The organism is Micromonospora sp. PTRAS2, from assembly GCF_054052245.1.
This window is the reverse complement of the sequence record NZ_JBSWBU010000005.1, coordinates 57,672-115,342: the sequence shown is the minus strand read 5'-3', so window position 1 is coordinate 115,342 and position 57,671 is coordinate 57,672. Positions and strand designations below refer to the sequence as shown.

The window sequence follows — 57,671 nt, the reverse complement described above, 5'->3', positions numbered from 1 at the left end:
GTCCGCCGGGGTGAGGCGGGCGTTGGCGAGGGCCTGCCGGATGACCCGCTGCTGCGACGGCCCGTTCGGGGCGGTCAGCCCGTTGGACGCGCCGTCCTGGTTGACGGCGGAGCCCCGGATCACCGCGAGCACGGGGTGGCCGTTGCGGCGGGCGTCGGACAGCCGCTCCACCAGCAGCACGCCCAGCCCCTCGCCCCAGCTCGTGCCGTCGGCGGCCGACGCGAACGCCTTGACCCGGCTGTCCGGGGCCAGCCCCCGCTGCCGGCTGAAGCCGACGAACACGCCGGGGGTGGACATGACGGTGACGCCGCCGACGAGGGCCATGGAGCACTCCGCCTGGCGCAGCGCCTGGCAGGCCCAGTGCAGGGCGACCAGCGACGACGAGCAGGCCGTGTCGACCGACACGGCGGGCCCCTCCAACCCGAGGGTGTACGACACCCGGCCGGAGAGCACGCTGCCGGCGTTGCCGGTCATCAGGTGCCCCTCGGCGCCCTCGGCGCTGAACATGAGGTTGCGGTAGTCCTGGTAGTTGGTGCCGACGAACACGCCGGTGGGGGTGCCCCGCAGGGCCTGCGGGTCGATGCCGGCCCGCTCGATGGCCTCCCAGGACGCCTCCAGCAGCAGCCGCTGCTGCGGGTCCATGGCGAGGGCCTCGCGGGGGCTGATGCCGAAGAAGACGGGGTCGAAGTCGGCGACGCCGGTGACGAAGCCGCCCTCCCGGGCGTAGCTGGTGCCCTCGTTCTCCGGGTCGGAGTCGAACAGCCGGTCGAGGTCCCAGCCCCGGTCGGTGGGGAACTCGCCGATCGCGTCGCCGCCGGCGGCGAGGAGCTGCCATAGCTGCTCCGGGTTGTCCGCGCCGCCGGGCAGCCGGCAGCTCATCGCGACGATCGCGATGGGCTCGTCGTCCACGGGCGCGGCGGCCGGCGCGGGGGTCGCCGGCTCGGGGTCGACGCCGGTGAGCAGCTCCGCCAGGTGCGCGGCGAGCGCCGTCGGGTTCGGGTAGTCGAAGGCGAGCGTGGCGGGCAGCCGCAGGTCGGTGGCGGTGGCCAGGAAGTTGCGCATGTCCACGGCGGTCAGCGAGTCCAGCCCCAGGTCCCGGAACGGGCGGGTGGCCGGCACGTCGTCGGCCGAGCCGTAGCCCAGCGCGGTCGCCGCGCACTGGCGGACCAGCTCCAGCAGCGCCTCGGCGCGGTCGGCCCGGGACAGCCCGGCGAGCCGGCGGGCGAGCGCACCCGACGGCGCGTCCGCCTCCTCCTCGGCGTCCGGCGCGGCTGCCGGCCGGGCCGCCTCGACCACCTCGGGCAGGTCGCCGATCAGGGGGCTGGGCCGGACCAGGGTGAACGCGGGCGCGAACCGGGCCCAGTCGATGTCGGCGATCAGCGTCGTCGTCTCGCCCCGGCGCAGCGCGCGGGCGAGGGCCTCGACGGCCAGGTCGGGGTCCATGCCGACCATGCCGCCCCGGCGCAGCCGCTGCTGGGCGCGCTCGTTGTCGGCGGGCAGGCCGGCCCCGCTCCACGCCCCCCACGCCACGGACAGGGCGGGCCGGCCCTGCGCGCGTCGCCGCTCGGCGAGGGCGTCGAGGTAGGCGTTCGCCGCCCCGTACGCGCCCTGGCCGGCGTTGCCGGTGGTGCCGGCGACGGAGGAGAACAGCACGAACGCGTCGAGGTCGAGGTCGCGGGTCAGCTCGTCGAGGTGGTCGGCGGCGACGCACTTGGGCGCGGCGACGGTGTGCAGGCGCAGCGGGGTGGCCGTGTCGACGATGCCGTCGTCGAGGACGGCGGCGGTGTGCAGCACGGCGCTCAGCGGCGCGTCGGCCGGCGCGGCGGCGAGCAGGGTGGCGAGCTGGGCGCGGTCGGTGACGTCGCAGGCGGCGACGGTGACCCGTACGCCCAGGTCGGTCAGCTCGGCCTCCAGCTCGGCCGCGCCCGGGGCGTCGGGGCCGCGCCGGCTGGCCAGCAGCAGGTGCGCCGCGCCGTGGCGGGCGGCCCAGCGGGCGAGGTGCCCACCGAGGCCACCGGTGCCGCCGGTGATCAGCACGGTGCCGCGCATCCGCCAGCCGCCGTCGGTCGACTCGTCGGTGGCGTGCGGGGTCGGGTCGTCGGAGACTGCCGCGTCCGGGCCGCCGGCCGCCTCGGACGAGGCCGGGTCGCCGGGGGTGGTCGGCTCGGGGTCGGTGATCCGGGTGAGCCGGCGGGCGTACACCCCGGAGTCGCGGACGGCGAGCTGGTCCTCGCCGCCGGTGTCGCCGAGCGCCGCGCAGAGCAGGGCACCGGCGTGCGCGTCGAGGCTGTCGGGCAGGTCGATCAGGCCGCCCCAGCGGCCGGGGTGTTCCAGGGCGACGGCGCGGCCGAGGCCCCAGACGGCGGCGGCCGTGGGGTGCGGCGGCTGGTCGTCGGCGGCGACGGCGACGGCCCCCCGGGTCGCGCACCACAGCGGGGCCTCGACGCCGAGCGTCCCGAGCGCCTGGACCAGCGCCACCGTCCCGGTGACGCCGAGGGTGGTGGCCGGGTGGTCGGGGTGCGCCCGCCCGTCGAGGCCGAGCAGGGACAGCACGGCCGCCGGACCGTCCGCCGGCAGCGCGGCGCGCAGCCCGTCGGCGAGGGTCGCGGCGTCTGCGGTGGCGTCCACCTCGACGGGTACGACGTCCGCGCCGAAGTTGCCGAGCGCGCCGAGCACCCCGGCGACCAGCGGGTCGTCGGCCGTGCCGGCGGGCAACGGGACCAGCCACGTCCCGGCGAGCCAGGTCAGCGGCAGGTCGGGCAGGGCGGGCCAGGTGATCCGGTACCGCCACCGGTCGATGTCGGGCGTGTCGTCGCCCTGGCTGAGGAACAGCGGCGGGGCGGGCCAGTAGCGGTGGTGGTCGAACGCGTACGTGGGCAGCGGCACCACCTCGGCCTCGCCGAGCACCTTCGTCAGGTCGACGGGCAGGCCGATCGCGTGCGCGGTGGCCAGATTGGTCAGCAGCCGCGTCGGGTCGTCGTCGCCCCGCCGCAGGCTGCCCAGGGTGTAACCGGTGACCCCGGCGTCGTCGAGGATCGCCGTCACCGGCATCGTCAGCACCGGATGCGGGGAGATCTCCACGAACGTGGTGTGCCCGGCCGCGACGGCGACCCGCACGGCGGCGTCGAACTGGACGGTCTGCCGCAGGTTGTCATACCAGTAGTCCGCCGTCATGGTGGCGGGGTCGACCCAGTCGCCGGTCAGCGTCGACACGAGCCGGACCCGACCCGACTGCGGGGTCACGTCGGCCAGGTCGGCACGCAGCCGCTCTGCCACGTCCTGCACGGCGGCGGAGTGCGACGCGTAGTCCACCGGGATCAGCCGCGCGCGGATCCCGTCGGCCTGGCAGGCGTCCACCAGGCCCGCGACGGGCTGCGGCGGCCCGGACACGACCACCGTGGCGGGACCGTTCACGGCGGCCACACCCACACCCGGGAACGCGGCGAGACGCTCGGTGACCGCATCGGCGGACAGGTCCACCGACGCCATCGCACCCGTCCCCCGCAACACCGCTAGCGCCCGCGACCGCAGGGCAACCGTCTTCGCCGCGTCGTCCAGGGACAGAATCCCCGCCACGCAGGCGGCGCCGATCTCACCCTGCGAGTGACCCACCACCGCCTGCGGGGACACGCCCGCGTGCTCCCACACCGCCGCCAAGGCAATGCCCACCGCCCACAGGACCGGCTGCACGACCTCGACCCGCTCCAGCCACGACTCGTCGTCCCCCGTCAGCACGGACACGAGATCCACGTCGAGATACGGGGCGAGAGCCCGCTGACACTCGGCCAGCTTCGCGTCGAACACCGGCGTACGACCGACCAGACCGGCCGCCATCCGCGCCGACTGCGCACCCTGACCCGGGAACACGAACACCGGACCCGCGCCGGGGGACGCGGCCACACCGGACACCACGGTGCCCGCCGGCACGCCGGCTGACAGGGCGTCCAGTCCGGACAGCAGCTCCTCCAGGCTCGACCCGACGACCGACGCCCGCTGGTCGAACGTCGACCGCGTCGTCGCCAGGGACCAGCCGACCGCCGCCGGGGCGAGGTCGCCGTGCTCCCGCACGTGGGCGGCCAGCCGGGCGGCCTGACCGGCGAGCGCCGCCTTCGACCGAGCCGACACCGGCCACACCGTCACGTCGGCGTCGACCAGCCCCGGCGCGGGGGCCCCGGCCGGAGCGTCGGCGGGCTCGCCGGGCTGTTCGAGGATGACGTGGGCGTTGGTGCCGGAGATGCCGAACGACGACACCGCCGACCGCCGCGCACGACCCGTCTGCGGCCACGGCGTCGCCTCGGTCGCCAGCTCCACCGCGCCCGCAGACCAGTCGATGTGCGGCGACGGGGCGTCCACGTGCAGCGTCGCCGGGACGACGCCGTGCCGCATCGCGAGGACCATCTTGATCACGCCGGCCACGCCGGCCGCCGCCTGGGCGTGCCCGATGTTGGACTTGACCGAGCCGAGCAGCAGCGGCGCGGCGTCGCCCCGGTCCTGCCCGTACGTGGCCAGCAGCGCCTGCGCCTCGATCGGGTCACCCAGGGTGGTGCCCGTGCCGTGGGCCTCCACCACGTCCACGTCGGCGGTGGACAGGCGGGCCGAGGCGAGGGCCTGGCTGATCACCCGCTGCTGCGCCGGCCCGTTCGGGGCGGTGAGCCCGTTGGACGCGCCGTCCTGGTTGACGGCGGAGCCGCGTACGACGGCGAGGACCTGGTGGCCGTGACGCCGCGCGTCCGACAGCCGCTCGACCAGCAGCCAGCCGACGCCCTCGGAGAACCCGGCGCCGTCGGCGGCGGCGGCGAACGACTTGCACCGCCCGTCCGGGGAGAGGGCGCGTTGCCGGCTGGACCCGATGTAGAGGCCGGGGGTGGCCATGACGGTCACGCCGCCGGCCAGGGCCAGGTCGCACTCCCCCGCCCGCAGCGCCTGCACGGCGAGGTGCAGCGCGACCAGCGACGACGAGCAGGCCGTGTCGATGGAGACGGCCGGCCCTTCGAGGCCGAGGGTGTACGACACCCGGCCGGACGCGACGGCCGCCGCGCCGCCGGTCATCGAGTGGCCCTCGTCGCCGTCGGGCGACATCATCAGCAGGGTCCCGTAGTCCTGCCCGTTGGTGCCGACGAACACGCCGGTGCGGCTGCCGCGCAGCGAGGCGGGGTCGATGCCGGCGGCCTCGACGGCCTCCCAGGACGTCTCCAGCAGCAGCCGCTGCTGCGGGTCCATGGTCAGCGCCTCGCGGGGCGAGATGCCGAAGAACGCGGAGTCGAAGTCTCCGGCCCCGTCGATGAACCCGCCCTCGCGGGCGTACGAGGTGCCGGGGTGGTCGGGGTCGGGGTGGTAGAGCCGTTCGACGTCCCAGCCCCGGTCGGCGGGGAACGGGGCGACGGCGTCCCGGCCCTGGCTCAGCAGCTCCCACAGGTCGTCGGGGTTGCGCACCCCGCCGGGCAGGCGGCAGCTCATCGCCACGATCGCGACCGGCTCCAGTTCCTGGGACTGCGCCTCACTGAGCCGGCGGCGGGTGTCGTGGAGATCCGCCATGACCCGCTTGAGGTAGTCGCGGAGCTTGTCTTCATTGGCCATCGGGGTGCCGCTTCCTCGCAAGGGACGGGGGTGAGCCGGGGCGGGTCAGGAGATGCCGAGGTCCTTGTCCACCATCGCGAACAGTTCGTCGTCGGTGGCGTCGTCGAGGTGCCGGCCGATGTCGGCTCCGCCGCCGGCCTGCCCGAGGCGGGAGAGCATCGCCTGGAGGCGTACGGTGGCCCGCACCCGGGCGGCCTCGTCGCGCGCCACGACGTCGAGGCTGTCGGCGATCCGGTCGAGGTCGTCGAGGAGGACCGTCGGGGTGACCACGTCGTCGTGGGCGACCTCGGCGAAGAGGTACTCCGCCAGCGTCGTCGGCGTCGGGTAGTCGAAGACGAGGGTGACGGGCAGGGCGACGCCGGTGGCGGAGCCGAGCCGGTTGCGCAGCTCGACGGCGGTGACGGAGTCGAAGCCCAGCTCGCGGAACGCCCGGTGCTCGTCGACCGACTCGGCGGACGGGTAGTTGAGCACGGCGGCGACCTGGCCGCGGACGAGGCCGAGGAGCACGGCGAGCCGGTCGGCGGCGGGCAGCCCGGCGAGCCGCTCCTGGAGCGAGTCGGGGCCGTCGCCGGTCTCCACGGTGGCGATCCGCTCGGTCGCCTGGAGCCGCCGCACGTCCGGCAGGTCGCTGATCAGCGGGCCGGGCCGGGTGGCGGTGAAGGCGACGGAGAACCGCTCCCAGGCGATGTCGGCGATGGTGAGGAACGCCTCGCCGTGGTCGACGGCCTGGTGCAGGGCGGCGATGGCCGCGTCGGGGGCCATTTCGGGTACGCCGTGGCGGTGCAGCAGCTCGCCGAGCGGCCCGTCGGCCATGCCGCCGCCGGCCCACGCGCCCCAGGCGATGGAGGTGGCGGGCAGGCCGAGGCCCCGCCGGTGCTGGGCGAGGGCGTCGAGGAACGCGTTGCTGGGCGCGTAGTTGCCGACGCCGGAGCTGGCGACGCTGCCGGCGAAGGAGGAGAACATGACGAACGCGGACAGGTCCAGGTCGAGGGTCAGCTCGTGCAGGTGGTACGCGACGTCGACCTTGGCCTGGAGGACCCGTTCGATCTGGTCCAGCCGGATGTCGTTGATCATGGCGTCGTCGAGGACGGCGGAGGCGTGCACGACCGTGGTGAGGGGATACTCGGCCGGGATCGACTCGATCAGCGCGGCGAGGGCGTCGCGGTCGGCGGCGTCGCACTCGACGACGCTGGCCTGCGCGCCCAGCGCGGTGAGGTCGTCGACGAGCTGCTGCGCGCCCGGCGCGCTCATGCCCCGGCGGCTGGCGACGACGATGTTCTGCACGCCGCTGCGGGCCAGCCAGCGGGCGGCATGCCCGCCGAGGGCACCGGTGCCGCCGGTGACGAGCGCCGTGCCGTAGGGCTCCCACGGGGTGGCGGGCTGGCTGTCGCCGAGCGGCACGCGGGTGAGCCGGCGGGCGAGGAGGCCGCCGGGGCGTACCGCGATCTGGTCCTCGTCTCCGGCGGCGGTGAGGGCCGCGACCAGCAGGCCGGCGCAGCGCTCGTCGACGGCCTCGGGCAGGTCGACGAGGCCGCCCCAGCGCTGCGGGTGTTCCAGGGCGGCGACCCGGCCGAAGCCCCAGACGAGGGCCTGCGTCGGGGAGCGCAGCAGGTCGGCGCGGCCGACGGAGGCGGCGCCGGAGGTGACGGCCCACATGGGGGCGCGCAGGCCGACGTCGCCGAGGGCCTGGAACAGCGCGACGGTGGCGGCGAAGCCGCCGGGCACGGACGGGTGCAGCGGGTGGACCAGCTCGTCGAAGGCGAGCAGCGACACCACGCCGGTCACGTCGGCGGGCTCGTCGGTGCCGCCGCCGCTGGCGACGAGGGCCTCGCGCAGCAGCTTGCCGAGCAGGTCGCGGTCGGCGTCGGTGGTGGAGACGGGCACGGCGACGACGGCCGCGCCGGCCGCCGTGATGGCCTCGACGCAGGCGTCCTGCCAGGGCTCGACGATGTCGCCGGTGGGCAGGACCACGACCCACGTGCCGCTCATGCCCCGGTTGGCGATGCCGGTCAGCGGCTTCCAGGTGTCCTGGTAGCGCCAGCTGTCGATGTCGGACTGCCGGCGGCGCTTGCGCCGCCACGAGGTGAGCAGCGGCAGGGCGGGGCCGAGCGCGTCGAGGGCCTCGTAGGCGGGGGTGTCGTCGGTGGCGACGGCCTCGGCGAGGGCGGTGAGGTCGCCGCGTTCCACGGCGGCCCAGAAGCCGGCGTCGTCGGGGTTGGCCGCGCCCTGGAGCAGCGCCTCCAGGTCGACGCCGCCGCTGCCGTCGAGCCAGAACCGCTGGTGGTCGAACGCATACGTGGGCAGCGGCACCACCTCGGCCTCGCCGAGGACCTTCGTCAGGTCGACGGGCAGGCCGATGGCGTGGGCGGTGGCAAGGTTGGTCAGCAGCCGCGTCGGGTCGTCGTCACCCCGCCGCAGGCTGCCCAGGGTGTGACCGGTGACGCCGGCGTCGTCGAGGATCGCGGTGACCGGCATGGTGAGCACCGGGTGCGGGCTGATCTCCACGAACGTGGTGTGCCCGGCCGCCACGGCGACCCGGACGGCCGCGTCGAACTGGACGGTCTGCCGCAGGTTGTCATACCAGTAGTCGGCGGTCATGGTGGCGGAGTCGACCCAGTCACCGGTGAGCGTCGACACCAGGCGGGTGTGGCCCGGCTGCGGGGTCACGTCGGCCAGGTCAGCGCGCAGCCGCTCGGCCACGTCCTGCACGGCGGCGGAGTGCGACGCGTAGTCCACCGGAATCAGCCGCGCGCGGATCCCCTCGGCCTGACAGGCGTCCACCAGCTCCGCGACGGGCTGCGGCGGACCCGACACGACCACCGTGGCGGGACCGTTCACCGCGGCCACACCCACACCCGGGAACGCGGGGAGACGCTCGGCCACCGCATCGGCGGACAGGTCCACCGACGCCATGGTGCCGGTGCCCCGCAGCACCGCCAGGGCCCGCGACCGCAGCGCGACCGTCTTCGCCGCGTCCTCCAGGGACAGGATCCCGGCGACACACGCGGCACCGATCTCACCCTGCGAGTGGCCGACCACCGCGTCCGGCACGACGCCGGCCGCCCGCCACACGGCGGCGAGGGCGACGCCGACGGCCCACAGCACCGGCTGCACGACCTCGACCCGCTCCAGCCACGACTCGTCGTCGCCGGTCAGCACCGACACGAGGTCGACGTCGAGGTGGGGGGCGAGGGCCCGCTGGCACTCGGCCAGCTTCGCGTCGAACACCGGCGCACGACCGACCAGGCCGGCCGCCATCCGCGCCGACTGCGCGCCCTGGCCGGGGAACACGAAGACGGGTCCCGCGCCGGAGCCGGTGACCGTGCCGGTGACCAGGTTGCCGGCCGGCTGGCCGGCGGCCAGGGCGTCGAGCCCGGCCAGCAGCTCCCCGGCGTCCGCGCCGACGACGGCGGCGCGGTGGTCGAACGTGGACCGGGTGGTGGCCAGAGACCAGCCGACCGCCGCCGGGGCGAGGTCGCCGTGCTGCCGCACGTGGGCGGCGAGCCGGGCGGCCTGGCCGGCGAGGGCCGCCTTCGACCGGGCGGACACGGGCCACACCGTCACGTCGGAGTCGACGAGCGCGGCGGCGGCAGTCTCCGCCTCGACGGCCTCCGTGTCGACGGCCTCCCCGGCGTCCGGGGCGGCGGCCTGCGGCCGGTACTCCTCCAGGATCACGTGGGCGTTGGTGCCGCTGACGCCGAACGAGGAGACGCCGCCGCGCCGGGGACGGCCCAGCTCGGGCCACGGCCGGGACTCCGTGAGCAGCGACACCGCCCCGGCGGACCAATCGACGTGCTTCGACGGCTCGTCGATGTGCAGCGTCTCCGGCATGACGCCGTTGCGCAGCGCCATCACCATCTTGACCAGGCCGGCGACCCCGGCGGCGCTCTGCGTGTGACCGATGTTGGACTTCACCGAGCCCAGCCAGAGCGGCCGGTCGGCGGGGCGGTCCTGCCCGTACGTGGCGAGCAGCGCCTGCGCCTCGATCGGGTCGCCGAGGGTGGTGCCGGTGCCGTGCGCCTCCACCACGTCCACGTCGGCGGTGCCGAGCCGGGCGTTGGCGAGGGCGGCCCGGATGACCCGCTGCTGGGAGGGGCCGTTGGGCGCGGTGAGGCCGTTGGACGCGCCGTCCTGGTTGAGGGCGCTGCCCCGGATCACGGCAAGGACGGGGTGGCCGTTGCGCTCGGCGTCGGCGAGCCGCTCGACGACGAGCACGCCGCCGCCCTCGCCCCAGCCGGTGCCGTCCGCCCCCTCCGCGAACGCCTTGCACCGGCCGTCGACGGACATGCCGCGCTGCCGGGAGAAGACGACGAAGACGCCGGGGGTGGCCATGACGGTGACGCCACCGGCGACGGCGAGGTCGCACTCGCCCCGGCGCAGCGCGTTCACGGCGAGGTGCAGGGCGACCAGCGACGACGAGCAGGCCGTGTCGACGGTGACGGCCGGACCGTTCAGGCCGAGGGTGAACGAGATGCGGCCGGACGCGACGCTGGTGGTGTTGCCGGTGCCGAGGTACATGTCGACGCCCTCGGGGACGTTCGGCAGGCCCATGCCGTAGTTGGAGGTGCTCACGCCGACGAAGACGCCGGTGGAGCTGCCCCGCAGCGACAGCGGGTCGATGCCGGCCCGTTCGACGGCCTCCCACGACGTCTCCAGCAGCAGCCGCTGCTGCGGGTCCATGGCGAGGGCCTCGCGCGGCGAGATGCCGAACAGGGTCGGGTCGAACGCCCCGGCGTCGTCGAGGAACCCGCCGACGCGGGTGTAGCTCTTGCCCGGCTTGTTCGGGTCCGGGTCGTAGAGGGCCTCCAGGTCCCAGCCCCGGTCGGCCGGGAACTCGGTGAGGGCGTCCCGGCCGTCGGCGACGATCTCCCACAGGTCTTCGGGTGACCGGACGCCGCCGGGGAAGCGGCAGCTCATCGAGACGATGGCGAGGGGCTCGTTGTCACGGGCCTCGACGGTCTGCAGCTTGCGCTTCGTGTCGTGCAGGTCGGCGGTCACCCGCTTGAGGAAGTACCGCAGCTTGTCGTCGCTCATCGGGTCGCACCTGCCTCGATCCGGAAGTCGGTCATCTCAGGAGATTCCAAACTCTTTGCTGATGAAGTCGAAGATCTCGTCGTCGCTGGCCGCGTCGAGATCGGGCCGGTCCTGCTCCGCGACGGGACCGGCGGCGAGGTCGGTCGCCTTGGCGAGCAGGTCCCGCACGCGGGCGGTGAACCGGTCCCGGGCCGCCGGGTCGAGCGGGATGGTGGTGAGCAGGCTCTCCACGGTGTCGATGCCGGAGAAGATGGGCTGGGTGGACGGGGCCGCGTCGGCGGCGATGTCGCCGGCCAGCCGCTCGGCGAGCGCGGCCGGCGTCGGGTAGTCGAACACCAGCGTCGCCGGCAGCCGCAGCCCGGACAGGGCGTTGAGCCGGTTACGCAGGTCGACGGCGGTGAGCGAGTCGAAGCCCAGGTCGGTGAAGAGCCGGCCCGGGTCGACGGCGTCGGCGCTGGCGTGGCCGAGGACCGCGGCGATGTTGGCCCGAACCACGTCGAGCACCACCTTGAGCCGTTCGGGCCCGGCCAGGCCGGCGAGCCGCTGGGTCAGCGGCACCCCGCCGGTGCGGGCGCCGGCGTCGACCGAGCGCCGCATCGGCGCCCGGACCAGGGCCCGCAGCAGCGGCGCGAGGGCGCCCGCCTCGGCCTGGGCGCGCAGCGCCGACACGTCCAGGCGCATCGGCACGACCGCCGCCGCGTCGAGCCGCCACGCCGCGTCGAAGAGGTCCAGGGCCTGCCCGGTGGCGAGGCCCGCCGCGCCCTGCTCGGCGATGCGCCGCACGTCGGCGTCGCCGAGGTGGCCGGTCATGCCGCTGGCCTGCTCCCACAGGCCCCAGGCGAGGGAGATGCCGGGCAGCCCCCGGGCCCGCCGGTGCGCGGCGAGCGCGTCGAGGAACGCGTTGGCTGCCGCGTAGTTGGCCTGGCCGGCGCTGCCCAGCGTGGCCGCCGCCGAGGAGAACAGCACGAACGCGGCGAGGTCCAGGCCGGCGGTGAGCCGGTGCAGGTGCCACGCCGCGTCGATCTTCGGCACGGCCACCGCGTCGACGCGTTCGGGGGTCAACGACTCCAGCACGCCGTCGTCGAGGACACCGGCGGCGTGCACGACGGCGGTGAGCGGGTGCGCGGCGGGCACCCCGGCCAGCAGCGCCGCGAGCGCGTCCGGGTCGGCCGCGTCGCAGGCGACGACCGTCACCCGCGTACCGGCCTCGGCCAGCTCGGCGACCAGGTCGCCGATGCCGTCGGCCGCCGCGCCCCGCCGCCCGGCCAGCAGCAGGTGCCGCACGCCGTGGGTGGTGGCGAGATGCCGGGCCAGGATCCGGCCCAGCACGCCGGTGCCGCCGGTGATCAGCACGGTGCCGTCGGGGTCGACGCCGCCGGGCAGCGGCTCCACCCCGGCCGGGACCCGGCCGAGGCGCGGCGCACGCACCTGGCCGGCCCGCACCGCGAGCTGCGGTTCGCCGGAGCCGATCGCGGGGGCCAGCGCGGCGGCGCTGGCCGGGTCGGCGTCGAGGTCGACCAGTTGCAGCCGGCCCGGGTGTTCGAGCTGCGCGGTGCGCAGCAGGCCCCACACCGGGGCCTGGGCCAGGTTGACCGCCGGTTGCTCCCCCGCCGCGACCGCGTCGCGGGTGACCAGCACCAGCCGGGACCCGGCGAACCGGTCGTCGGCGAGCCAGGTCCGCACCGCCGCGAGGGTACGGTGCGTCGTGGCCCGCGCCTGCGCGGCGAGACCCGGGTCCGCGTCGTCGTCCCCGCCGCCACCGACCCCGACGATCACGGCCTCGGGCGCGGGTTCACCCCCGGCGAGCAGGTCGCCGAGCGAGTCCAGGTCGACGTCGCTGCGCACCCGCGCGCCCGCCGACTCGCAGGCGGCGCTGAGGGTCAGGTCGTCGCCGCCGAGCACCGCCCAGCGGGTGGCCGCCGGCACCGGGCCGGTCGGCACGGGCAGCGCCGGCCAGTCCACCTGGAACAGCGACTCGTGCCGGCCGGAGCGGGCCGCGCCGAGGGAGTCACCGGAGACCCGGCGCATGATCAGGGACTCGGCGTGCAGCACCGGCGCGCCGGTGGCGTCGGCCACCTGGAAGGCGACCCCGACCTCGCCGGCCGCGCTGACCCGCACCCGCAGGGCGGTGGCCCCGGCGGCGAGCAGGGACACCCCGGTCCAGGCGAACGGCAGCCGGGGCACGGTGGCGTCGTCGCCGTCGCCCATCCGACCGAGGAAGCCGCCGATCGACATGGCCTGCAACGCGCCGTCGAGCAGCGCCGGGTGCACCCCGAACCGGCCCGCCTCGGCGTGGTGGTCGGCGGGCAGCTCCACCTCGGCGAAGACCTCGTCGCCCCGGGTCCACGCGGCGCGCAGGCCGCGGAACGCCGGCCCGTACCCGAAGACGGTCGCCTCGATGCCGGAGTAGAAGTCGTCGTTCTCGACGGGGGTCGCGCCGGGAGGCGGCCACACCCCGAGATCGAAGGCGGGCGGGTCGGCCGGGGCCGGGGCGAGCAGGCCGGTGGCGTGACAGGTCCAGGCCACGTCGGCGAGGATCTCGTCGGAGCCGTCCCGGTACGGGCGGGAGTGCAGCTGCACGGCCCGGCGGCCGTCGTCGTCGCGTTCGGCGACGGTGAGCTGCACCTGGAGGGAGCCCAGCTCGGGCAGGACGAGCGGGGCGAGCAGGGTCAGCTCGTCGACCCTCGGGCAACCGGCCTGCTCGCCCGCGTACGTCGCCAGCTCCACGAACGCGGTGCCGGGCAGCAGGATGTTGTCCATCACCCGGTGCTCCCCGAGCCACGGGTGGGTACGCACCGACAGCCGGCCGGTGAACACCATCCGCTCGCTGTCGGGGAAGGTGAGGGTAGCGCTGAGCAGCGGGTGTCCGGCGTCCTGGAGGCCTGCGGAGGCGACGTCCTGCGCCCGGTGCGCGGGCGGTTCCACCCAGAACCGCTGGTGCTCGAACGCGTACGTGGGCAGCGGCACCACGCCGGCCTCGGCGAGGACCTTCGTCAGGTCGACGGGCAGGCCGATCGCGTGCGCGGTGGCGAGGTTGGTCAGGAGTCGCGTCGGGTCGTCGTCACCCCGGCGCAGGCTGCCCAGGGTGTGGCCGGTGACGCCGGCGTCGTCGAGGATCGCCGTCACCGGCATCGTCAGCACCGGGTGCGGGGAGATCTCGATGAACGTGGTGTGCCCGGCGGCGACGGCGACGCGGACGGCGGCGTCGAACTGCACGGTCTGCCGCAGGTTGTCATACCAGTAGTCCGCCGTCATCGACGCCGGATCCACCCAGTCACCCGTCAACGTCGACACGAGCCGGACCCGACCCGACTGCGGGGTCACGTCGGCCAGGTCCGCACGGAGGCGTTCCGCGACGTCCTGCACGGACGGAGAGTGCGACGCGTAGTCCACCGGAATCAGGCGGGCGCGGATGCCCTCGGCCTGGCAGGCGTCCACCAGGTCCGCGACGGGCTGCGGCGGACCCGACACGACCACCGTCGACGGCCCGTTCACCGCGGCCACACCCACACCCGGGAACGCGGGGAGACGCTCGGCCACCGCGTCGGCGGACAGGTCCACCGACGCCATCGCACCCGTCCCCCGCAACACCGCAAGAGCCCGCGACCGCAGGGCAACCGTCTTCGCCGCATCCTCCAGGGACAGGATCCCCGCCACACACGCCGCACCGATCTCACCCTGCGAGTGACCCACCACCGCCTGCGGCACCACGCCCGCGTGCTCCCAGACCGCAGCCAGAGCGATGCCCACGGCCCACAGGACCGGCTGCACCACCTCGACCCGCTCCAACCACGCCTCGTCGTCGCCGGTCAACACGGAGACGAGGTCGACGTCGAGGTAGGGGGCGAGGGCCTGCTGACACTCGGCGAGCTTCGCGTCGAACACCGGCGTACGGCCCACCAGGCCAGCGGCCATGCGTGCCGACTGCGCACCCTGCCCTGGGAACACGAACACCGGACCCGCACCGTGACCCGATGCCACACCGCTGACCACATTGCCCGCCGGCTGACCGGACGCAAGCGCGTCCAACCCGGCGAGGAACTCCTCCACACCCGAACCGACCACGGCGGCCCGCTGGTCGAACGTCGACCGCGTCGTCGCCAGGGACCAACCGACCGCAGCGGTGTCCAGCACGCCGTGCTCCCGCACGTACGCGGCCAGCCGCTCGGCCTGACCAGCCAGGGCCGCCTTCGACCGGGCCGACACCGGCCACACCGTCACGTCGGCGGCCAGCAGCCCGGGGACGCCGGTGACGGCCGGGGCCACAGGCTCGTCGCCCTGCTCGACGATGACGTGGGCGTTGGTGCCGGAGATGCCGAACGACGACACCGCCGCCCGACGGGGCCGGTCCACCACCGGCCACGGCCGCGCCTCGGTGACCAGGTCCACCGCGCCCGCCGACCAGTCGATGTGCGGCGACGGCTCATCCACGTGCAACGACGCAGGCACGACCCCGTGCCGCATCGCCTGCACCACCTTGATCACACCCGCCACACCCGCCGCCGCCTGCGCATGACCGATGTTCGACTTGATCGACCCGAGCAGCAGCGGCCGGTCGCCGGGGCGATCCTGCCCATAGGTGGCCAGCAGCGCCTGCGCCTCGATCGGGTCACCCAACGTCGTGCCCGTGCCGTGCGCCTCCACCACGTCCACATCCGACGTCGACAGGCGCGCATTCGCCAGCGCCTGCCGGATCACCCGCTGCTGCGACGGACCATTCGGCGCGGTCAGACCGTTCGACGCACCGTCGGAGTTGATCGCGGTGCCGCGTACCACGGCGAGGACGTGCCGGCCCTGCCGGCGGGCGTCGGAGAGCCGCTGCACGAGGAGCATGCCGACGCCCTCGGACCAGCCGGTGCCGTCGGCCGACGCCGCGAACGACTTGCACCGGCCGTCGGCGGCCAGCCCGCGCTGGCGGGAGAACTCGACGAAGGCGGTCGGGGTGGCCATGACCATCACGCCGCCGGCCAGGGCCAGGTCGCACTCGCCCGCCCGCAGCGCCTGGCCGGCCCAGTGCAGGGCGACCAGCGACGACGAGCAGGCCGTGTCGAGGGAGACCGCCGGCCCTTCGAGGCCGAACGTGTACGCCACCCGGCCGGAGATGACGCTGCTGGTCATCCCGGTCAGCATGTAGCCCTCGGCGGCCTCCGGTGAGTACGCGAGCAGGCTGCCGTAGTCCTGGCCGCTGGTGCCGACGAACACGCCGGTGCTGCTGCCCCGCAGCGTCGCCGGGTCGATGCCGGCGCTTTCGAAGGTCTCCCAGGTGGTCTCCAGCAGCAGCCGCTGCTGCGGGTCCATGGCGAGGGCCTCGCGGGGGCTGATGCCGAAGAAGCCGGGGTCGAACCGGTCGACGCCGCGCAGGAAGCCGCCGCCGCGGGCGTAGAAGGTGCCGCTGGCGTCGGGGTCGGGGCTGTAGAGGCTGTCGAGGTCCCAGCCCCGGTCGGTGGGCAGGTCGGTGACCGCGTCGACGCCGTCGGCGACGAGCCGCCACAGGTCCTCGGGGGACCACACGCCGCCGGGGAGCCGGCACGCCATGCCGACGATGGCGAGGGGCTCGTCGTCGCCGACCGCCACGCTGGTGGTGGCGGGCCGGACGGGCACCGGCGTGCCGGCGATCTCCGTGCCGAGGTGGGCGGCGAGGTCGGCCGGGGTGGGGTAGTCGAAGACGAGGGTGGCGGGCAGCCGCATCCCGAACGCGTTGTTGAGGCGGTTGCGCATCTCGACGGCGGTGAGCGAGTCGAAGCCGAACTCGCTGAACGCCCGGCGCGGCTCGATGGCGGCCGGGTCGGGGTAGCCGAGCACGGCGGCGGCCTGCCCCCGGACGATCTCCACGAGGGCGGCGACCCGGTCGGCGTCGCCGAGCGCGGCGAGCTGCTGGACCAGGGACGCGCCGGTGGTCGCGGCGGCGGCGCGGGCGGGGGTGCGGATCAGGGCCCGGTACAGCGGCGGGATGCTGCCCCCGGCGAACTGCACCTTCATCGCGGCGAGGTCGAGGCGGGCGGGGACGAGGGCGGCGTCGGTGCGGCGGCAGGCGGCGTCGAAGAGGGCCAGCCCCTCCTCGGCCTCCATGGCGGCGACGCCGGAGCGGGAGATCCGGTTGAGGTGGACGTCGTCCAGTTCGGTGGTCATGCCGCTGCGGTCGGCCCACAGGCCCCAGGCGAGGGTTTGGGCGGCGAGGCCGCGCGCCCTGCGGTGCTGGGCGAGGCCGTCGAGGAACGCGTTGGCGGCGGCGTAGTTGCCCTGGCCGGGGCCGCCGGCGGTGGCGGCGAGTGACGAGTACGAGACGAACGCCTTCAGGTCGAGGCCGGCGGTCAGCTCGTGCAGGTGCCAGGCGGCGTCGACCTTGGGCCGCAGCACGCCGTCCATCCGCTCGGGCGTGAGGGAGGAGACGACGCCGTCGTCGCGTACCCCGGCGGCGTGGACGACGGCGGTGAGCGGGTGCGCGGCGGGGATGGCGGCGAGCAGCTCGGCGACGGCGTCGCGGTCGGCGACGTCGCAGGCGGCGGCGGTGACGGTCGCGCCGAGTTCGGCGAGTTCGGCGCAGAGTTCGGGGATGCCGGCGGCGGCCGGGCCGCGCCGGCTGGTGAGGATCAGGTGCCGGACGCCGTGGACGGTGACGAGGTGGCGGGCCATGAGCTGCCCGAGGGTGCCGGTGGCGCCGGTGACGAGCACGGTCCCGTCCCCGTCGAACGGGGCGGCGGGCGGCTCGGCGGGGGCCGGCACGCGGGTGAGCCGGGCCCCGGCGGCGACGCCGGCCCGGATGACGACCTGCGGCTCGTCGGTGCCGACGGCGGCGACGAGGGCGGCGGCGCAGCCGGCCGGGTCGTCGACGTCGACCAGCAGGAACCGGTCGGGGTTCTCCGACTGCGCGGAGCGGACGAGGCCGATGACGGCTGCGCCGGCCAGGTCGGTCAGGTCGGCGTCGGCGGCCGTGGCGACGGCACCCCGGGTGAGCGCGACGAGCCGGGAGGTGGCGTACCGGTCGTCGGCGAGAAACCGCTGCAGCACGTCGAGCGCCCGGTGGGTGACCCCGGCGACGGCGCGCGGCACGTCGTCGGTGGCCGGCGGGTCGAGGAACGGCACGACCAGCACGCCGGGCGCGTCCGTGCCGGCGTCCAGCGCGGCGGCCAGGCCCGCCAGGTCGGGGTACGCGGCGACGGCCGTCCCGGTGGTGGCGAGCGCGTCGGTCAGGCCGGCGGCGTCGCCGACGACCGCCCAGTCCGCGCCCGACGGTCCGGCGGGCAGGGCGAGCGGGGCCCACTCGATGCGGTACAGCGACTCGGTGCCGCCGCCGGAGGCGACGCGGAGCTGGTCGGCGGAGACGGGCCGCAGCACGAGGGAGCCGACGGAGATGATCGGCGCGCCGTCGACGTCGGCGAGGAGCAGGGAGACGCTGTCGGCGCCGGTGTGCGAGACGCGGACCCGGGCCGCCGCCGCGCCGGCCGCGTGCAGGGCGACGTCGTTCCAGGAGAACGGCAGCCGGCCGTAGCCGGGCGGGACGTCCGCGCCGGACGGTTCGCCGGCCGGCGTGGTGAGGCCGAGGGTGTGCAGGGCGGCGTCGAGCAGCGCCGGGTGCAGGCCGTACCCGCCGGCCTCGGCGGCCGGGGTCTCCGGCAGGGCCAGCTCGGCGAAGAGGTCGTCGCCGCGCCGCCAGGCGGAGCGCAGCGCGATGAAGGACGGGCCGTAGTCGTAGCCCTGCGCGGCGAGGTTGACGTAAAGGTCGTCGGTGGGGACCTCGGTGGCGCCGGGGGGCGGCCAGGCGGTGAGGTCGGACCAGCCGGGCGGGCCGGCGGGGGCGGCCGGGCCGCCGGCGAGTACGCCGCTGGCGTTGCGGGTCCAGCCGCGCTCGCCGCCCTCGGCCGGTTCGCCGTCGACGGCGGAGTGCAGGGAGACGGACCGGCAGCCGGTGTCGTCGGCGGGGCCGATCCAGAGTTGGATGTCGACGCCGCCGGTCTCGGGCAGGATCAGCGGCGCTTCCAGGGTCAGCTCGCGGACGTGGTCCGCGCCGACGTGCGCGCCGGCCTGCAACGCCAGCTCGACGAAGCCGGTGCCGGGCAGCAGCACGGTGTCGAAGACGACGTGGTCGCTGATCCACGGGTGGGTGCGCCGGGCGAGCCGCCCGGTGAACAGGAATCCCTCGGCGTGGGCGACGCCGACGGCCGCGCCGAGCAGGGGGTGCTGGGCGGGGCGCAGGCCGACGGCGGTGACGTCACCGGTCCACCCGGCGCCGGCTTCGGGCCAGTACCGCTGGTGCTGGAACGCGTACGTGGGCAGGTCGACGCGGGTGGCGTCGGTGCCGGCGAACCACGGCTGCCAGTCCACGGTGGTCCCGTGCACGTGCAGTTCGGCGAGGGCGGCGAGCAGGGCGTCCGCCTCGGGCCGGTCCTTGCGTCCGGCGGCGACGGCGAGCACGCCCTCGGCGTCGGGGAGGATCTCGGCGGTCAGCGCGGTGAGAACGCTCGACGGCCCGATCTCCAGGTAGGTGCCCGCCCCGGCGGCGCGCAGCGCGGCGATCCCGTCGGCGTAGCGGACGGCCTCCCGCACATGCCGCACCCAGTAGTCGGCGGTCCGCAGGTCGTCACCGTCGGCGAGGGCCCCGGTCACGTTGGACACGACGGGCAGGACGGGAGCGGCGAAGGTCAGCGTGGCGAGGACGGCCCGGAACTCGGCCAGCATCGGCTCCATCAGCGGGCTGTGGAACGCGTGGCTGACGGCCAGCCGGCGGGTGCGTACGCCCCGGCCCTGCCAGAGCTGCTCGACCTCGTCGAGGGCCTCGACCGCGCCGGAGACCACCACGGAGGTGGGCCCGTTGACGGCGGCGATCCCGATGTCGGCCCGACCGTGCAGGGACTCCGCCACGTCGGCCTCGGCCGCGTTGACCGCGAGCATCCCGCCCCCGGCCGGCAACGCCTGCATCAGGCGACCCCGGGCGGCCACGAGCCGACACGCGTCGGCTAGGGACAGCACCCCGGCCACGTGCGCGGCGGTGATCTCACCGACGGAGTGCCCGCCGACGAAGTCCGGCACCACCCCGAACGACTCGACGAGCCGGAACAGCGCCACCTCGACGGCGAACAACCCGGCCTGCGTGAACACGGTCTGATCCAGCAACGCCGCCTCGGCGGAACCCTCATCGGCGAACAGCACCGGCTTCAGCGGCTGCGGCAGCAGCGGATCCAGCCCGGCGCACACCTCGTCCAGCGCGGCGGCGAACACCGGGAACGCCGCGTACAACTCCCGGCCCATCCCGGCGCGCTGCGCGCCCTGACCGGAGAACAGCACCGCGAGCGGACCCCGGTCGGCGGCCTGGCCGACCACCGCGCCGGACAGGTCCCCGGCGGCGAGGGCCCGCAGCCCGGCGGCGAGGTCGTCGCGGCCGGCGGCGGCGACGACCGCCCGGTGGTCCAGGGTGGAGCGGGTGGCGACCGACGAGAAGGCGACGTCGAGAGGGCGCAGGTCGGCGTCGGCGTCGAGCCTCTCGGCCCAGCGGCCCGCCTGCGCGGCGAGCGCGGCGGCGTCGCGGGCCGACACCACCACCGGCACGACCGGCCGGTCGGCCGACGGCGCGGCGTCGGCCGGGGCCGGCTCGGCGGTCGGGGCCTGCTCGACGATGACGTGGGCGTTGGTGCCGGACACCCCGAACGACGACACCGCCGACCGGCGGGGCCGCGCGACGGACGGCCATTCGGTGGCCTCGGTGACCAGCTCGACGGCGCCCGCGTCCCAGTCGACCTGGGGGGTGGGGGCGTCGACGTGCAGGGTGGGCGGCACCACGCCGTGCTGCATGGCGAGGACCATCTTGATCACACCGGCGACGCCGGCGGCGGCCTGCGCGTGCCCGATGTTGCTCTTGATCGAGCCGAGCAGCAGCGGCGCGGCGTCGCCCCGGTCCTGCCCGTACGTGGCGAGCAGCGCCTGCGCCTCGATGGGGTCGCCGAGGCGGGTGCCGGTGCCGTGCGCCTCCACCACGTCGACGCCGCCGGCGGCGAGGCCGGCGTTGGCCAGGGCCTGCTGGATCACGCGCTGCTGCGATGGCCCGTTGGGGGCGCTCAGCCCGTTGGACGCGCCGTCCTGGTTGACGGCGGAGCCCCGCACCACGGCGAGGATCGGGTGGCCGTTGCGCTGCGCGTCGGAGAGCCGCTCCAGCAGCAGCACGCCGACGCCCTCGGACCACCCCGTCCCGTCGGCGGCGGCGGCGAACGCCTTGCAGCGGCCGTCGGCGGCCAGGCCGCGCTGCCGGGAGAACTCGACGAACGCGGCCGGGGTGCACATGGCGGTGACGCCCGCGACGACGGCGAGGGTGCACTCCCGCTGCCGCAGCGCCTGCCCGGCGAGGTGCAGGGCGACCAGCGACGACGAGCAGGCGGTGTCGATCGTGACCGCCGGCCCCTCCAGGCCGAACGTGTAGGAGATGCGGCCCGAGACGACGCTGCCGGCGTTGCCGGTCATCAGGTGCCCCTCCAGGCCCTGCGCGGCACCCATCAGCACGCCGCCGTAGTCCTGGCCGGTGGAGCCGGCGAAGACGCCGGTGCGGCTGCCGCGCAGCGAGTGCGGGTCGATGCCGGCCCGCTCGAAGACCTCCCACGAGGTCTCCAGCAGCCACCGCTGCTGCGGGTCCATGGCCAGGGCCTCGCGGGGGGAGATCGCGAAGAAGCCCGGGTCGAAGTCCGCCAGGTCGTGGACGAAGCCGCCCTGCCGCGTGTACGAGGTGCCGGACTGCTCGCCGTCGGCGTCGTAGAGCGCCCCCAGGTCCCAGCCCCGGTCGGCCGGGAAGTCGCCGACCACGTCCCGGCCGGACGCGACGACGTCCCACAGGTCCTCGGGCGTACGCACGCCGCCGGGGAAGCGGCAGCTCATGGAGACGATGGCGATCGGTTCCTGCTCGCCGGCCTCCACCTCGCGCAGGCGCTGCCGCACCTGGTGCAGGTCGGCGGTGACCCGCTTGAGGTAGTCGAGAAGCTTCGCCTCGTCAGCCATGGACCGCCCACTCCTTGTGTTGACCCGTCGATCCGTGTTGGTCCGTCGCCCCGGCAGCGTTCACGTCAGGACACCCCCAGCTCCCGGTCGATGAAGTCGAAGACCTCGTCGGGGGTGGCGTCCTGGAGCTTCCCGGCGACGGTGTCCCCGCCCGCGCCCGCCGGGGCGTCGTCGGCGTTGAGGGAGGCCAGCAGGGCTCGCAGCCGCTCGGTGATCCGGATCCGGGCGCTGCGGTCCGGTGCCGAGCCGGTGAGCGCCGCCTCCAGCCGGTCCAGCTCCCCGAAGACCGGCGCGACGCCGACCACCCCGCCGTCGACGATCGCCGCCCGCACGTACTCGGCGAGGCCGGCGGCGGTCGGGTAGTCGAAGACGACCGTGGCGGGCAGCCGGACGCCGGTCGCCACGGTGAGCCGGTTGCGCAACTCCACGGCGGTCAGCGAGTCGAAGCCGAGTTCCCGGAACGCCCGGTCGGGTTCGACGGCGTCCATCGAGGCGTGCCCGAGCACGGCGGCGGCCTGGCCGCGTACCAGATCGAGGAGGGTCTTGCGCCGCTCGGCGTCGGTCTGCCCGGCGAGCAGCGCGGCGAGGGACTCGGCGTTCGTGCCGGCGTCGTCGGCCCGCGTGGCGGCGGCCTGCTGCGCCTCGGCGATGCCGGCGAGCAGCGGGCTGGGCCGGACGGCGACGAAGCCGGGCACGTACCGGGCCCAGTCGATGCCGGCCACCAGCGTCGCCGGCTCGCGCCGGGCCACGCAGTGGGCGAGCACGGCGAGCGCGGGGGCGGTGTCGAGGCGGGCGACGCCGGTGCGGCGGCGGCGCTCCTCCACGGCCGGGTCGGCGGCGGCCATCCCGCCGGCCGCCCACGGTCCCCAGGCGATCGACGTGGCCGGCAGGCCCTGCCGGTGCCGCTGCTCGGCCAGCGCGTCGAGGTACGCGTTCGCGGCGGCGTAGCTGCCCTGCCCGGCCGCGCCGAGCTGCCCGGCCATGGCGGAGAACAGCACGAACGCGCGCAGCTCCCGGCCGACGGTCAGCTCGTGCAGGTGCAGCGCGCCGAGCACCTTGGGCCGCAGCACGGTGGCGATCCGGTCGGCGGTGAGCCCGTCGAGGACCCCGTCGTCGAGGACGCCCGCCGCGTGCACGACGGCGGTCAGCGGCGCGTCGGCCGGCACCTCGGTGAGCAGCTTCGCCAGGGCGGCGCGGTCGGCGACGTCGCAGGCGGCGACGGTGACCCGCGTGCCCGCCCCGGTCAGCTCCCGGACCAGGTCGGCGGCGCCCGGGGCGTCGGCGCCCCGGCGGCTGACCAGCAGCAGGTGCTCGGCGCCCCGGGCGGCCAGCCAGCGGGCCACCTCCGCGCCGAGGGCCCCGGTGCCGCCGGTGACGAGGGTGGTGCCCCGGTGGTCGGGCTCGTCGGCGGCGGGGGTCCCGCCGGGGGCCCGAACGAGGCGGCGGACGAGGATCGTGGCCCCGTCGACCGCGACCTGGTCCTCGCCGTCGAGGCCGGCGATGACGGCGCAGAGCAGGTCCCAGCCGTGGTCGTCGAGGGTGGCCGGCACGTCGACTAGGCCGCCCCACCGCTCGGGGTGTTCCAGGGCGACGACCCGGCCGAGGCCCCACAGCAGCGACTGCTCCGGCCGGTCCATCGTCCCGCCCCGGGTGGTGCCGGCCGCGCCCCGGGTGACGCACCACAGCGGTGCGGCCACGTCGAGGTCGCCGAGGGCCTGGACCAGGGCGAGGGACCGGGCGAGGAACGGCGGCACCGGCTGGGTGTCGTCGACCGCGCCGTCGGCGAGGGCGAGCAGCGACAGCACCCCGTCGGCGGGGACCCGTCCGCCGTCGCCGTCACCGGTCGCGGCGGCCAGGTGGGCGGCGACGGCGGCCCGGTCGGTCAGCTCCTCGGGCAGGAGCACCAGCCGCACGTCGGCGCCCCGGCGGGTCAGCTCGGCGACGGCCGCCTCGCCCTCCCCCGCGTGGCGCTCGTCGGCGACGACCCACCAGTCGCCGGAGAGGAAGCTGACGGGCGTGCCGGTGTACGGCTGCCAGACGGGGCGGTAGCGCAGGTCGTCCAGGGTGGAGCGCTCGCGTTGCTGCCGTCGCCAGGAGGCGAGCACCGGCAGGGCCGCGCCGAGCCGTTCGAGGGAGTCGGTGGCGTCCTGCGCGGTGAGTTCCGCGAGCGCGGCCAGGTCCTCCCGCTCGACGGCCGCCCAGAACGCGGAGTCGACGCCGCTCGGGGCCTCGTCCGCGCCGGCCAGCTCGGCCTTCGTGGGCCAGAACCGACCCCGGTCGAACGCGTACGTGGGCAGCGGCACCACGCCGGCCCCGGCGAGGACCTTCGTCAGGTCGACGGGCAGGCCGATCGCGTGCGCGGTGGCCAGGTTGGTCAGCAGCCGGGCCGGGTCGTCGTCACCCCGCCGCAGGCTGCCCAGGGTGTGGCCGGTGACGCCGGCATCGTCGAGGATCGCCGTCACCGGCATCGTCAGCACCGGATGCGGACTGATCTCCACGAACGTGGTGTGCCCGGCGGCAACAGCGACCCGCACGGCCGCGTCGAACTGGACGGTCTGCCGCAGGTTGTCATACCAGTAGTCGGCGGTCATCGACGCCGGATCCACCCAGTCACCGGTGAGCGTCGACACGAGCCGGACCCGACCCGACTGCGGGGCGACGTCAGCCAGATCCGCCCGCAGCCGCTCCGCCACGTCCTGCACCGACGGCGAATGCGACGCGTAGTCCACCGGAATCAACCGCGCCCGGATCCCGTCCGCCTGACACGCATCCACCAGCTCCGCGACCGGCTGCGGCGGACCCGACACGACCACCGTCGACGGGCCGTTCACCGCCGCCACACCCACACCCGGGAACGCGGGGAAACGCTCGGTGACCGCGTCGGCGGACAGGTCCACCGACGCCATCGCACCGGTCCCCCGCAACACCGCAAGCGCCCGCGACCGCAGCGCCACCGTCTTCGCCGCGTCCTCCAGGGACAGGATCCCCGCCACGCAGGCGGCACCGATCTCACCCTGGGAGTGCCCGACCACCGCCTGCGGGGACACGCCCGCGTGCTCCCACACCGCCGCCAGGGCGATGCCCACCGCCCACAGGACCGGCTGCACCACCTCCACCCGTTCCAGCCACGACTCGTCGTCGCCGGTCAGCACCGACACGAGATCCACGTCGAGGTGGGGGGCGAGGGCCCGCTGGCACTCGGCCAGCTTCGCGTCGAACACCGGCGCACGACCCACCAGACCGGCGGCCATGCGTGCCGACTGCGCACCCTGACCCGGGAACACGAACACCGGCCCGGAACCGTGCCCCGACGCCACACCGGCGACCACGTTGCCCGCCGGCTGACCGGACGCAAGCGCGTCCAACCCGGCGAGGAACTCCTCCACACCCGAGCCGACCACGGCAGCCCGCTGGTCGAACGTCGACCGCGTCGTCGCCAGGGACCAACCGACCGCCGCCGGCTCCACGTCGCCGTGCTCGCGCAGGTGCCGCGCGAGGCGGGCCGCCTGACCGGCCAGGGCAGCCTTCGACCGGGCCGACACCGGCCACACCGTCACCCCGGCGACGACCAGGCCCGGACCGCCCGTGCCGTCGGCCGCGATGAGGCCGTCGGTGCCGGTGGCCTCGGCGGCGGGCAGGTCGTCGGGCAGTTCGAGGATGACGTGGGCGTTGGTGCCGGAGATGCCGAACGACGACACCGCCGACCGCCGCGTACGACCCGTCTGCGGCCACGGCGTCGCCTCGGTCGCCAACTCCACCGCGCCCGCAGACCAGTCGATGTGCGGCGACGGCGCGTCCACGTGCAGCGTCGCCGGGACGACGCCCTCCTGCATGGCGAGGACCATCTTGATGATCCCGGCGACGCCGGCCGCCGCCTGCGTGTGGCCGATGTTCGACTTCACCGAGCCGAGCAGCAGCGGCGTCTGGCGGCCCTGCCCGTAGGTGGCCAGGAGCGCCTGCGCCTCGATCGGGTCACCCAGCGTGGTGCCGGTGCCGTGCGCCTCCACCACGTCCACGTCCGCCGTCGACAATCCCGCCGAGGCGAGGGCCTGCCGGATCACCCGCTGCTGCGACGGACCATTCGGCGCGGTGAGCCCGTTCGACGCGCCGTCCTGGTTCACGGCGGAGCCGCGTACGACGGCGAGAACCCGGTGACCGTTACGCCGCGCGTCGGACAGCCGCTCGACGAGGAGCACCCCGACGCCCTCACCCCACCCGGTGCCGTCCGCGCCGGCCGCGAACGCCTTGCAGCGGCCGTCGGCGGCCAGGCCGCGCTGCCGGGAGAACTCCACGAACAGCCCCGGCGTCGCCATCACGGTGACGCCGCCGGCCAGCGCGAGATCGCACTCGCCGCGCCGCAGCGCCTGCACCGCCAGGTGCAACGCCACCAGCGACGACGAACACGCCGTGTCCACCGACACCGCCGGCCCCTCCAACCCCAACGCGTACGCCACCCGACCCGACACCACGCTCGCGGCATTCCCCGTGCCCGCGAAGCCCTCCACCTCGTCCACGGCCACCATGAGCAGGGCCCCATAGTCCTGGCCATTCGTGCCGACGAACACCCCTGTTCGCGAACCCCGCAACCCCGCCGGATCAACCCCTGCCCGCTCCACCGCCTCCCACGACGCCTCCAGCAGCAACCGCTGCTGCGGGTCCATCGCCATCGCCTCACGGGGCGAAATGCCGAAGAAAGCCGCATCGAAGTCGGCCGCCTCGTAGAGGAAGGCGCCGCTGCGGACGTAGGAGGTGCCGGAGGAATAGGGGTCGGGGTCGTACAGCCGGTCGATGTCCCAGCCCCGGTCGCCGGGCAGGTCGGACACGGCGTCGCGGCCGGCGTGCAGCATCTGCCAGAACCGTTCGGGGTCGACGGCACCGCCGGGGAACCGGCAGGACATGGCGACGATGGCGACGGGCTCGTCGTCGGTGAGCGACACGGAGGCGGTCTGCGCGACCGCTTCGGCCCCGCCGCCGAGTTCCTCGTGCAGGTGCCGGGCGAGGACGGTGGGGGTGGGGTAGTCGAAGACGAGGGTCACCGGCAGGCGCAGCCCGGTGGCGGTGGCGAGCCGGTTGCGCAGCTCCACGGCGGTCACCGAGTCGAAGCCGAGGTCCCGGAACGCGTGGTGCGGGTCGACGGCGTCGCCGCCGGCGTACTTGAGGACGGTGGCCGCCTGTCCGCGCACCAGGTCGAGCAGCGCGGCCCGGCGCTCGTCGGCGCTCATCCGGCCGAACGCGGCGGCGGGGCCGGCCTCGTCGGTCTCCTTCGCCTCGGCGAGGCCCTTGCTGGCGGCGAGCTGCTGCGCCTCGGGGATCTCGGCGATCAGCGGCCCGGGCCGGGTGGCGGTGAACGCGACGTAGAACCGGTCCCAGGCGATGTGGGAGATGGTCAGGTACGTCTCGTCGTGCTCGACGGCCTGGTGCAGCGCGGCGACGGCGAGCCGGGGGTGCATCTCGGGTGCGCCGTGGCGGTGCAGCATCCGGCCGAAGTCGCCCTCGGCCATGCCGCCGCCGCCCCAGGCCCCCCAGCCGATGGAGGTGGCGGGCAGGCCGAGGCCGCGGCGGTGCTCGGCGAGGGCGTTGAGGAACGCGTTGCCGGGGGCGTAGTTGCCGACGCCGGAGCTGCCGACGGTGCCGGCCATGGAGGAGAACAGGACGAACGCGTCGAGGTCGTGGTCGCGGGTCAGCTCGTGCAGGTTGAGCGCGGCGGTGACCTTGGCACTGAGGGCGTAGTCGACCTGGTCGAGGGTGAGCGAGCTGATGACCGAGTCGTCGAGGACGGCGGCGGTGTGCACCACGGCGGTGAGCGGGTGTTCGGCGGGCAGGTCGGCGATGACGGCGGCGAGGGCGTCGCGGTCGGCGGCGTCGCAGGCGGCCACGGTGACGCGCGCGCCGAGCCCGGTCAGTTCGGCCTCCAGCTCGGCGATGCCGTCGGCCTGCCGGCCGCGCCGGCTGAGCAGCACCAGGTGGGACGCGCCGTTGGCGGCGAGCCAGCGGGCCATGTGCCCGCCGAGGGCGCCGGTGCCGCCGGTGACGAGGGCGGTGCCGGAGGGCCGCCAGGTCCGGGTGGCGGGGGCGTCGCCGAGCGGGGCGCGCAGCAGCCGCCGGCCGAACGCGCCGGCCCGGCGCAGGGCCACCTGGTCCTCGCCGTCGGCTCCGGCGAGGATGCGGGCGAGGCGGCGGCCGGTGGTGTCGTCCGGGTCGGCGGGCAGGTCGACGAGGCCGCCCCAGCGGTCTGGGTGTTCGAGGGCGGCGACCCGGCCGAAGCCCCAGGCGAGCTGCTGCCCCGGGTGCGGCAGCGGGTCGGCGGGGTCGGTGGAGACCGCGCCGCTGGTCAGCGCCCACAGCGGGGCGCGGACGCCCGCGTCGCCGAGGGCCTGGGTGAGGGTGACGGTGGCGGCGAAGCCGACGGGCACGTGGGGGTGGGCGGGCGTGGGCGTCTCGTCGGGGGCGAGCAGGGAGACGATCCCGGCGGCGGGGTGGGTGGCGGCGAGGTCGCGCAGCCGGGCCGCGAGGGCGTCGCGGTCGGTGCGATCGGCGGCCAGGGCCACGGGTACGACGGTCGCGCCGCGCCGGGCGAGGGCGTCGCGGGTGAACGCGGCGAGCGCGGCACCGGCCCGCTGCTGTCCGGCGGCGCTGCCGTCGGTGTCGGTGCCGTCCGGGCCGGTGACCAGCCACCAGGTGCCGGTGAGGGCGGGCTCGTCGCCGCCGTCCGCAGCGACGGGCAGCCACGCGTCGCGGTACCGCCACGAGTCGATGGTGGCCTGGTCGCGGTGCCGGCGTCGCCAGGCGGTGAGGGCGGGCAGCACGTCGGCGAACGCCGACTCGGGCACGGTGCCGCCGTCGGTGGCGGCGGCGAGTTCGGCGGTGAGCGCGGCCAGGTCGCCGTTCTCGACGGCGGCCCAGAACCGGGCGTCGGACTCACCCTCGGGGGCGGGGCCGGGGGCCGGGGCGGCGGTGGTGGCGGCGGGCCGGGGCCAGTAGAGCTGCCGCTGGAACGGGTACGTGGGCAGGTCGCGGCGGCGCGCGGGCAGCCCGGCGTACGCGGGTCGCCAGTCGACGGGCGTACCCCCGGTGAAGACCTCGGCGACGGCCCGGTGGAACCGGCCGAGGTCGCCCTCGTTGCGCCGCAGGGTGCCGGTGACGGTGACCGCGCCCGGGTCGGCGGCGGCCAGCTCGACGCTCTCCTGCACGGCCATGGTGAGCACCGGGTGGGCGCTCACCTCGACGAACGTCTGGTAGCCGGCGGCGACGAGGCTGCGCACCGCCTCGTCGAAGCGGACGGTCTGGCGCAGGTTGCGGTACCAGTAGTCGGCGTCGAGGCCGGCGGTGTCGAGCCAGTCGCCCGTCACCGTGGACCAGAACCGGATCTCGCCGGTGCGGGGGGTCAGCCCGGCGAGCAGGTCGACCAGCTGCTCGCGCAGCGGCTCGACGTGCGCGGAGTGGGAGGCGTAGTCGACGGGCACCCGGCGGACCCGGGTCTCGCGGGCCTCGTAGTGGGCGACGAGTTCGTCGAGGGCGGCGGAGTCGCCGGAGACGACGACGGAGGTGGGGCCGTTGACGGCGGCGAGCGCGACGCGGCCGTCCCAACGGGCGATGGTGGCGGTGGCCTCGTCGGCGGTGGTGGCGACGGAGACCATGCCGCCGTCCCCGGCGATGCCGGCGATGATCCGGCTGCGCAGGGCGACCACGGCCGCCGCGTCGTCGAGGCTGAGGGCCCCGGCGACGTACGCGGCGGCGATCTCGCCCTGCGAGTGGCCGACGACGGCGGCGGGGCGGACCCCGTACGACTGCCAGAGGGCGGCGAGGGAGACGCCGACGGCGAACAGGGTGGGCTGGACGACGTCGACGCGTTCCAGGGACGGCGCGTCGGGCGCGCCGCGCACCACGTCGACGGGCGACCAGTCGACGTACGGGCGCAGGGCCTCGGCGCACGCGGCGAACGTCTCGGCGAAGACTCCGGCGGTGTCGAGGAGCTCGGCGGCCATGCCGACCCACTGGGAGCCCTGGCCGGGGAAGACGAAGGCGACCTCGCCGGGCGTACCGGTGCCGGTGACGGTGTCCGGGGCGGATTCTCCGGCGGCGAGCGCGCCCAGCGCGGCGGTCAGGCCGGCGCGGTCGGCGGCGAGGACGACGGCCCGGTGGTCGTGGGCGGCGCGGGTGTCCACGAGGGACCAGCCGACGTCGGCGAGGGCGTCGTCGGCGACGGTGTCGAGGTGGTCGGCGAGGTCGCGGGCGCGGGCGGCGAGGGCGTCGGCGGTGCGCCCGGACAGCACCCAGGGCAACTCCCGGGCCGGCGCGGCGGCCTGCTCTGCGGAGGCCGGCGCGGGCTCCTCCTCGGGGGCCTGTTCGAGGATGGTGTGCACGTTGGTGCCGCTGATGCCGAACGAGGAGACCCCGGCGCGGCGGACCCCGTCGGCGGGCTCCCACGGGCGGGCCTCGGTGAGCAGCGCGACGTGGCCGGCGGACCAGTCGACGTGCGGGGTGGGCTCGTCGACGTGCAGGGTGGGCGGCAGCACCCCGTGCCGCATGGCGAGCACCATCTTGATCACCCCGGCGACGCCGGCCGCGGCCTGGGTGTGGCCGACGTTCGACTTGATGGAGCCGAGCCACAGGGGCCGGTCGGCGGGGCGGTCCTGGCCGTAGGTGGCGAGCAGCGCCTGGGCCTCGATCGGGTCGCCGAGGGTGGTGCCGGTGCCGTGCGCCTCCACGGCGTCGACCTGGTCGGCGGTGAGCCCGGCGTTGGCCAGGGCCTGCCGGATGACCCGCTGCTGGGCGGGCCCGTTGGGGGCGGTCAGCCCGTTGGACGCGCCGTCCTGGTTGACGGCGCTGCCCCGCACGATGGCGAGGACGGGGTTGCCGTCGCGGCGGGCGTCGGAGAGCCGCTGGAGCACCAGCAGGCCGACGCCCTCGCCCCAGCCGGTGCCGTCGGCGGCCCCGGCGAACGGCTTGCACCGGCCGTCGGCGGCCAGCCCGCGCTGGCGGGAGAAGCCGACGAAGATGCCGGGGGTGGCCATGACGGTGGCGCCGCCGGCGAGGGCGAGGTCGCACTCCCCCGCCTGCAGGGCCTGCGCGGCGAGGTGCAGGGCGACCAGCGACGACGAGCAGGCCGTGTCGACGGTCACGGCGGGGCCGTGCAGCCCGAAGGTGTACGACAGCCGCCCGGAGATGACGCTCGCGGAGGTGCCGGTGGCGAGGTAGTTCTCGTCGACGTCCCCGGCGGCCATCAGCAGCGAGCCGTAGTCCTGGCCGTTGGTGCCGACGTACACGCCGGTGCGGCTACCGCGCAGCGCGGTCGGGTCGATCCGGGCCCGCTCGAACGCCTCCCAGGTGGCCTCCAGCAGCAGCCGCTGCTGCGGGTCCATGGCGAGGGCCTCGCGGGGGCTGATGCCGAAGAAGGCGGGGTCGAACTCGCCGGCCCCGGCGACGAAGCCGCCCTCCCGCACGTAGCTGGTGCCGAGGTGTTCGGGGTCGGGGTGGTACAGCTCGGCGATGTTCCAGCCGCGCTCGCCGGGCATCAGGGTCATCGCGTCGGTGCCGTCGGCGAGGAGGTCCCACAGTTGCTCCGGCGAGCTGACCCCGCCGGGGAACCGGCAGCTCATGCTGACGATGGCGACGGGCTCGCGGTGGGTGTCGGTGCCGGCGGCGACGACGTCACCGGGGGTGTCGCCGGGCAGCCGGTTGGTCAGCCCGTGCAGGTGGGCGGCCAGCTCGGCGACGGTGGGGTGGTCGAAGACGAGGGTGGCGGGCAGGGTCATGCCCGTCTCGGCCGTGAGCCGGTTACGCAGCTCGACGGCGGTGAGCGAGTCGAAGCCGAGGTCCCGGAAGGTGCGCTCGGGCAGCGGCCTGCCGGCCGGGTAGCCGAGCACCACGGCGGCCTGGGTGCGCACCAGCTCGGTGAGCTGCGGCAGGGACCGGCCGACGACGACGGCCCGGACGGGGCCGGTCGCCACGGCGGGCACGCCGGGCAGGGCCGCGATCAGCGGGTTCGGCCGCCCCCAGGACGCGGCGAGGCGTCCCCAGTCGACGTCGGCCACGGTGACGGCCGGCCCGGCGGCGTTGACGACCCGGCCGAGGGCGCTGACGGCCTCCGCGGCGGGCAGCGGGTTGATGCCGCCCCGGGTGAGCCGGGCGGTGAGCGCGGCGGTGGCGGCGGCCATCCCGTCGGCGGCCCAGGCGCCCCAGGCGACGGCGGTGGCGGGCAGCCCCTGGGCGTGCCGCCACGCGGCGAACGCGTCGAGGTAGGCGTTGGCCGCCGCGTAGTTGCCCTGCCCGGCGCTGCCCACGACCCCGGCGAGGGAGGAGAACAGCACGAACGCGTCGAGGTCCCGGCCGACGGTGGCGTCGTGCAGCACTTGGGCGGCGGTGACCTTGCCGGCGAGGACGGCCTGCATCCGGTCGACGTCGAGTCCGTCGAGGACGCCGTCGGCGACGATCCCGGCGGTGTGCACGACGGCGGTGAGCGCGGGCAGGCCGGCGACGAGGGCGGTGACCGCCTCCCGGTCGGTGACGTCGCAGGCGACGACCCGCACCGCCCCGGTCCCCCGCAGCTCCTCGATCAACTCGGCGGCACCGGGGGCGTCCGCGCCACGCCGGGACGCGAGCACCACCTCGGCCGCCCCGTTGGCCAGCAACCACCGGGCCGTGTGCCGACCCAACGCACCCGTACCCCCGGTCACCAGCACCGTCCCCGACGGACGCCAACCCGACCCCACCGGCGGCGCGGCGGGCACGAGCCGCCGCCCGAGGACGCCCTGCGGGCGGATCGCCACCTGGTCGTGGCCGGCGTCGGCGAGGACGGCGAGCAGGGCGTCCCCGCCCGCCCGGTCGAGCCGGCCGTCGTCAATGCCGCTGCCGGTGACGGGCAGGTCGACGCCGTTGCCGGTGCCGGGCAGGTCGACGAGGCCGCCCCAGCGGTCGGGCTGTTCGAGGGCGATCACCCGGCCGAGGCCCCAGGCCGCCGCGGCCGACGGGTCGGCGATCCGCTCGCCGCCGCCGACGGAGACCGCGCCCCGGGTGAGGCACCACAGCCGGCCGGGCAGGCCGGTGCCGGCGAGCGCCTGGGCGAGGGTGAGCAGCAGCGCGGTGCCGGCGGGCACGGCGGGGGCGTCCGGCAGCGGCGCGTCCCGCTCGGGCAGCAGGCAGACCACCCCGGCCCAGCCCGCTTCCCAGCCCGATTCCCCGGCGTCTCCCCGATCCCCCGCAGCCCCGCGCTCAGCGCCGGCTTCCTGTCCCCCAGCCGCGCCCGGCTCCCCGAGCCGCCGCAGCGCCTCCCCCAGCTCGCCCCGCCCGACCCCACCGCGAACGCCGAGCACCTCGACCCGGGCCCCGCCCCGGCGCAGCGCCTCCACCACCCCGCGATCTTGCAGTTCCGGCCCCGACAAAAGCCGCGTTCCGCCCGTTTCGGGGGCCGTAACTGCAAGATCGGCAGGGAGGGTGGGGGTGACGACGAGCCAGCGGCCCGGCAGGGGCCGGGTCGGGGCCAAGGCAGGGGGCACGGGTTTCCAGGTGACGCGGTAGGTCCAGGCGTCCAGCGCGGCGTCGCGCTGGCGGGCCCGCCGCCACGACGACAGCACCGGTACGGCGGGGGCGAGCGCCTCGATCGCGGCGGGATCGTCCTGCACGGCCAGGTGGGACGCCACCTCGGTCAGGTCGCCGCGCTCGACGGCGGCCCAGAAGTCGCCCTCGGTGCCGGCGGCGTGTTCGGCCTGCGCGGCGGCGACCGCGCCGGCCTCGGGCCAGTACCGCTGGTGCTGGAACGCGTACGTGGGCAGGTCCACCCGGGACGCGCCCGTGTCGGCGAACCACGGCCGCCAACCCACCGACACCCCGTTGACATGCAGCTCCGCCAGGGCGGCCAGCAGACCGGCGACCTCCGGCCGATCCCGACGCTGGGCGGCCACCGCGAGCACCGAAGCCTCGGGCAACGCCTCCGCCGTCAACGCCGTCAACACACTCTGCGGGCCGACCTCCAGGAACGTGTCCACCCCGGCAGCCCGCAATGCCGCCACCCCGTCGGCGAACCGCACCGCCTCCCGCACATGCCGCACCCAGTAGTCGACGCCACGGATCTCGTCAGGATCGGCCAGCGCCCCGGTCACGTTCGACACGACGGGCAGCTCGGGCGCGGCGAAGGTCAGCCGCGACAGCACCGCCCGGAACTTCGCGAGCATCGGCTCCATCAACGGACTGTGGAACGCGTGACTCACCGCCAACCGACGGGTCCGCACCCCCCGACCCCGCCACGCCTGCTCCACCTCGTCCAGGGCATCCACCGCACCCGACACGACGACGGAAGCCGAACCGTTGACGGCGGCGATCCCGACCCGGTCGGACAGCCCGTCTCGCGAGGCCAGCCCGTCCAGCGACGCCAACACGTCCGCCTCGGCCGCATTGACCGCCAACATCCCACCACCGGCCGGCAACGCCTGCATCAACCGACCCCGCGCCACCACCAGAGCACACGCATGCTCCAGCGACAACACCCCCGCCACATGCGCCGCCACGATCTCACCAACCGAATGACCACCCACGAAGTCCGGCACCACACCGAACGACTCCACCAGACGGAACAGGGCCACCTCGACCGCGAACAACCCCGCCTGCGTGAACACCGTCGAATCCAGCAGCCCCGCCTCAGCGGAGCCCTCCGAAGCGAACAGCACCGACTTCAACGGCTGCGGCAACCCACGGTCCAGGTGCCCGCACACCTCGTCCAACACCGACGCGAACACCGGGAACGACGCGTACAACTCCCGACCCATCCCCGCCCGCTGCGCGCCCTGACCGGAGAAGAGCACGGCGAGCTGGCCGCGCGAGGTGGCCGTACCGGACAGGACGTTGCCGGCCGGGGTGCCGGCGGCGAGGGCGCGCAGCCCGGCGAGGAGGTCGTCGCGGCCCGTCGCCGCGACCACCGCGCGGCTGTCCAGGGCAGCGCGGGCGGTGACCGACGACCACGCCACGTCGAGGGGACGTGCGTCGGGGTCGGCGTCGAGCCGGGCGGCCCAGCGGCCCGCCTGCGCGGCGAGGGCGGCGTCGGTGCGGGCGGACAGCAGCACCGGCACGGCGGGCAGCGCCCGCGCGGGGGCGAGATCCTCAGGTGCCGCCTCGGCGGAGGGGGCCTGCTCGATGATGGTGTGCGCGTTGGTGCCGGAGACGCCGAACGACGACACGGCGGCCCGGCGGGGCCGGTCCACGGCCGGCCACGGCCGCGCCTCGGTGGCGAGTTCCACGGCCCCGGCGGACCAGTCGATGTGCTGCGACGGCGCGTCGACGTGCAGGGTGGGCGGCACGACGCCGTGCCGGATGGCCTGCACCATCTTGATCACACCGGCGACGCCGGCGGCGGCCTGGGTGTGGCCGATGTTCGACTTGACCGACCCCAGCAGCAGCGGCGTCTGGCGGTCCTGCCCGTACGTGGCGAGCAGCGCCTGCGCCTCGATCGGGTCGCCGAGCCGGGTGCCCGTGCCGTGCGCCTCGACGACGTCCACGTCCACCGGCGACAGGCGCGCCGAGGCGAGGGCGTGGCGGATGACGCGCACCTGGGAGGGGCCGTGCGGGGCGGACAGGCCGTTGGACGCGCCGTCGGAGTTGACGGCGCTGCCCCGCACGACGGCGAGGATCGGGTAGCCGTGGCGTTGGGCGTCGGAGAGCCGGGCGAGCAGCAGCATGCCGACGCCCTCGGACCAGGAGGTGCCGTCGGCGGCGGCGGCGAACGCCTTGCACCGGCCGTCGGCGGCCAGCCCGCGCTGCCGGCTGAAGCCGACGAAGACCGCCGGGGTGGGCATGACGGTGACGCCGCCGGCCAGGGCCAGCTCGCAGTCGCCGTTGCGCAGCCCCTGGGCGGCGAGGTGGATCGCGACGAGCGACGAGGAGCAGGCGGTGTCGACGGTGACGGCCGGCCCTTCGAGGCCGAGCGTGTACGCGACGCGGCCGGAGATGACGCTTGTGGCGTTGCCGGTGAGCAGGTGCCCCTCGCCGTTCTCGGCCTGCGCCATGATCCCGTCGTAGCCGTGCGAGGCCGCGCCGACGAACACGCCGGTGCGGCTGCCCCGCATGGTGGCCACGGGCAGGCCGGCCCGCTCGAACGACTCCCACGCGGTCTCCAGCAGCAGCCGCTGCTGCGGGTCCATCGCGAGGGCCTCACGGGGGCTGATGCCGAACAGGTCGGCGTCGAAGTCGGCGGCGTCGTAGACGAAGCCGCCCTCGGAGACGTAGCTGGTGCCGGGGTGGTCGGGGTCGGGGTGGAACAGCCGGTCCAGGTCCCAGCCCCGGTCGGCGGGGAACGGGCCGATGCCGTCCCCGCCGTCGCGGACGAGGTCCCACAGCTGCTCGGGCGAGGCGACGCCGCCCGGGTAGCGGCAGCTCATCGCGACGATGGCGATGGGTTCGCCGTCGCGGGCCTCCAGCTCCCGCAGCCGACGCCGGGTGCGCCGCAGCTCCGAGGTCGTACGCTTCAGGTACTCGACGTACTTCTCGTCCTCGTTGCTCACCGTGGACCCACCTCACTCGGCATGCCGTGGTCGTTGCGGCTGGTCACGACGTCTCCAGCTCGCGGTCGATCAGGTCGAAGATGTTCTCGGCGGTCGCCGACTCCAGGTCGTCGTCGCCGCCCGCGTCGGACTGCCGCTCGGCCAGCCGGTCCAGCAGGCCGTGCAGCCGGTCGGTGATGCGGCGGAACTCGTCGTCGGCCGGGTCGAGGCCGGCGAGGGCCGCCTCGATGCGGTCGAGGTCCAGGCCGGCCCCGGCGAGCGCCCCGCCCCCGGTCCCGCCGGCACCGGCCCCGCCGGGCCCCGCCCCGAAACCAGCCGCCGCCGGGGCGAGCTGCCCGGCGAGGTGCGCGGCGAGCGCGGCCGGCGTCGGATTGTCGAAGACGAGGGTGGCGGGCAGCCGCAGCCCGGTGGCCGCGCCGAGCCGGTTGCGCAGCTCGACGGCGGTCAGCGAGTCGAAGCCGAGTTCGCGGAAGGCCCGGGTCGGCTCGATGCCGGCCGGGTCGCCGTGGCCGAGGACGACGGCGACGTTCGACAGCACCAGGTCGCGCAGGGCGCGTACCCGCTTGTCGGCGGTGAGGCCGGCGAGCCGCGCCGCGTACGCCTGCCCGTCGGCGGCCTCACCGGCGGCGGCCCGGCGGCCGGCGGCGCGGACCAGCCCGGTCAGCAGCGGGTGCACGGGCGCGCCCGGCGCGGCGACCCCGGTGCTGATCTTCGCGGGCATCAGCACGGCCCGCTCGGACCGCCAGGCGGCGTCGAACAGGGCGAGGGCCTCCTCGTTGGACAGGGCGGCCATGCCGCCCCGGTCGAGGCGGCGGATGTCGGCGGCGTCGAGGTGCCCGGTCATGCCGCTGGCCTGCGCCCACCGGCCCCAGGTCAGGGAGACCGCCGGCAGGCCGAGGGCCCGCCGGTGCTCGGCGAGGGCGTCGAGGAACGCGTTGCCGGCGGCGTAGTTGCCCTGCCCCGGGCCGCCGAAGACCCCGGCGGCGGCGGAGAACAGCACGAACGCGGTCAGCTCGTGGCCGGTCGTGGCGCGGTGCAGGTTCCAGGCGGCGTCGACCTTCGGCCGCAGCACGGCGGCGAGCCGGTCGGGGGTCATCGACTCCAGCACCCCGTCGTCGAGGACACCGGCCGCGTGCACGACGGCCCGCAGCGGGTGCCGGGCGTCCACCATGGACAGCACGTCGGCGACGGCGTCCGGGTCGGCCAGGTCGGCGGCGACGATCGACACGTCCGCGCCGAGCGCCTTGAGGTCGGCCAGCAGCGCGTCGGCGCCCTCGGCGTCGGGTCCGCGCCGGCTGACCAGCAGGAGCTGCCGGGCGTCGTGTGCGGTGACCAGGTGCCGGCAGAGCAGCGCGCCGAGCGTGCCGGTCGCGCCGGAGACGAGGACGGTGCCGTCGAGGCGGGGCACCTGCGGGATGCTCAGGGCGAGCTTGCCGACGTGCCGGGCCTGGCTGAGGAAGCGGAACGCCTCCGGGGCGCGCCGGACGTCCCAGTCGCGGCGGGGCAGCGGGCGCAGCGCACCGGTGGCGAACAGCGCCACCAGTTCGGCGAGCATCTCGCCGATCTTGTCCTGGCCGGCCTCGATGAGGTCGAACACCTGGTAGCCGACGCCGGGATGGTCGGCGGCGACCCGCTGCGGGTCCCGCTTGTCGGTCTTGCCCATCTCGACGAACCGGCCGCCGGGGGCGAGCAGCCGCAGCGACGCGTCGACGTACTCGCCGCTGAGCGCGTTGAGCACGACGTCCACGCCGCGCCCGCCGGTGCGGTCGCGGAACGCGTCGACGAAGTCGAGGCTGCGGGAGGAGGCGACGTGCGCGTCGTCGAAGCCGGTGGCGCGCAGCGCCGGCCACTTGCCGGGGCTGGCCGTGCCGTAGACCTCCGCGCCGAGGTGGCGGGCGATCTGCACGGCGGCCATGCCGACGCCGCCGGCCGCCGCGTGCACCAGCACGGACTCGCCCGCGTCGAGGCGGGCCAGCTCGACCAGGCCGTACCAGGCGGTGAGGAAGACCACCGGCACGGCGGCGGCCTCCGCGTACGACCAGCCGTCGGGGATGCGGGTGACGAGGCGGTGGTCGGTGACGGCGACGCTGGCGAACGAGCCGGAGAACAGGCCCATCACCCGGTCGCCGGGGGCCACGCCGGTGACGCCGGGGCCGACGTCGAGCACCACGCCCGCGCCCTCGTTGCCCAGCACCTCCTGGTCGGGGACCATGCCGAGGGTCAGCACGACGTCCCGGAAGTTGAGGCCGGAGGCGCGCATCGCGACGCGTACCTGCCCGGCCGGCAGCGCGTCGCCGACCTCGGGGCAGGGCAGCACGGCCAGGTTCTCCAGGGTGCCCTTCTCGGTGACGTCGAGCCGCCACGGCACGTCGTCGCCGGGCAGGGCCAGCGTGCCGGCGTCGCGGGCCCGCACCAGCCGGGGCACGAGCAGCGCGCCGTCGCGCACGGCGACCTGCGGCTCGCCGCAGGCGACGGCCGCCGGGACGGCCGCGAGGCAGCCGGCGTCGTCGTCGGCGTCCAGCAGCGTGAACCGGCCGGGGTGCTCCGCCTGCGCCGAGCGGACCAGCCCCCACAGGGCGGCGCGCGCCAGGTCGCGGGGGGCCTCGCCGGGGGCCGCGCCGACCGCCCCGGCGGTGCGCAGCACCAGGCGGGACCGCTCCAGGCCGGGTTCGGCGAGCCAGTCCTGCACGAGCGCGAGAGCCTCCCGGGCCGCGTCGTGCGCGGCGTCGCCGGCCCGCGCCGGGTCCGCGCCGACCCACTGCGCGACCACCACATCGGGTACGTCGCCGCAGCGCTCGACCTCGGCGGCGAGGGCGGCCAGGTCGGCGTGGGCGGTCACGGGGTGCCCGGCGGCGGCCAGCGCGGCGGCGAGGCCGGCCGGGTCGTCGCCGAGCACCGCCCAGCGGGTGCCGCCCGTGGCGTCCGTGCCGCCTACCGCGTTGACCGGCTGGTCCAGCGGCGTCCAGTCGAGGTGGAACAGGCAGTTGCGGCGCAGGGCGGCGGCCTCGTCGGCCCGGCCGGCGGCGACCGGGCGGAACGTCAGCGACTCGACGGTGGCGACGGGCTGCCCGGCGGTGTCGGCGAGCGTGACGGCGAGGGTGTCGGGGCCGAGGGGGCGCAGCCGCACCCGCAGCCGGGTCGCCCCGTGGGCGTGCAGGCCGACGGCGCGGAACGCGAACGGCAGCCAGCCCGTGCCGGCGGTGTCGCCGCTGGCGGCCACGTCGCCGTCGCGCTTGCCGGCACTGTCGCGGTTGCCGTCGCCGAGCAGCCCGGTGAGGCCGCTGGCCTGGAGCGCCGCGTCGAACAGGGCGGGGTGCAGGCCGAAGCGGGGCGCGTCGGCGGCCACCGCGTCGGGCAGGGCCACCTCGGCGTACGCCTCGTCGACGCCGCGCCACACCCGGCGCAGGCCCCGGAAGGCCGGGCCGTAGCCGAGGCCGCCGCCGGCCATGTCGGCGTACCAGGCGTCAAGGTCCGCGTCGACCTCGACGGCGTCGGCGGGCGGCCACTCCCCCGGCACGACCAGCGGGGCGGGGAGCTGCGGCAGCAGCAGGCCCTCGGCGTGCCGGGTCCATTCGCCGTCGCCGTCGCCCTCGGGGCGGGAGTGCACGGTGACGGTCCGCTCGCCGGTGTCGCTGGGCGCGCCGACGCGTACCTGCACCTGCACGGCCCCGGCCGGTGGGACGACGAGCGGGCTGATCAGGGTGAGGTCGCCGACCTGGCCGGCGTCGACCTCGTCGCCGGCCCGGACGACCATGTCGACGATCCCGGTCCCGGGGACGATCACCGCCCCGCCGACGGCGTGGTCCGCGAGCCACGGGTGGGTACGCACCGACAGCCGGCCGGTGAGCACGACCGTCTGGTCGTCGGCGACGGGGATCGCGGCGCTGAGCAGGGGGTGTCCGGCGTCCTGGAGGCCGGCGGCCCCGACGTCCCGGACCTGGTGCGCGGGTGGCTCCAGCCAGTACCGGCCCCGGTCGAACGCGTACGTGGGCAGCGGCACGGTGCCGGTCGCGGCGAGGACCTTCGTCAGGTCGACGGGCAGGCCGATCGCGTGCGCGGTGGCCAGGTTGGTCAGCAGCCGGGCCGGGTCGTCGTCACCCCGCCGCAGGCTGCCCAGGGTGTAACCGGTGACGCCGGCGTCGTCGAGGATCGCCGTCACCGGCATCGTCAGCACCGGATGCGGGCTGATCTCCACGAACGTGGTGTGCCCGGCGGCAACAGCGACCCGCACGGCCGCGTCGAACTGGACGGTCTGCCGCAGGTTGTCATACCAGTAGTCGGCCGTCATCGACGCCGGATCCACCCAGTCACCCGTCAACGTCGACACGAGCCGGATGTGGCCCGGCTGCGGGGCGACGTCGGCCAGGTCCGCGCGCAGCCGTTCCGCCACGTCCTGCACCGACGGCGAATGCGACGCGTAGTCCACCGGAATCAACCGCGCCCGGATCCCCTCGGCCTGACACGCGTCCACCAGGTCCGCAACCGGCTGCGGCGGCCCGGACACGACCACCGTCGACGGGCCGTTCACGGCGGCCACACCCACACCCGGGAACGCGGGGAGACGCTCGGTGACCGCGTCAGCGGACAGGTCCACCGACGCCATCGCACCGCTACCCCGCAGCACCGCCAGGGCCCGCGACCGCAGGGCAACCGTCTTCGCCGCATCCTCCAGGGACAGGATCCCGGCGACACACGCCGCGCCGATCTCACCCTGGGAGTGGCCGACCACCGCCTGCGGGGACACGCCCGCGTGCTCCCACACCGCAGCCAGAGCGATACCCACCGCCCACAGGACCGGCTGCACCACCTCCACCCGCTCCAACCACGACTCGTCATCCCCCGTCAACACCGACACGAGATCCACGTCGAGGAACGGGGCGAGGGCCCGCTGACACTCGGCCAGCTTCGCGTCGAACACCGGCGCACGACCGACCAGGCCGGCGGCCATGCGTGCTGACTGCGCGCCCTGACCCGGGAACACGAACACCGGCCCGGAGCCGTGACCCGATGCCACACCGCTGACCACGTTGCCCGCCGGCTGACCGGACGCCAGCGCGTCCAACCCGGCGAGGAACTCCTCCACACCCGAACCGACCACGGCGGCCCGCTGGTCGAACGTCGACCGGGTCGTCGCCAGGGACCAACCGACCGCCGCCGGCTCCACGTCGCCGTGCTCGCGCAGGTGCCGCGCGAGGCGGGCCGCCTGACCGGCCAGGGCAGCCTTCGACCGGGCCGACACCGGCCACACCGTCACGTCGGCGTCGACCAGCCCCGGCGAGCGGGCCCCGGCCGGCGCGTCGGCGGGCTCGTCGCCCTGCTCGACGATGACGTGGGCGTTGGTGCCGGACATGCCGAACGACGACACCGCCGCCCGACGGGGCCGGCCCGCCCCGGGCCACGGGGTGGCCTCGGTGACCAGTTCGACGGCTCCGGCCGTCCAGTCGATGTGCCCCGAGGGGGCGTCCACGTGCAGGGTGGCGGGCACGGTCCCGTGCCGCATCGCGAGGACCATCTTGATGATCCCGGCGACGCCGGCCGCCGCCTGCGTGTGACCGATGTTCGACTTCACCGACCCCAGCAACAGCGGCGTCTCCCGACCCTGCCCATACGTCGCCAGCAACGCCTGCGCCTCGATCGGATCACCCAACGTCGTGCCCGTCCCGTGCGCCTCCACCACGTCCACATCGGCCGTGGACAGACCCGCCGACGCGAGGGCCTGCCGAATCACCCGCTGCTGCGACGGACCATTCGGCGCAGTAAGACCATTCGACGCACCGTCCTGATTCACCGCGGAGCCCCGCACCACGGCCAGCACCCGGTGCCCGTTACGCCGGGCATCCGACAACCGCTCCACCAGGAGCACCCCGACGCCCTCACCCCAACCGGTGCCGTCCGCGCCGGCCGCGAACGCCTTGCACCGCCCGTCAGCCGCGAGGGCCCGTTGGCGGGAGAACTCGGCGAAGGTGGCGGGGGTGGTCATCACGGTCACGCCGCCGGCCAGCGCCAGGTCGCACTCGCCGCGCCGCAGCGCCTGCACCGCCAGGTGCAGTGCGACGAGGGACGACGAACACGCCGTGTCCACCGACACCGCCGGCCCCTCCAACCCCAACGCGTACGCCACCCGACCCGACACCACACTCGCCGCGTTGCCGGTGCCCGCGAAGCCCTCCGCAGCATCGGCGGACATCATCAACAGGGCCCCATAGTCCTGGCCGTTGGTGCCGACGAACACCCCTGTTCGCGAACCCCGCAACCCCGCCGGGTCAACCCCTGCCCGCTCCACCGCCTCCCACGACGCCTCCAGCAACAGGCGCTGCTGCGGGTCCATCGCCGCGGCCTCACGGGGCGAGATGCCGAAGAAGGCCGCGTCGAAGTCGGCGGCGTCGTGGAGGAAGCCGCCCTGGTCGGCGTAGCTGGTGCCGGGGGTGGCGGGGTCGGGGTCGAAGAGCCGGTCGAGGTCCCAGCCCCGGTTGGTGGGGAAGTCGCCGATGGCGTCGACGCCGTCGGCGACGAGCCGCCAGAGCTGGTCGGGGTCGGCGATGCCGCCGGGGTAGCGGCAGGCCATGCCGACGATGGCGACGGGGTCGTCGCCGTCCACGGTGGGCGCGGCGGCGGCCGGGGCGGGGTCGGCGGCGTCGCCGAGGAGGCCGCCGAGCAGGAAGCGGGCCAGCACGATCGGGCTGGGGTGGTCGAAGACGAGGGTGGTGGGCAGGGCCTGCCCGGTGGCGGCGGCGAGCCGGTTGCGCAGTTCCACGGCGGTGAGCGAGTCGAAGCCGAGGTCCCGGAACGCGGTGGTGACGCCGATGGCGGCGGGTCCGCCGTCGTGGCCGAGCACGTCGGCGGCATGGTCGCGGATCAGGTCGGCGAGGGTCTCCTCGCGGCGGGCCGGGGTGAGCCCGGCGAGGCGGCGGCGCAGGGTCGCGGCGGGGCCGTCGTCGCCGTCGTCGGTGGGTGCGCCGCCGTCGAGGGCGGCCTTCGCCTCGGGTACGCCCTCCAGCAGGGGCCGCCGCCGGGCGGAGGCGTACGCGGGGGCGAACCGGGTCCAGTCGACGTCGGCGACGGTGAGGGTGACGTCGTCGTGGTCGAGGGCCTGCGCGAGCGCGCCCATGGCGACGGCGGGGTCCATGGCGGGTACGCCCCGGCGGCGCAGCTGCTGGTCGGAGTCGGCCCCGTGCATGCCGCCGTCGGCCCAGGGGCCCCAGGCGACGGCGGTGCCGGCGTGCCCGTCGGCGCGGCGCTGCTGCACGAGCGCGTCGAGGTAGGCGTTGCCGGCGGCGTAGCCTGCCTGGCCGGCGCTGCCCCAGGTGGCGGCGATGGACGAGTAGACGACGAAGGCGTCGAGGTCCCGGTCGGCGAGCAGGTCGTGCAGGTGGGTCGCGCCGGTGGTCTTGCCGCCGGTCACCTCGGCCAGTTCGGCGGCGGTGACCTCGGCGAGGGGGGTGGTCTGGGCGACGCCGGCGGTGTGCACGACGGTGCGCACGGGCGGGCCGTCGGCTTCGACGCGGCGCAGCAGGTCGGCGAGGGCGGCCCGGTCGGCGATGTCGCAGGCGGCGACGGTGACCCGGGTGCCGAGGGCGGTGAGTTCGGCTTCGAGGTCGGCGGCGCCGGGGGCGGCGGGGCCGCGCCGGCTGACGAGGACGACGTGTTCGGCTCCGGCTGCGGCGAGCCAGCGGGCGGCGCGCGCGCCGAGGCCGCCGGTGCCGCCGGTGATGAGGGCGGTGCCGGTGGGCGTGTAGCGGCGGGCCGGGGGGCGGTCGCCGAGGGCGGCGCGGACGAGGCGGCGGGCGAAGACGCCGGGGCCGCGTACGGCGAGCTGGTCCTCGCCGGTCGTGCCGGTGAGGATCGCGGCGAGCCGGCCGGCGGCGCGGGCGTCGGGTCGGGTGGGCAGGTCGACGAGGCCACCCCAGCGGTGCGGGGCCTCGACGCTGACGACCCGGCCGAGGCCCCAGGTGGCGGCCTGGGCGGGGTCGGCGAGCCGGTCGTACGCGGCGGCGGCGACGGCGCCCCGGGTGACCAGCCACAGCGGGGCGTCGTGGCCGGCGTCGCCGAGGGCCTGGGTGAGGGCGAGGGTGGCGGCGAGGCCGGGCAGGGTGGCGGCGTCGGCCGATGGTGCCCAGGCGAGCAGGGAGACGACCCCGGCGAGCGGCGTGTCGCCGAGGGCGGCGGCGAGGGCGGCGCGGTCGGCGTCGGGGGCGACGGTCAGCGGCAGCGGGTCGGCCCCGACGTCGGTGAGCGCGGCGCGGACGGCGGCCACGGCCGGGTCGTCGGCGTGGCCGGCGGGGAGCGCGAGGAGCCAGGTGCCGGCGAGCCGGCCGGGGGTGGGTTCGGCGGTGACCTGCCATTCGGCGCGGTACCGCCAGCCGTCGAGGACGGTGTGTTCCTGCCGCTGCCGCCGCCAGTCGGCGAGGGCGGGCAGCAGGGCGCGCAGGGAGTCGGCGGTGGCGTCGTCGATGTGGAGGGTGTCGCGCAGGGCGTCGAGGTCGGCGCGTTCGACGGCGTCCCAGAACCGGTGGTCGAGCGGGTCGGTGCCGGTGGCGGGGTCGGCGGGGGCCTCGGCGGGCACCCAGTAGTGCTGCCGCTCGAACGGGTAGGTGGGCAGGTCGACGAGGCGGCCAGGCCGGTCGGCGAGGACGTCGGCCCAGCGGACGCCGGTGCCGGCGACGTGCAGGTGGGCGAGCGCGGCGAGCAGGGCGCGGCGTTCGGGGCGGTCGCGGCGCAGGGCGGGCACGACGGCGGCGGGGGCCACGTCGGCGGCGGCGGTGACGGTGGCGAGGGTCTCCTCGGCGGCGGCGGCGAGGACGGCGTCGGGGCCGACCTCGACGAAGGTGCCGACGCCGTGGGCGCGCAGGGTGCGTACGCCGTCGGCGAAGCGGACCGCCTCGCGGACGTGCCGCACCCAGTAGTCGGTGCTGCGTAGCGCCTCCGGGTCGGCGAGGTCACCGGTCACGTTCGACACGATCGGCAGCGTGGGGGCACGCAGGTCGAGCCCGGCGACGACGGCCGCGAACCCGGCGAGCATCGGCTCCATCAACGGGCTGTGGAACGCGTGGCTGACCTTCAGCCGCCGCGTCTTCACCCCACGCGCGGCCCACCGCCCGGCCACCTCGTCCACGGCGGACGCCGCGCCCGACACCACGACGGACGTCGGGCCGTTGACGGCGGCGATCCCGACCGGGCCGGTCACCCCGTCCAGCGACTCGACGACGGACGCCTCGTCGGCGGCGACGGCCAGCATCGCCCCGCCGGGCGGCAACGCCTGCATCAGCCGACCCCGCGCCGCGACCAGCTTCGCCGCGTCGGCGAGGGTCAACACCCCGGCGACGTGCGCGGCGACGACCTCCCCGATGGAGTGGCCCGCGACGAGGTCCGGGGCGATGCCGAAGGAGCCGAGGAGCCGGTGCAGGGCCACCTCCACGGCGAACAGCCCGGCCTGGGTGAACACGGTCTGGTCGAGCAGCGCGGCCTCGGGCGTGCCGGCGTCGGCGAACAGCACCTCCCGCAGCGGCCGGGGCAGGTGCGGGTCGAGCGCGGCGCACACCTCGTCGAGGGCCTGCGCGAAGACGGGGAACGCGGCGGCCAGCTCACGGCCCATGCCGGCGCGCTGCGCGCCCTGCCCGGAGTAGAGGAACGCGACGGCGCCGCGTTCGGCGGCGGCACCGGTGACGAGGCCGGGGGCGGGCCGGTCGTCGGCGAGGGCGGTCAGGGCGGCGAGCAGCCCGTCGGTGTCGTCGGCGAGGACGACGGCCCGGTGTTCCAGGGGGCTGCGGGAGGTCACCGAGGACCAGGCGACGTCGGCGGGGTGGGGGGCGGCGTCGGCGACGTACCGGGACCACTGCTCGGCCTGGCGGCGCAGCGCGGTGCGCGTGCGGCCGGTGAGCAGCACGGGCGCGGGCGGCTCGGGGCGGTCGGCGGCGGCGGTCGCGGCGTCGGCCTCGGGTTGTTCGAGGATGAGGTGGGTGTTGGTGCCGCTCATGCCGAACGAGGAGACGGCGGCCCGGCGGGGCCGGTCCACGGCCGGCCACGGGGTGGGCTCGGTGACGAGGGTGACCGCGCCGGCGGCCCAGTCGACGTGCGGGGTGGGCTCGTCGACGTGCAGGGTAGCGGGCACGGTGCCGTGCCGCATCGCCAGGACCATCTTGATGATGCCGGCGATGCCGGCGGCGGCCTGGCTGTGGCCGAGGTTGGACTTGATCGAGCCGAGCAGCAGCGGCGCGGCGTCGCCCCGGTCCTGGCCGTAAGTGGCGAGCAGGGCCTGGGCCTCGATGGGGTCGCCGAGGGTGGTGCCGGTGCCGTGGGCCTCGACGACGTCGACGAGGTCGGGGGTGAGCTTCGCGCCGGCCAGGGCCTGCCGGATGACCCGCTGCTGGGCGGGGCCGTTGGGGGCGGTGAGCCCGTTGGACGCGCCGTCGGAGTTGACGGCGGAGCTGCGGATGATCCCGAGGACGGGGTGGCCGTTGCGGCGGGCGTCGCTGAGGCGTTCGAGCAGGAGCATGCCGACGCCCTCGGACCAGCCGGTGCCGTCGGCGGCGGCGGCGAACGACTTGCACCGGCCGTCGGCGGCGAGCCCGCGCTGGCGGGAGAACTCGACGAACGGGCCGGGGGTGGCCAGCACGGTCGCGCCGCCGGCGAGGGCGAGGCCGCACTCGCGCTGGCGCAGGGCCTGGCAGGCGAGGTGGACGGCGACCGACGACGACGAGCAGGCGGTGTCGACGGTGACGGTGGGCCCCTCCAGGCCGAAGGTGTAGGCGAGCCGGCCGGAGACGACGCTGGCGGCGGAGCCGGTGAGGACGTAGCCCTCGACGCCGGGGGCGCGGTGCAGCACGGCGGCGTAGTCCTGGCCGGAGGTGCCGACGAACGCGCCGGTGCGGCTGCCGCGCAGGGACAGCGGGGCGATGCCGGCGCGTTCGAACAGTTCCCAGGTGACCTCCAGCAGCAGCCGCTGCTGCGGGTCCATGGCGAGGGCCTCGCGGGGGGAGATGCCGAACAGGGCGGCGTCGAAGCGCCCGGCGTCGTAGAGGAACCCCCCGGCGGCGGTGTAGGAGGTGCCGGGGTTGTCGGGGTCGGGGTGGTGCAGCCGGTCGAGGTCCCAGCCCCGGTCGGTGGGGAACTCGCCGATGGCGTCGCCGCCGGCGGAGACGAAGTCCCACAGCGCCTCGGGTGAGCTGATGCCGCCGGGGTAGCGGCAGCTCATCGCGACGATGGCGACCGGCTCGGACTCCTCGGCGGTGACCTCGCGCAGCCGCTGGCGGGTCTGGTGCAGCTCGGCGATGACCCGCGTGAGGTACTCGCGCAGCCTCTCTTCGTCCGCCATGGTTGATCTCGCTCCCTCGTGTGGCACCGGTACGTGTCGCGTGACTCAGGAAAGCCCGAGGTCCCGGTCGACAAGATCGAAAAGCTCCTGGTTGCTGGCGACGCGCAGCCGGTCGGCCACCTCGGCGGCCTCGTCGGGCCGTTCCCCGGCGCCCCGGTCGGCGGCGCCGAGGCGTTCCAGCAGCCGGTGCAGGCGCATGGTGACCCGCACCCGGCCGAGGTCGTCGGTGTCGCGCCGGACGAGGGCGGCCTCCAGCTCGTCGAGTTCCTCGACGGTCGGCAGCGCCTGCACGGACGCCTCGCTGACCAGCTCGCCGCGCAGGTGCTCGGCGAGCGCCTGCGGGGTGGGGTAGTCGAACACCACCGAGCTGGCCGGGCTGAGGCCGGTCTCCTTCGCGAGCCGGCCGCGCAGCTCCACGGCGGTCAGCGAGTCGAAGCCGAGGTCCCGGAACGGCCGGTCGGCCTCCAGGGCGTACGGGCTGTCGTGGCCGATGACCTCGGCGGCGGCGGTGCGGATCAGGTCGACCAGCAGCCGGTTCTGCTCGGCGGTGGTGAGGTCGGCGAGCCGCTTGCGCAGCCCGGTGCGGACCTCGTCGCCGCCGTCGGCGGCCGGGTCGGTGCCGGCGCGCTGGGCCGCCACCTCGGGCAGGTCGGCGATCAGGGGCCGGGGCCGGGCGGAGGCGAAGACGGGGGCGAAGCGGGCCCAGTCGACGTCGGCGACGGTGAGCACGGTGCCGTCGCCGGTGATCGCGGCGCGCAGGGCGGCCATCGCGGGTTCCCGGTCGAGCAGGGACACGCCGCGCCGGCTCATCGCGACGGCGTGGTCGTCGCTGACCATGCCGCCGCCGGCCCACGGTCCCCAGTTGACGGAGACGACCCGGGCCCGGCCGGCGGGTCGGGACTGCGCCCACGCGTCGAGGAAGGCGTTGCCGGCGGCGTACGCGCCGTGGTCGCCGACGCCCCACGCGGCGGCGATGGACGAGAAGTAGACGACCAGCTCCAGGTCGTCGGGGTCGAGGAACTCGTCGAGGTGGCGGGCACCGGCGGTCTTGCCGGCGACGACGTCGGCGAGTTCGTCGGTGCCGACGACGCTGACCGGGTTGAGCCGGCCGACGCCGGCGGCGTGCACGACGGCGCGTACGGTCTCGCCGTCGCGGCGCAGGCCGGCGACGAGGGCGGCGACGGCGTCGCGGTCGGCCAGGTCGCAGGCCACGGCGCGGGCGTGCGCGCCGAGGTCGGCCAGCTCGGCGAGGGTGGCGGCGACGCCGGGCGCGTCGGGGCCGCGCCGGCTGACCAGGATGAGCCGGCGCGCGCCGTGCCGGGCCAGCCAGGCGGCGGCGTACGAGCCGATCGCGCCGGTGCCGCCGGTGATCAGCACGGTGTCCGGCGGCTGCCAGGCGGGGGCGTCGGGCCGCTCGGCGCGGGCGGCGCGGGCGAGGCGGCGCAGGTGGGTGCCGAGGGGGCGCACGGCGAGTTGGTCCTCGGCGTCGGTGTTGGTCAGCGCCCGCAGCAGGTGGTCCCCGGCGGCCGGGTCCAGCTCGGCGGGCAGGTCGAGCAGGCCACCCCAGTGGGCGGGGTGTTCCAGGGCGGTGACCAGGCCGAGGCCCCAGGTGGTGGCCTGGGCGGGGTGGGCGATGGGATCGCCGGGGCCGGTGCTGACGGCCTGCCGGGTGAGCAGCCACAGTGGCCCGGCGGGGGCGGCGTCGGTGACGGCCTGGACGAGGGCGAGGTTGCCGGTGAGCCCGGCGGGCACGGCCGGGTGGTCGGGGTGGGGGCGCTCGTCGAGGGCCAGCAGCGACACGGTACGGGTGGCCGCGCCGGCCGCGAGCAGCGCGGCGAGTTCGGCGCGGGTGGCCGTGGCGGGGTCGACGGCGAGGGTCCGCACGGTGCCGCCGTGCGCGGCGACCAGCGTGCCGATCCGGGCGGCGACGTCGGCGGCCGACTCGGTGGTGCCGGCGTCGGGGTCGACGGTGGCCGTCGGGGCGTCCGTTCCGGCGGGGACGACCAGCAGCCACTCCCCGGTGGCGGGGCCGGCGGTGAGGCGACGCTGCGGCCAGGTGATGCGGTAGCGCCAGCCGTCGACGAGCGCGTCGGTCTGCCGCTGCCGGTGCCAGTGGGCGAGGGTGGGCAGCTGGTCGCGCAGCGGCCGGTCCGGGTCGACGCCGAAGTGGGTGGCGAGGGCGTCGCCGTCGGCGTCGGTCACGGCCTGCCAGAACGCCTCGTCGGCGGTGCCGGCGGCGGGGGCGGCCGGCTCGGCGGTGCGCAGCACGTCGCCGTCGCCGACGGGCCAGAACCGCTGGTGCCGGAAGGCGTACGTGGGCGGGGTGACCGGGTCGGCGGCGGGCAGCAGGGCCGCCCAGTCGACCCGTACGCCGTGGCAGTGCAGCCGGGCCAGCGCGCCGAGCAGCGCCTCGGCCTCGCCCCGGCCGGGCCGCTGGACGCCGGTGACGAGGGTGCGGCCGGCGTCGGGCAGCGCGTCGGCGGCCAGGGCGGTGAGCACCGTGTCGGGGCCGACCTCCAGCATCGTGGCGACGCCGAGGGAGTGCAGGTGCTCGACGGTGTCGGCGAACCGGACGGCGTCGCGCACGTGCCGCACCCAGTAGTCGGGGGTGCAGATCTGCTCGGGGTCGGCGACCCGGCCGGTCAGGTTGGACACGAGCGGGACGGTCGGCGGGGCGTAGTCGAGGCCGGCGGCGACGGCGGCGAACTCGGCGAGCATCGGCTCCATCAGCGGGCTGTGGAACGCGTGGCTGACGGTGAGCCGCTTGGTGCGTACGCCGAGGGCGGCGAAGTGGTCGGCCAGGTCGGTGAGGGCGTCGCCGTCGCCGGAGACGACCACGGCGGCCGGGCCGTTGACGGCGGCGACGGCGACCCGGCCGGCGTACGGGGCCAGGGTCGCGGCGACGTCGGCCTCAGGCGCGGCGACGGCGAGCATCCCGCCGCCGGCCGGGAGTGCCTGCATGAGCCGGCCCCGGTTGCCGACGAGCGCGCAGGCGTCGGGCAGGCTGAGCACCCCGGCGACGTGGGCGGCGGTGATCTCGCCGACGGAGTGCCCGGCGACGAGGTCCGGCACGATCCCCCAGCCGGCGAGGAGCCGGTGCAGGGCCACCTCGACGGCGAACAGGCCGGCCTGGGTGAACACGGTCTGGTGGATCAGGTCGGCCTCGGCGCTGCCGTCGGCGGCGAACAGCACCGCCTTGAGCGGCCGGGGCAGGTGCGCGTCGAGATGCTGGCACACCTCGTCGAGGGCCTCGGCGAAGGCGGGGAACGTCCGGTACAGCTCGCGGCCCATGCCGGCGTGCTGGGCGCCCTGGCCGGAGAAGAGGACGGCGAGGGTGCCGCCGGGCTCGGCGACGTCCCGGGTGAGGGTGGGGTGGTGCTGCCCGGCGGCGAGGGCCCGCAACCCGGCCACGTACGCGTCGCGGTCGGCGGCGAGCAGCACGGCCCGGTGCCGCAGGTGGGAGCGGCCGGTGGCGAGCACCCGGGCGACGGCGGCGGGCTCTGCGGCCCCGGGGCCGGCCTCGGCCTCGGCCCAGTCGGCGAGGCGGGCGGCCTGGGCGGCCAGCCCGTCGGCGTCGTCGCCGGAGACCACCCAGGGCAGCAGCGGCGGCGCGGGCGGCTCCGCGTCGCCGGCCTGCGGCTGCGGCCGGTCGTCGGCGGGCGGGGCCTGTTCGAGGATGACGTGGGCGTTGGTGCCGCTGACCCCGAACGCCGACACGGCGGCCCGGCGGGGCCGGTCCACGGCGGGCCACGGGGTGGGCTCGGCGAGCAGCGCGACCGCGCCGGCCGCCCAGTCGACGTGCGGGGTGGGCTCGTCGACGTGCAGGGTGGGCGGCAGCAGGTCGTGCTGGAGCGCCATGACCATCTTGATGACGCCGGACACCCCGGCGGCGGCCTGGGTGTGGCCGATGTTCGACTTGATCGAGCCGAGCAGCAGCGCCCGGTCGGCGGGCCGGTCCTGCCCGTACGTGGCCAGCAACGCCTGCGCCTCGATCGGGTCGCCGAGGCGGGTGCCGGTGCCGTGGCCGTCGACGGCGTCCACGTCGGCGGCGGTGAGCCGCGCGTTGGCCAGGGCCTGCTGGATGACCCGCTGCTGGGCGGGGCCGTTGGGGGCGGTGAGCCCGTTGGACGCGCCGTCGGAGTTGGTGGCGGAGCCGCGCACCACGGCGAGGACCCGGCGGCCGTCACGGCGGGCGTCGGAGAGCCGCTGGAGCAGCAGCAGGCCGGCGCCCTCGCCCCAGCCGGTGCCGTCGGCGGCCCCGGCGAACGACTTGCACCGGCCGTCGGCGGCGAGGCCGCGTTGCCGGGCGAACTCCAGGAACGGGCCGGGGGTCGCCATCACGGTGACGCCACCGGCGACGGCCGTGTCGCACTCGCCGGAGCGCAGCGACTGCACGGCCAGGTGCAGCGCCACCAGCGACGACGAGCAGGCGGTGTCGACGGAGACGGACGGGCCCTGCAGGCCGAAGGTGTAGGAGAGCCGCCCGGAGACGACGGCCGCCACGTTGCCGGTGGCCTGGTAGCCCTCGGTCTCGGCGCGGGCGGCCATCAGCAGCGTGGCGTAGTCCTGGCCGTTGGTGCCGACGAAGACGCCGGTGTTGCTCTCCCGCAGGTCGGCGGGGGCGATGCCGGCGCGTTCGAACAGCTCCCAGCCGGTCTCCAGCAGCAGCCGCTGCTGCGGGTCCATCACCAGCGCCTCGCGCGGGGAGATGCCGAACAGCGCCGCGTCGAACCCGGCGACGTCGGCGACGAAGCCGCCCTCGCGCACGTACGAGGTGCCGGGGGTGTCGGGGTCGGGGTCGTAGATGGCGTCGAGGTCCCAGCCCCGGTCGGCGGGGAACCCGGCGATGGCGTCGCGGCCGTCGGCGACGAGCCGCCACAGGTCCTCGGGGCTGGCGACGCCGCCGGGGTAGCGGCAGCTCATCGCGACGATGGCGATGGGCTCGTCGAGGGCGGCGGCGGCCCGGGTGGGCGCGGCGGCCTGCTCGGTGACGCCGAGGATGCGGTCGGCCAGCCAGCCGGCGAGCAGCGTCGGGGTGGGCCGGTCGAAGACGAGGGTGGCGGGCAGCCGCAGGCCGACGGCCTCGCCGAGCCGGTTGCGCATCTCCACGGCGCTGAGCGAGTCGAAGCCGATCTCCCTGAACGGCCGGTCCGCCCCGATCGCCTCGGCGGAGGCGTGCCCGAGCACGGCGGCGGCGTGCACCCGCACCAGCTCCAGCAGGGTGCGGCGGCGCTCCGGCTCGGCGAGACCGGCGAGCCGGCCGCGCAGCGGGGACGCCTCGGCCGGCTCGTCGTCGTCGCGGGTGCGGGCGGCGAGGATCCGGGCCACCTCGGGGATGTCCTCGATCAGCGGCCGGGGGCGGGTCATCGCGAACGTCTGGTGGAACCGGTCCCAGGCGATGTCGGCGACGGTGAGGGTGGTGTCGTCGTCGGCGAGGGCGCGGGCGAGCACGGCCACGGCCAGGTCGGGGCGCATCGGCCGCACCCCGGAGCGGAACATCTGGTCGGCGGCGCCGTCGGTCTCCAACATGCCGCCGCCGTCCCACGCGCCCCAGGCGACGGCGGTGGCGGCGAGGCCCCGGCGGCGGCGGTCCTCGGCGAGGGCGTCGAGGAAGGCGTTGCCGGCGGCGTAGCCGCCCTGGAGGCCGCCGCCCCACACGCCCGCGCCGGAGGAGAAGAGCACGAACGCGGACACGTCGCCGCCGAGGACCTCGTCGAGGTTGACCGCCCCGGCGACCTTGGCGTGCAGGCCGTCGGCCAGCTCGCCGACGTCGGTGCCGGCGAGCGGGCCGGCGTGGGCCACCCCGGCGGCGTGGAACACGGCGTCGACGGTGACGCCGTCGGCGGCGAGCCCGTCGACGAGGGCGCGCAGCGAGTCGGCGTCGGCCACGTCGCAGGCCGCGACGGTGACGCGCGCGCCGAGGCCGGTCAGCTCGGCCTCCAGCTCGGCCGCGCCGGCCGCCGCCGGGCCCTGCCGGCTGGTCAGCACCAGGTGCGCCGCGCCCTCGCGGGCCAGCCAGCGGGCCACGTGCGCGCCGAGGGAGCCGAGGCCGCCGGTGACCAGGGCGGTGCCGGCGGGCCGCCAGCCGGGCCGCTGCGGGGCGGGTTCGGCGGCGGCGCGGGCGAGCCGGCGGGCGAACAGGCCGGAGGTGCGCACGGCGACCTGGTCCTCGTGGCCGACGCCGGCCAGGACGGCGGCGAGCCGGCCCCGGGCGCGTCGGTCCAGCTTCGCGGGCAGGTCGACGAGGCCGCCCCACCGGTCGGCGTGTTCCAGGGCGGCGACCCGGCCGAGGCCCCAGACGAGGGCCTGCCGGGGGTGGTCGAGGGGGTCGGCGCGGCCGGTGGAGACCGCGCCGCCGGTGGCGCACCACAGCGGGGCGGTGATGCCGGCGTCGCCGAGGGCCTGCACGAGGGCGAGGGTGCCGGCGAGGCCGGCGGGGACGACGGGCCGCTGCGGGTGGGGGGTCTCGTCGAGGGCGAGCAGGGACAGCACGCCGGTGACGGCGGCGGCGTCGACATCGGCGAGGCGCGCGGCCAGGGCCGCCCGGTCGGCGTCGGCGACGGCCAGCGGGGTCACGTCCGCCCCGGCCTCGCCGAGGGCCTGCACGACCTGACCGACGATCGGCTGGCCGGCGTACGCGGCGGGCGCGACGAGCAGCCAGGTCCCGCCGAGGGTGGCGCCGGCGGCAGCGGTGAGCGGCGTCCACTGCACCCGGTAGCGCCAGGCGTCCACGGTGGACTCGTCGCGGCGGCGCTGCCGCCACGAGGACAGCAGCGGCAGGGCCTCGCCGAGGACGCGGGCGTCGGCGGTGTCGATGCGCATGGCGGCGGCGAGGGCGTCGGCGTCGGCACGTTCGACGGCGTCCCAGAACTGCCGGTCGGCGGGGTCGTCGGCGGCGGCGGCCGGTCCGGTGCGTACGGGGGCCTCCGGCCAGTAGCGCTGCCGGTGGAAGGCGTACGTGGGCAGCGGCACGGCCGGACCGGTGCGCACGCCGCAGACGGCGTTCCAGTCGGCCTCGACGCCGCGCACGTGCAGCTCGGCCAGCGCGGTGAGGATCCGGGCCCAGCCGCCGTCGCCCCGGCGCAGGGTGTTGACCACGGCCGCCTCGTGTTCGGCGGTGTCGATGGTCTCCTGCATGCCGAAGCTGAGCACGGGGTGCGGGCCGACCTCCAGGAAGACCTGGTGGCCGTCGGCGAGCAGGTTGCGTACGGCCTGCTCGAAGTTCACGGTCTCGCGCAGGTTGCGGTACCAGTAGCCGGCGTCGAGCGTGGTGGTGTCGGTCTGCTCGCCGGTGAGCGCGGAATAGAACGGCAGCTCGGCGGGGCGGGGGGTGATCCCGTCGAGGCTGGCCAGGAGCCGGCCGGCGACCGCCTCGACCTGCGGGGAGTGGGAGGCGTACTCGACGTCGATGCCTCGCGTGCGCACGCCGTCGGCGGCGCAGGCGGCGACGAGGTCGGCGAGGTCGTCGACGTCGCCGGCCACCACGACCGACCCGGGGCCGTTGACCACGGCGACGGAGAGCCGCCCGGCCCACCGCTTGAGCAGGTCGCGGGCCCGGTCGGCGGGCAGGGCCACGGAGACCATGCCGCCTCGGCCGGCGATGTCGACGAGCACCTGGCTGCGCAGGGCGACGATCTTGGCGGCGTCCTCCAGGGTGAGGGCCCCGGCGACGCAGGCCGCGGCGATCTCGCCCTGGGAGTGGCCGACGACGCCACCGGGGCGGACGCCCAGCGAGCGCCACAGCCGGGCCAGGGAGACCATCACGGCCCACAGTGCGGGCTGCACGACGCCGGAGGCGACCAGCGGCGGGGCGCCCTCGGCCCCGCGCAGCACGCCGGTGAGGGACCAGTCCACCCAGGGGGTGAGGACGGCCTCGCACTCGGCGATGGACGCGGCGAACACCGGGGAGCTGTCGAGCAGGTCGACGGCCATCCCGGGCCACTGGGAGCCGTGGCCGGAGAACACGAAGACGGGGGCGGTGTTGCGCAGCGCCGTGCCGGTGACGACGCCCGCGACGGTCTCGCCGTCGACGAGGGCGGTGAGGCCCTGGGCCAGTTCGGCCTGGTCCTGGCCGAGCACGACGGCCCGGTGGCCGAACGCCGCCCGGGTGGTGGCGAGGGCGTAGCCGACCTCGGCCGGTTCGACCTCGGGGTGGGCGGCGAGGTGGGCGCGCAGCCGGGCGGCCTGCTCCCGCAGCGCGGCCCGGTCGGTGGCGGAGAGCACGAACGGCACGAGGCCGGCGTCGGCGGCGGCGCCGGGCCGGGACTCGGCGGCGACGGCCGGCTCGGGGGCCTGTTCGAGCACGACGTGGGCGTTGGTGCCGCTGATGCCGAAGGAGGAGACGGCGGCGCGGCGGGGCCGGTCGACGGCCGGCCACGGGGTCGCCTCCGTGGCCAGGGCGACGGCCCCAGCGGTCCAGTCGATGTGCGGGGACGGCTCGTCGACGTGCAGGGTGGGCGGGACGAGCCCGTGCCGCAGCGCGAGCACCATCTTGATCACCCCGGCGACGCCGGCGGCGGCCTGGGTGTGCCCGATGTTCGACTTGATCGACCCGAGCAGCAGCGGCCGGTCGGCGGGCCGGTCCTGCCCGTAGGTGGCCAGCAGCGCCTGGGCCTCGATCGGGTCGCCGAGGGTGGTGCCGGTGCCGTGGGCCTCGACGGCGTCCACGTCGGCCGGGGTCAGCCGGGCGTTGGCGAGGGCCTGCCGGATGACGCGCTGCTGCGACGGCCCGTTCGGCGCGGTGAGACCGTTGGACGCGCCGTCCTGGTTGACGGCCGTGCCGCGCACGATCGCGTAGACCCGCCGGCCGTCGCGCTGCGCGTCGGAGAGCCGCTGCACGAGCAGCATGCCGACGCCCTCGCCCCAGCCGGTGCCGTCGGCGGCGGCGGCGAACGACTTGCACCGCCCGTCGGCCGACAGGCCGCGCTGCCGGGAGAACTCGACGAACGTCCCCGGGGTGGCCATCACGGTGACGCCGCCCGCGAGGGCCAGGTCGCACTCGCCACTGCGCAGCGCCTGCGCGGCCAGGTGCAGGGCGACCAGCGACGACGAGCACGCGGTGTCGACGGTGACGGCGGGCCCCTCCAGGCCGAACGTGTAGGCCACCCGCCCCGACAGCACGCTGCCGGAGGTGCCGGTGCCGATGTAGCCCTCCACCTCGGCGGGCAGGTCCATCAGCCGGGAGGCGTAGTCGTGGTACATGACGCCGGCGAACACGCCGGTGCGGCTGCCGCGCAGCCGGTGCGGGTCGAGCCCGGCGGACTCGAACGTCTCCCAGGCGGTCTCCAGCAGCAGCCGCTGCTGCGGGTCCATGGCCAGGGCCTCGCGGGGGCTGATGCCGAAGAACCCGGGGTCGAACTCCGCCGCCCCGTAGAGGAAGCCGCCGTGCCGGGTGTACGAGGTGCCGCTGTTGGCCGGGTCGGGGTCGAACAGGGTGTCGAGGTCCCAGCCCCGGTCGGCGGGGAACTCGCTGATCCCGTCGCCGCCGGTGGCCAGCAGCTCCCACAGCTGGTCCGGGTTGTCCGCGCCGCCGGGGAAGCGGCAGGCCAGGCCGACGATCGCGATCGGGTCGTCGAGGCCGGTGGCGGTGGCCGCCTCGGCCGGGGTGACGGTGGCGGCCCGGTTGCCGGCGAGTTCCGCGTACACCTGGCCGGCGAGGATGCGCGGGGTCGGGTAGTCGAACACCAGCGTGGACGCCAGCCGCAGCCCGGTGGCCGCGTTGACCCGGTTGCGCAGGTCCACCGCCGTCAGCGAGTCGAAGCCCAGCTCCCGGAACGCCCGGTCCGCCGGCACGGCGTCCGCGCCGCCGTGCCCGAGGACCTGCGCGACGAGGCCCCGGACGAGGGCGTCGACCTGGTCGCGGGCGTCCTGCGGGTCCAGGCCGGCGATCCGGTCGGCCCAGTTGCCGTGGCCGGCCTGCCGGCGGGTGGGCACCGCGCCGAGCAGCACCCGCAGCAGCGACGGCACCCGGCCGGCGACCACCCGGGACCGCATGGCCGGCACGTCGAGCACGGCCGGCACGAGGGCGGGCCGGCCGGCGGCGAGGGCCGCGTCGAACAGTTCGAGGCCGGTGTCGGCGCTCATCGGCGAGATGCCGGCGCGGGCCGAGCGGGCCCGGTCGGCGTCGCCGACCGTCGCGGCCATCCCGGCGGTGTCCCACATGCCCCAGGCGAGGCTCGCGGCGGGCAGGCCGGCCTGCCGGCGGTACGCGGCGAGGGCGTCCAGGAACGTGTTCGCCGCCGCGTACGCGGCCTGGCCGGGTGAGCCGAGCACCCCGGCGACGG

6 protein-coding genes (2 of these 6 cut by a window edge) are annotated in these 57,671 nt (G+C 76.3%); all 6 read right to left on the bottom strand.

Annotated features, from left to right (window positions below; genetic code table 11):
- On the bottom strand, nucleotides 1–5,598 hold the 5' portion of the coding sequence (locus tag ACVMYR_RS18415) for a type I polyketide synthase (protein WP_457122320.1). It extends 3,972 nt beyond the left edge of the window; 5,598 of the gene's 9,570 nt are visible here — the first part of the coding sequence; the start codon lies at nucleotides 5,596–5,598; its stop codon lies off the left edge, out of view.
- 24 nt (nucleotides 5,599–5,622) lie between these two features.
- Nucleotides 5,623–10,611, bottom strand: coding sequence for a type I polyketide synthase (locus ACVMYR_RS18410; protein ID WP_077940467.1), 4,989 nt, complete (start codon nucleotides 10,609–10,611; stop codon nucleotides 5,623–5,625).
- Between the two features lie 36 nt (nucleotides 10,612–10,647).
- Complete coding sequence (locus ACVMYR_RS18405) at nucleotides 10,648–21,588, bottom strand: type I polyketide synthase (RefSeq protein WP_228986343.1); 10,941 nt, start codon at nucleotides 21,586–21,588, stop codon at nucleotides 10,648–10,650.
- A gap of 65 nt (nucleotides 21,589–21,653) precedes the next feature.
- A complete protein-coding gene (locus ACVMYR_RS18400) occupies nucleotides 21,654–36,077 on the bottom strand; it encodes a type I polyketide synthase (RefSeq protein WP_457122319.1) in 14,424 nt (4,807 codons plus the stop codon).
- Between the two features lie 43 nt (nucleotides 36,078–36,120).
- Complete coding sequence (locus ACVMYR_RS18395) at nucleotides 36,121–47,415, bottom strand: type I polyketide synthase (protein ID WP_457122318.1); 11,295 nt, start codon at nucleotides 47,413–47,415, stop codon at nucleotides 36,121–36,123.
- An 18-nt stretch (nucleotides 47,416–47,433) separates the two neighbouring features.
- A protein-coding gene (locus ACVMYR_RS18390; RefSeq protein ID WP_457122317.1) for a type I polyketide synthase crosses the window boundary here: on the bottom strand, nucleotides 47,434–57,671 show its 3' portion. It continues 4,666 nt past the right edge of the window; the window shows 10,238 of its 14,904 coding nt (coding positions 4,667–14,904); its start codon lies off the right edge, out of view; its stop codon occupies nucleotides 47,434–47,436.

Excerpts from the sequence above, each read along its gene's own strand:
- ACVMYR_RS18410 (WP_077940467.1), bottom strand. The coding sequence starts at position 10,611 with ATGAGCGACGACAAGCTGCGGTACTTCCTCAAGCGGGTGACCGCCGAC.
- ACVMYR_RS18405 (WP_228986343.1), bottom strand. The coding sequence starts at position 21,588 with ATGGCTGACGAGGCGAAGCTTCTCGACTACCTCAAGCGGGTCACCGCC.